The sequence below is a fragment of the Mesorhizobium huakuii genome (assembly GCF_030160235.1).
Lineage (GTDB): Bacteria > Pseudomonadota > Alphaproteobacteria > Rhizobiales > Rhizobiaceae > Mesorhizobium > Mesorhizobium huakuii.
In genome coordinates this window covers 1-56,796 of record NZ_BSNY01000011.1, presented here as the reverse complement: position 1 = coordinate 56,796, position 56,796 = coordinate 1, and the positions used below count along the sequence as shown (strand labels likewise).

Genomic DNA, 56,796 nt, shown 5'->3' with positions numbered 1-56,796 from the left:
TACCTGAAGGTACGGCCGGGCGCCCGCTATTTCCACTCGATCCGGCTTTTGCAGCGGGTCAAGGAACTCGATCCGTCGATCTTCACCAAGTCCGGCATCATGGTCGGCCTGGGCGAGGAGCGGAACGAGATCCTGCAGCTGATGGACGATCTGCGCACGGCCAATGTCGACTTCATGACCATCGGCCAATATCTGCAGCCGTCGAAGAAGCACCATCCGGTGATCCGCTTCGTCACGCCCGAAGAGTTCAAGTCCTTCGAGACGATCGGCCGGACCAAGGGTTTCCTGCTGGTGGCATCGAGCCCGCTGACGCGTTCATCGCACCATGCCGGCGACGATTTCGCCCGGCTGCGCGCGGCGCGGGAAGTACAGCTCCAGAAATCGGTCTAGCGCTGGTTGCATGCCGAAATTCGAAGCCACCCGCCGCGTTGCCCATACGCCGCAGCAGATGTTTGCCCTGGTTGCCGATGTCGAGGCCTATCCGCAATTCCTGCCGCTTTGCGAAGCGCTGACGGTGCGCTCGCGCAAGGAGCGTGACGGACGCACCGTTCTCCTGGCCGATATGAGCATCGGCTACAAGGCGATCCGCGAGACCTTCACGACGCAGGTACTTTTGAAGCCCGACGAGAACGCCATCGACGTGAAATATATCGATGGCCCGTTCAAATATCTCAGCAATGTCTGGCGTTTCGAGCCCGATGGCGCCGGCTGCGCCGTCCGCTTCTTCATCGACTACGAGTTCAAGAGCCGCATCCTGGGCGCGCTGATGGGCACCATGTTCGACCGCGCCTTCCGCATGTTCGCCGAAGCTTTCGAAAAGCGCGCCGACGTCATCTATGGCGTTGCGCCGGCATGACGCTATCGTGGTGAATGCGCGCCTTATCCAAGCGCGCGCAGGCCGAGTTGCAGCGCGTGTCCCACCGTCTCGTGGCGGATGAATTCGCGGCCCTTGTGGCCAAACAGCTGGCGCTCGGCGACAACCGGCTGGCCGGCTAGGGCAAGGCCGAACCAGACGAGACCGACCGGCTTGTCAGCCGAACCTCCGCTTGGGCCGGCAATGCCGGTAACGGCAAGAGAAAGGCTCGCGCGCGAATGCGCCAGCGCGCCAGCTGCCATTTCCAGGACCGTTTCGCGCGAAACGGCTCCGTGCGCGTCGAGCGTTTCGGCGGAAACGCCGAGCATCTCCATCTTGGCTTCGTTGGAATAGGTGATGAAGCCGCGGTCGACCACGGCGGATGAGCCTGCAATGTCGGTCAGCGCGGCGATGATCATGCCGCCGGTGCAGCTTTCCGCCGTCGCCAGCATGATGCCACGTTGCTGGCAGGCCAGCAGTAGGGAGTTTGCGAGTTCGGCGTTGCTCATTCCGGCACCTCGCCGGGGAACACCACGCTGGCGGTGGCGATCGCGGCGATGCCTTCTTCGCGACCGACAAAGCCGAGTTTTTCATTGGTAGTCGCCTTGATCGAGATGCGGTCGGCGGAGATGCCCAGCATCTGCGACAGGGCCGCCGTCATCGCCTCGCGATGCGGGCCGACGCGCGGCGCTTCGCAGATCAGCGTGATGTCGGCATTGGCGATGCGTCCGCCGCGCTCACGCACCACTTTTGCCGCGTGTTCGACGAAGATCCGCGACGCCGCACCTTTCCACTGCGGATCGGACGGCGGAAAATGCGTGCCGATATCGCCGGCGCCACAGGTCGCCAGCAGCGCGTCGGTCAAGGCGTGCAGGCCGACATCGGCATCGGAATGGCCGGACAGTTTCTTTACATGCGGAATGGCGACGCCGCACAGCGTGACGTGGTCGCCGGGTTCGAAGGCGTGGACGTCGTAGCCGTTGCCGGTGCGGATATCGGGGAAATGTGTTCGTCCGCTGGAAAGCCGCTGGTGCGCCATGGCGATATCCCGTGCCCAGGTGAGTTTAACATTGTCCGGCGAGCCGGGAACGAGCTTGACCGGAATATGCGCCCATTCGGCAATGGCCGCGTCGTCGGTGAAGTCCAGCCTGCCTAGTTGATAGGCCTTGTCGTGTGCGGCAAGGATCGGTCCGTAGGGAAAACCTTGCGGCGTTTGCGCAGCGTGCAGCCCGCTGCGGGAAACGGTTTCCGCAACCACGCCGGCGGCCGACTCGCGCTTCAGCGTGTCGGCCACGGGCAGGGCGGGCAATGCCCCCTCGTTCTCGCCGATGGCCGCGATGGTGCGGTCGATCAACTCCGCATCGACGAACGGGCGGACGGCGTCGTGAATCAGAACCTGGTCCGGCGCGTGGTCCTTCAGCGCCAGCAGCCCGAGCCGGACGGATTCCTGCCGGGTCGGCCCGCCAATGATGGCGGTGACGCGCTCGGCCTGGGTGCCCGCCGCTTGCCGGAACAATTCGTGGTCGTCGGCGTGGATGGCGACGACGATCCGGCCGGTTCGCGGATGGGCCAGAAACATCTCCAGCGTGTGCGCAATGACGGCGCGGCCGCCTATGGTCTGGTACTGCTTGGGTCCGTTGGCCTGTCCGGCACGAGCGCCGCGGCCGGCGGCGACGATCACCACCGCAACCCCACCTGTCGCGTTCGCGTTTTCACTTCCGTCAGTCATGGCGATTGGCTTAGCGCACGATCCCCAAAAGTGTAATTGGTTTTCCAAAAAGATCGTGCGTCAAATATGAATTCCAAAGCGTCCTTCACACGCCCTGAGCGACGCGCGGCGCCCTAGTCACGGCAAATGCCTAAGGTCCGGAATTTTCCCAATTGCGCCTCATTGTGACGTCATTCCGCGTTGCACATTGTGGCCGATATGGCTAGAGAATGTGCAACGAATGGACATGCTTGGTTTTTGTGCATGGTTAACTTAGCCAGATTGGCCGCGCCTTTGAACGTCGGCGGCGTGGAAATCCGCAACCGCGTATTCCTCGCGCCGATGTCGGGAATCACCGACGAGCCTTTCCGGCGGCGCGCCCATACGCATGGCGCGGGCCTGGTCGTGTCCGAAATGGTGGCAAGCGGCGAACTCGCCAAGGGCAGGGCCGGCTTCGACCTGCGCATACGGCATTCCGGGCTGCCCGTCCATATGGTGCAGCTGGCCGGCCGCGAAGCGGCACACATGGCCGAGGGCGCGCGGATCGCGGCAGGCGAGGGCGCCGACATCATCGACATCAACATGGGCTGCCCGGCCAAGAAGGTCACCGGTGGTTATGCCGGCTCGGCATTGATGCTGGATCTCGACCATGCGCTGTCGTTGATCGAGGCCGTGGTTGGCGCGGTCAAGGTGCCGGTGACGGTCAAGATGCGGCTCGGCTGGGACGAAGGCGCGCTGAATGCACCCATCCTGGCGCGCCGTGCCGAGCAGGCGGGCGTCAAGATGGTGACGGTGCATGGCCGCACGCGCTGCCAGTTCTACCAGGGCAAAGCCGACTGGCGCGCCATCGCCCGCGTCAAGGAAGCCGTGTCCATCCCGGTCGTTGCCAATGGCGATGTCTGTTCGCCTGCCGAGGCAGCCGCCATTCTCGACCAATCGGGCGCCGATGCGGTGATGGTCGGCCGCGCGCATTACGGCGCGCCCTGGATCGCCGGTGGCATCGCAGCGGCGGCGGCAGGCGAAACGGCGGCAAACGTGCCGCAGACTCGCGCTGATCTGGCCGACTATGTCGTTGGCCATTACCAGGACATGCTGGCGCTTTATGGCGTAGAGAGCGGTTTGCGTCAGGCACGCAAGCATCTGGGCTGGTATCTCGATCGCCACGCGGTTGGCGTCGCCGACGACGACCGAAAAGCCATCCTGACCACGTTCGATCCGGCCCGCGTCATTGCCTTGCTGCGCAATGTGTTTTCGCGCGATCCGCAACCCTTGAGCCTGCGGAGCGCCGCATGAACGCCAACGTTGGCCAGGGAACTGAAATGGTGGATGCCGCCCAGATAGTCCTCAACACCATCCGCCGCCCGGTGATCATGATCAGCGAGGAAGGCTTCATCACCTTCGCCAATGCCGATGCCGAGGACTTCTTTCGCTCCAGCGCGACCATGCTGGCGCGCAACACGCTGTCCAAGCTCGTCCCTTTCGGCAGTCCGCTGCTGACCCTGGTCGATCAGGTGCGCGAGCGCCGGGCGCCGGTCAACGAGTATCGGGTCGATGTGTCGTCGCCACGCCTCGGCATCGAGAAAGTCGTCGATCTCTATGTTGCGCCGGTGCCGGAATTCCCGGGCTCCGTCGTGGTCATGTTCCAGGAACGGTCAATGGCCGACAAGATCGACCGGCAGATGACGCATCGCGGTGCCGCGCGTTCGGTGACCGGCCTAGCGGCGATGCTCGCCCACGAAATCAAGAACCCGCTCTCCGGCATTCGCGGCGCCGCGCAACTGCTCGAACTGTCCGCCTCCGACGAAGACCGCGCACTGACCCGGCTGATCACCGACGAGACGGACCGCATCGTCTCGCTGGTCGATCGCATGGAGGTGTTTTCCGACGAGCGGCCGATCGATCGCTACCCCGTCAACATCCATGTCGTACTCGACCATGTGAAGGCGATCGCAAAGAACGGTTTTGCAAAGAAAATCAGGATATTGGAGGATTATGATCCATCATTGCCTCCAGTATTCGCCAACCGCGACCAACTGATCCAGGTGTTTTTAAACCTGGTCAAGAACGCGGCCGAGGCGATCGGCAGCGACCCGCATGGCGAGATCGTGCTGTCGACCGCCTTCCGGCCCGGCATTCGCGTTTCGGTTCCAGGCACGCAGGACCGCGTGTCGCTGCCGCTGGAATTCTGCGTTCGCGACAATGGCTCCGGTGTCTCCGAGGATATCCTGCCGATCCTGTTCGATCCCTTCATTACCACCAAGCCGAACGGCTCGGGGCTGGGGTTGGCACTGGTCGCCAAGATCGTGGGCGAGCATGGCGGCATCATCGAATGCGAATCGACCCCGCGCGGGACCACCTTCCGCATCCTGATGCCGGCCTGGAAGGAAACGCCGTTCGGCGCTGAAGAAGACGGTGAAGGAGACCGCAAATGACCGCTCGCGGCAATATTCTCGTCGCCGATGACGATGCGGCGATCCGCACCGTGCTCAACCAGGCGCTTTCGCGCGTCGGCCACGAGGTGCGCGTCACCTCCAATGCCTCGACCTTGTGGCGCTGGGTGGCGGCGGGCGAGGGCGACCTTGTCATCACCGACGTCGTGATGCCGGACGAGAATGCCTTCGACATGTTGCCGCGCATCAAGAAGGCGCGGCCGGAGCTGCCGGTCATCGTCATGAGCGCCCAGAACACGTTCATGACGGCGATTCGTGCATCCGAGACCGGCGCCTATGAATATCTGCCGAAACCGTTCGATCTGACCGAGCTGCTCAACATCGTCAACCGGGCGCTGTCGGAGCCGAGGCGGCCGAAGATCGATGCGCGGCCCGATGAGCAGCCCGAGACGATGCCGCTGGTCGGCCGTTCGGCGGCCATGCAGGACATCTACCGCATGCTGGCGCGCATGATGCAGACCGACCTGACGGTGATGATCTCGGGCGAATCCGGCACCGGCAAGGAACTGGTGGCGCGCGCCCTGCACGAATATGGCCGCCGTCGCGGCGGGCCGTTCGTCGCCATCAACATGGCGGCGATCCCGCGCGACCTGATCGAATCGGAACTGTTCGGCCACGAGAAGGGCGCTTTCACCGGTGCCCAGAACCGCTCGACCGGCCGCTTCGAGCAGGCCGAGGGCGGCACGCTGTTCCTCGACGAGATCGGCGACATGCCGATGGAAGCGCAGACGCGCCTGCTGCGTGTCCTGCAGCAGGGCGAATACACGACGGTTGGCGGCCGCACGCCGATCAAGACCGATGTGCGCATCGTCGCCGCCACCAACAAGGATCTGCGCACCCTGATCAACCAGGGGCTGTTCCGCGAGGATCTGTTCTATCGTCTCAACGTCGTGCCGCTCAGGCTGCCGGCGCTGCGCGAGCGCTCCGAGGATGTGCCGGATCTCGTGCGTCACTTCTTCAAGCTCGGCGAGATGGAAGGGCTGCAGACCAAGCGAATCTCGTCCGGCGGCATCGAACTGATGAAGCGCTACCCGTGGCCGGGCAATGTGCGCGAGCTGGAAAACCTGGTTCGCCGGCTGGCCGCGCTCTATTCACAGGATGAAATCTCCGCCGAGATCATCGAGGCGGAGCTGAAGACCGGCGAGCGCCCCGTGGTGCCCGGCGGCGGCAACCTCATTCCCGACGACCTCTCCATCGGCCAGGCGGTCGAGCATTTCCTGCAGCGGTATTTCGCCTCGTTTGCCGGCGAATTGCCGCCGGCAGGGCTCTACCAGCGTATCCTGTCCGAAGTCGAATATCCGCTGGTCCTGGCCTCGATGACGGCAACCCGCGGCAACCAGATCAAGGCCGCGGAGCTGCTGGGGCTGAACCGCAACACGTTGCGCAAGAAGATTCGCGAACTGGGCGTCAACGTCTATAAATCGTCGCGGCCGGGCTGAGCGCTGATCTGACGCACTCTTTTCAGGGGACTGAGCGGCGAAACATTTCCGCCATTGTCACACTTGTTGCATAATCGCCACAATGCGTTGCATAGATCGGACGCATTCATTGGCTCCCAGACGGCGACATGGCTCCGCAGGCACCTGTACTCAACCAACCGCTATTCAGCGAACCCGGCGCGCGCGACGGGCGCCGCTTGCTGGCGCTGCCCGGCGTCGTGGCGGTCGTCGGCGCGCTGGTCATGGCGGCCATTTCGTTCACCATCCTGGTCGGCGCGACGCCGATCGCGCCTGACGCCAGGACGACCTGGGCGCTGATCGCGCTCAACGCCGCTTTCGTGCTGTTCCTCATGGCGCTGGTCGGGCGCGAGGTGCACCGCATCGTCATGGCGCGCCGGCACGGCAAGGCGGCCTCGCGTCTGCATGTGCGCATCGTTGCCATGTTCGCGCTGGTCGCCGCCATTCCCGCCATCATGGTGGCCATCATCGCGTCGATCACGCTCGACATCGGCCTCGACCGCTGGTTCGAGATTCGCACCAAGACGATCGTCAATTCCTCGCTGTCGATCGCCGATGCCTATGTCCAGGAAAATGCCCGCAATTTGCAGGGCACGACGCTGTCGATGGCCTACGACCTCGACGCGTCGCGCACACTTTACGGCCTTGATCGCACAGGCTTTCTCGACCTCCTGAACAAGGAAGCGGTGGGCCGGTCGCTGGCCCATGCGGCGCTGATCAAGCCCGACGGTTCGTTCGTCATGAGCGCGCAGACCGATGCGGATTTCGCCATGCCGGAACCGCCGGAAGGCGCGGTCAGCAGCGCCACCGACGGCAAGCCGGTGCTGATAGAGCCGCGCACCCGCAACATCATGGGCGCCATCGTCAAGCTGCGCGAAATCGAGGGCCTCTACCTCTACACCATCCGCCTTGTCGATCCCGAGGTGATAAAGGCGCGGCAGATCGTCAGGTCCAACACCGACGAGTACCGCAATCTCGAAGACAACAGGCGCACCTCGCAAGTGGCCTTCGCGCTGCCCTATCTGTCGCTGACGCTGATTATCATCCTGTCGGCAATCTGGACGGGCATCGCGGTCGCCGACCGTCTCGTGCGGCCGATTCGCCAGCTCATCGGCGCTGCCGACGAGGTGGCGACAGGCAATCTCGACGTCGCGGTTCCAGTCAGGCCTTCCGATGGCGACGTCGCCTCGCTCGGCGACACATTCAACAAGATGCTGCTGGAGCTCAAATCGCAACGCAACGAGATCCTGTCGGCAAAGGACCTGATCGACGAACGGCGGCGCTTTTCCGAAGCCGTGCTCGCCGGTGTCACCGCCGGCGTCATCGGCGTCGATCCCTACGGCATCGTCACCATCGTCAACCGATCGGCCGAATCGATGCTGGCCATCTCCGCCAGTGCCGCACTCGGGCAGAACCTTTCCGCCATTCTGCCGCATGTCGGCCGTGTCTTCGAGATCGGCCGCCAGTCGGGCAAGCCCGTCTACCGCGAGCAGGTGACGTTTTTCCGCGCCGGCACCGAGCGTACCTTCAACGTGCAGATAACCGTCGAGGCGGGCGACGACGGCTCGGAGGAGAAATCCTACGTCGTGACCGTCGACGACATCACCGATCTGGTTCAGGCGCAGCGCTCTTCCGCCTGGGCCGATGTGGCGCGTCGCATCGCCCACGAGATCAAGAACCCGCTGACGCCGATCCAGCTTTCGGCCGAACGCATCAAGCGCCGATACGGCAAGGTCATTACCGAAGACCGTGAGGTTTTCGACCAATGCACCGACACCATCATCCGACAGGTCGAGGACATCGGCCGCATGGTCGACGAATTCTCCGCCTTCGCGCGCATGCCCAAGCCCGAGATGAAGGCCATAGATCTGCGCGAATCGCTGCGCGAGGCCTCCTTCCTGGTCGAGGTCAGCCGCGCCGACATCACCTTCGAGCGGGTCTTCGGCAACGAACCGCTCAAGGGCACGTTCGACAGCCGCCTTCTGGCGCAGGCTTTCGGCAATGTGATCAAGAACGCCGCCGAGGCGATCGACGGACTGGAACAAAAGGACGGTTCGCACGGCATAATCCGGATTCAAGCCGGCCGTCAGAATGGCGCGATTCGAATCGACGTCATCGACAATGGCAAAGGCCTGCCGCGCGAGAATCGCCAACGGCTGCTCGAGCCCTATATGACTACGCGCGAGAAGGGCACCGGGCTTGGTCTCGCTATCGTCAAGAAGATCGTGGAGGACCATGGCGGCAGGCTGGAACTTCATGATGCACCTGCGGACTTCCATGGCGGTCGCGGGGCGATGATCAGCATCATCCTGCCGCCCGCGGCCGTCACGCCGTTGCGCGGCGAAGGCAAGACGGAACACGAAAGAGAAACTGAAAAGGTCGGTAATGGCGTCTGATATTCTCATCGTCGATGACGAGGAAGACATCCGTGAGCTTGTCGCAGGCATATTGAGCGACGAAGGTCACGAAACCCGTACGGCATTTGACGCCGACAGCGCGTTGGCCGCGATCGCTGACCGGGCGCCGAGGCTGATCTTCCTCGACATCTGGCTGCAGGGCTCGCGCCTGGACGGCCTGGCGCTGCTCGACGAGATCAAGACCATGCACCCCACTCTGCCGGTGGTGATGATCTCCGGTCACGGCAACATCGAAACGGCGGTTTCCGCCATCCGCCGTGGCGCCTATGATTTCATCGAGAAGCCGTTCAAGGCCGACAGGCTGATTCTCATTGCCGAGCGTGCTTTGGAGACCTCGAAATTGCGGCGCGAGGTTTCCGACCTCAAGCAGCGCAGCGGCGAGACCTTCGACCTGATCGGCATGTCGTCGGCGATGAGCCAGCTGCGCCAGACCATCGAGCGCGTCGCGCCGACCAACAGCCGTGTCATGATCATCGGCCCGTCCGGATCGGGCAAGGAACTGGCGGCGCGTGCCATCCACACGCTGTCGGCCCGCAAGGGCGCGCCGTTCGTGACGCTGAGCGCCGCCAACATCACGCCCGAGCGCATGGAGATCGAACTGTTCGGCACCGAATCGAACGGCGTCGAGCGCAAGGTCGGCGCGCTGGAGGAGGCCCATCGCGGCATCCTCTACATCGACGAAGTGGCCGATATGCCGCGCGAGACGCAAAACAAGATCCTGCGCGTCCTGGTCGAGCAGCAGTTCGAGCGGGTAGGGGGCACCAAGCGGGTCAAGGTCGATGTCCGCATCATCTCCTCGACCTCGCAGAACCTCGAGGCCATGATCGCCGACGGACGTTTCCGCGAGGATCTCTACCATCGGCTGGCTGTGGTTCCGGTGATGGTGCCGGGGCTGGCCGAGCGGCGCGAGGACATTCCCTACCTCGTCGACAATTTCATGAAGCAGATCGCCCGCCAGGCCGGCATCAAGCCGCGTCGTATCGGCGACGACGCGCTTGCGGTGCTGCAGGCTCACAATTGGCCGGGGAACGTGCGTCAGCTGCGCAACAATGTCGAGCGCCTGATGATCCTGGCGCGTGGCGACGACGTCGATGCACCGATCACCGCGGACCTTCTGCCGTCCGAGATCGGCGATGTCATGCCGCGCACGCCGAATCAGTCCGACCAGCACATCATGGCGCTGCCGTTGCGCGAGGCACGGGAACAGTTCGAGAAGGACTATCTGATCGCCCAGATCAACCGCTTTGGCGGCAACATCTCGAAGACCGCCGAGTTCATCGGCATGGAGCGTTCCGCCCTGCACCGCAAGCTGAAGTCGCTGGGCGTCTGACGCGCGGGACCTGAACCGCGCGTGGTCCAAGCATTTGCCGGTTACGGCGGCGACGGAATCGCTTAAGACAACCCGAGAATTTTCCAGGGGTCGCCAATGCCGCGCATTGCCTATGTCAACGGGCGCTACGTCGCTCACGCGGACGCTTCCGTGCATATCGAGGATCGCGGCTATCAGTTCGCCGATGGCGTCTACGAGGTCTGCGAGGTGGCGCGCGGCTTCATCGTCGACATGCCGCGCCATCTTGCCCGGCTCAACCGCTCGCTGAACGAACTGTCGATCGCATGGCCGGTCGCGCGCAACGTGCTGCCGCTCATCCTGCGCGAAGTGGTCAACCGCAACCATGTCGTCAACGGCCTGGTCTATGTGCAGGTGACGCGCGGCGTCGCCAGCCGCGAGTTTGTTTTCCCGTCGGCGGATACCAAACCGTCTTTGGTGGTCACCGCCAGAAAGGCCGATCCGGCGGCTGGAGCAAAGCGAGCCGAGACCGGGATCGCGGTCATTACCGTGCCAGAGAACCGCTGGGACCGGGTCGATATCAAGACCGTCGGACTGCTGCCCAATGTATTGGCCAAGCAAAAAGCCAAGGAGGCTGGTGCGCAGGAGGCATGGTTCGTCGATACCGACGGCAACGTCAAGGAAGGCGGCTCGTCGAACGCCTGGATCGTTACCAGGGACGGCGTCCTGGTCACCAGGCCAGCCGATCACGGGATCCTGCGCGGCATCACCCGCACGACCATGTTCGAAGTTGCGGCAAAGCTCGGCCTGAAGATCGAGGAGCGCGGTTTTTCCGTCGCCGAGGCCAAGGCGGCGCGCGAGGCATTCATCAGTTCCGCCACGACGATTGCCATGCCGGTCGTGGCCATTGACGGCGATCCAGTGGCCAACGGGCACCCCGGCTCAGTGACACTTTCGTTACGGCAGGCCTTTTTTGACATTGCGGAAAAAAGTCCAGCCTGATAACCGCACAGGTGGAATGAACATCAATATATCTCGTTCTGCTTGTCGTTACTGACGACAAGACGGTGTTTGCGCGCTTGACATGTGCCCGACAATTTGGCGCATTGGCTTGCAAACCGAAGGGGATCGGCGAAAGACAAGAACAATGGCGGAACGATCGCAAAACCTTCAGGACCTGTTCCTGAATTCAGTTCGCAAGAGCAAGAACCCGCTCACCATCTTCCTCATCAACGGCGTGAAGCTGACCGGCGTGGTCACTTCGTTCGACAATTTCTGTGTGCTGCTTCGCCGCGACGGTCACTCGCAGCTCGTCTACAAGCACGCCATTTCCACGATCATGCCGAGCCAGCCGGTTCAGATGTTCGATGGCGAGGAAAGCCAGGGCGCCTGATTGGCACGTGAAAGGGACGCGGACGGCACGGTTCGCGGAAAACCAGCGCATCATCCCGGGACGGAAGCCAAGGGCCCGACCCGAGCGGTCGTCATTGTGCCCGTGCTTACCCGCCAGCCGCGCGGCGACGACGAGACCAACCGTCCGCGACTGACGCGTTCGGCCGATGCTCGCCACGATGAGGCGGTCGGCCTTGCCCGAGCCATCAATCTCGACCCTGTCCATACGGCCGTCGTGACCGTCAACGATCCGCGTCCGGCAACCTTGCTCGGCAGCGGCAAGGTCGAAGAGTTCGCCGAGATCGTCAAGGCGAACGATGCGGAACTGGTCATCGTCGACCATCCGCTGACCCCGGTGCAGCAGCGCAATCTGGAGAAGGAACTGCATGCCAAGGTGCTGGACCGCACCGGGCTGATCCTGGAAATCTTCGGCGAGCGCGCCCGCACCAAGGAAGGCACGCTGCAGGTCGAACTTGCCCATCTCAACTACCAGAAGGGCCGCCTGGTCCGCAGCTGGACCCATCTTGAACGCCAACGCGGCGGCGCCGGCTTCCTCGGTGGTCCCGGCGAAACCCAGATCGAATCCGACCGGCGGCAGTTGCAGGAAAAGATCATCAAGCTGAAGCACGAGCTTGAAACGGTTCGTCGCACCCGCGATCTGCACCGCGCCAAGCGCAAGAAGGTGCCATTCCCGGTGGTGGCGATCGTCGGCTACACCAATGCCGGCAAGTCGACGCTGTTCAACCGGCTGACTGGCGCAGACGTGCTGGCGCAGGACATGCTGTTCGCCACGCTCGACCCGACGCTGCGCCGCGTGCGCCTGCCGCATGGCACGCCGATCATCCTGTCGGACACGGTCGGTTTCATCTCCGATCTGCCGACGCATCTGATCGCGGCTTTTCGCGCCACGCTTGAAGAGGTGGTCGAAGCCGATCTCGTCATCCATCTGCGCGACATTTCCGATCCCGACACGGCGGCACAGGCCGAGGATGTCGAGCGCATCCTGGCCGACCTTGGTGTCGACGCCAGTGACACCAAGCGCGTGATCGAAGTCTGGAACAAGATCGATCTGCTGGACGAAGGCAACAGGAGCCGGCTGCTTGCCGATGCCACAAACGGCAGCAAAGGCCCGCCGATCGCCATATCGGCGGTGAGCGGCGAGGGCATCGATGCGCTGAAGGCGCTCATCGAGACACGCATGGCGGGCGAGCTCGAAGACCTGACGGTGACGATCGGGCCGGCACAGTTCGGTCTAGTCGACTGGCTGTATCGCAATGGCGATATCGTTTCGCGCACCGACAATGAAGACGGCAGCGCCACCATCTCGCTCAAGGCCACGCAAAGCGCCCGCGAAGAGATCGAAAGCCGATTGCGTCGTAAAAACAACGGCTAGGCCGGAGCAATTACAGGCTTACTTCGCGCTCTTCGCTTCCTGCCAGAGCGCTTCCATCTCGTCCAGGGTGGCCTGTCCCAGCGTGTTGCCGGACTTCTCCAGGGCCTGCTCGACATAGTGGAAGCGCGATCGGAATTTTTCGTTGGTGCCGCTCAACGCGGCTTCCGAATCGACCTTGAGGTGGCGGCCGAGATTGACGACGGCAAACAGCATGTCGCCGAACTCGTCCTTGATCGAGGCCGTCTCGCCCTTCGCCAGAGCCTCGCGCAATTCGCCGATCTCTTCCTCGATCTTGTCGAGGATGGGGGCTGCCTCGCTCCAGTCGAAGCCGACACGGGCAGCTTTCTCCTGGAGTTTTAGCGCCCGTGTCAAAGCGGGCAGGGCGACCGGAACGCTGTCGAGGAACCCCTTGCCATTGTCTTCGGGGTCGAGGCCGCGCGCGAGACGGGCTTGACGTTTCTCCGCCTTCTCCTCGGCCTTGATCTTCTCCCACATGCCCTTGGCCATGCCGGCGCTGCGAGCTTCCTCGTCGCCGAAGACATGCGGGTGGCGCCGGATCATCTTGGTGGTGATGGCCTGGACGACATCCGGGAAGGCGAATTCACCCGCTTCCTCGGCCATTTGCGCGTGGTAGACGACCTGCAGCAGAAGGTCGCCGAGTTCGTCGCGCAGGTCACCGAGGTCGCCGCGTGCGATGGCATCCGCCACCTCATAGGCTTCCTCGATCGTGTAGGGCGCGATGGTCGAGAAATCCTGCTCGATGTCCCAGGGGCAGCCGGTCTTCGGCGCGCGCAGCGCCGCCATGATCTCGATCAGGCGCGAAATGTCTTTCGATGGCGTCATGCGGCGGATGCTATCCTGCGGCCCGACGCGCGGCCAACGCTGTCAGCCGGCGAGGGAGCCTTGTCCACAGCTGAGCCGCTTCAGTCGAGCACGGAGACGATCGCCTTGGCGAGGTCGTCCATGCCGTCCTCCGGCAGTCCGGCGACGTTGATGCGGCTGTCGCCGACCATGTAGACGCCGTGCTCGTCACGCAACCGCTCGACCTGCGCTTCCGTCAGGCCCAGCCGCGAGAACATGCCGCGATGGCTGGCGACGAAATCGAAGCGATCGGAGTTGGATTGCCGGCGAAGCGCCTCGGCGAAAGCCACGCGAAGTCGCAGCATGCGCAGGCGCATCTCTTCCAGTTCGGTTTCCCAGTCGGCACGCAGGCTGGCGTCCTCCAGCACGATGCGCACCGCGGCGGCGCCATGGTCCGGCGGCATCGAATACATGGCGCGCGCCGCTGACAGCATCTGGCTCATCGCCACATCCGCCTGCGCGCTATCCCTGGCCAGGATCATTGCGGCGCCGACACGGTCGCGGTAGACGGCGAAATTCTTCGAGCAACTCGACGCAACGACCATTTCCGGCACTTTCGCGGCCAGCAGGCGCAGGCCGAGGGCATCGGCCTCGAGGCCGTCACCAAAGCCCTGATAGGCGATGTCGACGAATGGCAGCAGCTCACGCTCGGCGACCAGGTCGGTGACGGCCTGCCACTGCGCCGCGTCGAGGTTGGCGCCGGTCGGGTTGTGGCAGCAGCCATGCAACAACAGCACGTCGCCGCTCTTTGCGGTGCGCAACGCCGCTAGCATGTCGTCGAAGCGTACAGCGCCGGAGGTCGCGTCGAAATAGGGATATTCGCGGATCTGCAGGCCGGCGGCGCGCATCACCGGCATGTGGTTCGGCCAGGTCGGGTCCGACAGCCAGACGGTCGCGTCGGATCGCGTCCGCTTGAGCAGTTCGGCCACCAGCCGCAGCGCGCCCGAGCCGCCAGGCGCCTGTGCCGCCCGGATGCGCGTCATGTCCGCGCCCGGGCCGAAGGCGAGCTTGGCCATCACCGCGTTGAAGGCGGTGTCGCCGGCAAGCCCGAGATAGGTCTTGGTGTCCTGGCTGTTCAGCAGCCGCTTTTCGGCCTCGCGGACCGCGCGCATCACCGGCGTCTTGCCGTCGCGATCCTTGTAGACGCCGACGCCGAGGTCGACCTTGTTGGGGCGCGGATCGGCGCGATAGAGGCCGATCAGGGCCAGGATCTTGTCGGCGGGAGCTGGCTGCAGGTCTTCGAACATCGCAATGGTTCCGTTGGCGCGGCGGAGTGATACGCAAATCGAACGCGCTTCGCCAGCGGTTTTCCTGTGTGTGGCTTGGCGCCATGGACTTGCCCAGATACATGGCGATCAAGCAAGGGGCCTTGCTGTACCGGTGATCGTCGGGCCGTACAGCCCAGGATCTGTCCCGGGGAGGGCAAATTGATAGTCACACGCAGGGCCACATTCGCGGACATGGCCGCTGTCATAGACTGCGTTGAGGCTTCGCTGGAAGCTACCTATGGCGGGCTCTGGACTTCCGAGCCGCTAAAGGCTGGCGACGATGATTGGACGAACGCGTGGGTAGCCTGCGATCCTCAGCGCATCATCGGAGTCGGGCTGTCCCAGGCTGATGTCGTCAGCGATTTGTGGATTCATCCATCCGCGCACGGGCTCGGCGCGGGAACTGCCCTGTTGGCGGTTCTGGAAAGCGAAATAGCCTCCCGCGGCTTCGCCACAGGCCGTTTGCGCTGCCTCGAACCAAATGTGAGATCACGGAGCTTCTATGCGTCGCGAGGCTGGGTGGAGGTACGAATCTATCCGCACGAAACAATACCCTTGAACACCATCGACATGACGAAGTTGATCGGCTCAAAGGAAAAATGAGGCCGCTCCGCGCAACGCGGTGGCGAGGCTATTCAGCCGGCATTATTGCTGTCGACGAGGTCGCACAGGGTGGCTTCAACAGGCGGCTCAAGGGACTGCTTCATGCTCGTACGGCTGACGATGATCTGCAACGGCGCCACGGCCGCGACCCGGCGGGGTTCGTTTCCGCTCGATGAGCCGCTGGAGCCGCGATCGCTGACGCTAGCGAAGGCGGTGCGCGGGACAATGCGCCGTGCCGACCGCGTGTGGACAGCGCCAGCGCTTCGCGCCCGCCAGACCGCCGAGGCGCTATCGCTGGACGCGTCGGTCGAGCCGCTGCTGGCGGACCAGGACCATGGAAGCTGGGCCGGCAAGAGTTTTGAGGACGTACAGGCACGACAGCCCGGCGACATCGCCGCCTGGCTGACCGACCCCAATGCAGCGCCGTATGGCGGCGAGTCGCTTGCCGATGTTGCTCGCCGGGCTTCCGAATTGATGGACCGGTTGATGGTCGAGCCTGGCCACACCATCGCGCTGACCCATGCCAGCGTGATCCGCAGCGCGATCGTGCATGTTCTGGGTGCTCCGCTTGCTGCCTGCTGGAAAATCGATATCGAGCCGCTGAGCATCACCGATTTTCGCAGTGACGGCCGCAGATGGGTGCTGCGTGCCTGCGGTGTGACTTCGTCCAAACCGACAAAACCGCTTCGCCCCTGAGCGCCAGGCGGGCTAGGGGAGCGTAAAATGCGATCCTCCGGCGGAGCCCTGCAAGAAAAACGGCACGGCCGGGATTAAAATCCCCACATGGTCCGTAAACAGGACATGAAACGGTCGATGCCACGCTTTGACATCATAGGACAGCTCGGATCGCTGCGGCGCTACGCGCAGTCGCTGACGCGCGACAGCGCGGATGCCGAGGATCTCGTGCATGACGCGCTGGTGCGCGCCTATGAGCGGCGCGGCACCTTCCGCTCCGGTGGAAACCTGCGGGCATGGCTACTGTCCATCGTCCACAACGCGTTTATTGACCGCATGCGCTCGCGCCGCTCGGAAGCCGTGCGCATCGAACAGGCCGGATACCTCGCCGATGCCGCCACGCCGGCGCCGCAGGAGCATTCGGTGCGCCTGGCGCAGGTGCGGGACGCCTTTTTCAACCTGCCGGAAGAGCAGCGCTCGGCGCTGCATCTGGTCGCCATCGAAGGGCTTTCCTATCAGCAGGCGGCCAATGCCACCGGCGTGCCGCTGGGCACGCTGATGTCGCGCATCGGCAGGGCACGCACCGCCTTGCGCCAGATGGAAGACGCCGCCCCGGTGCGCGGCAAAAATCATCTCAGGATCGTGGGAGGTGAGCCATGAACGCTCTTGTCGACCCTGTGACGGACACTGACCTCGACTCCTATATCGACGACCAGCTGGATGTCACCCGCCGCATCGAGGTCGAAGCCTTCCTGTCGGTACGCCCGGAGGCTGCCGCGCGCGTCATGTCGGATCTGCGGACCCGCGATGAACTGCGCGTGGCGCTTGCCGGCTCCAAGGGTATGGCGCGGCCGGCGACCGCCGACGCGGCGCGGCGGCTGGAGAGGGGACTTGTCCGTGGCCGCATCTTCGGCGTGTTGCAGCGCGCCGCTGCCGTAGCCGCCTTCGTTGCCGCCGGCTGGCTGGCAAATGGTATCATCGGGCCGATGTCGGTGACCAAGGTCGTCGCGTCGCCGCAGCCGCCCGCCTATGTCGACGAGGCGGTGCGGGCACACAGGACGACGCTGGTGCGCGAAACCATGCCCTCGCAGCCGGAAGCGCCCAACTACAATGCCGGCGAGATCCGTGCGGCGACCGCGATCGTCATGCCGTCGCTGCCCAAGGACTGGAAGGTGCGCGACGTGCAGATCTATCCGTCGCGCTTCGGCCCGAGCGTCGAGATGGCTGTCGACACCAAGGACATGGGCCTGGTGTCGCTGTTTGCGATCCGGCCGGGAACCTTCGACGTGGTCAAGCCGACCGTTGCGCCCTCGGGCGACATTTCCTCGGCCTATTTCCAGATCGGCGAGGTCGCCTATGCGGTGGTCGCCAAGACCGGGGTTCACGACCTCGACCGCGCCGCCGAGACGCTCGCCAAAACGCTTTACTGAGCGACCCACGCTTTACTGACCGATCCACACAAAGGAGACTGCAAATGAACACGCCCAATCTGGGATATCGCGTCGGCACTGGCGCCCGGGCCGGAGCCGTCTTTGACGAAGGCCTGCGCCAGCACATGCTGCGCGTCTACAACTATATGGGCCTTGGCCTCGTGGTCACCGGTCTTGTCGCCTTCCTGGTGTCGTCGACGCCGGCGCTCTACGTGCCGATCTTCTCCAGCCCGCTGAAATATGTGGTGATGCTGGCGCCTCTCGCTTTCGTGTTGCTGTTTTCGTTCAAGATGCAGACCATGTCGGCGGCCAGCGCCCAGGCGATGTTCTGGGCCTTTTGCGCGGTGATGGGCCTGTCGCTCGCCTCCGTGTTCCTGGTGTTCACCGGAACCAGCATCGCGCGCACCTTCTTCATCGCCGCCACCATGTTCGGTGCCACCAGCCTCTACGGCTATACGACCAGGCGCGATCTGACGCAGTTCTCGTCCTTCCTGATCATGGGCCTGATCGGCGTAGTGATCGCCAGCATCGTCAACATCTTCCTCGGCTCGACCGCGCTGCAGTTCGCCATTTCGGTGATAGGCATCGCCGTCTTCATCGGCCTGACCGCCTGGGACACGCAGACGATCAAGGAACAGTATGCCGAGAATTTCGACGCGGAATCGCGCCAGAAGCTGGCTGTCTTCGGTGCTTTCTCCCTCTACCTGAACTTCATCAACATCTTCCAGCTGCTGCTGAACTTCACAGGCGAGCGCGAGTAGCGACTGTCCGCCTCAAGCGGGGGCGGGATGCCGCCCTCGATGCGGAAATGTGGCCGGGGGCGATCCTCCGGCCACAGTTCGTTCCGGCAACGCCCATCTATGTCTTGAGTCCCCAAGAGCTTTTGCTAGTCTGCCGCCAACTTCAACACCGGCCCGCGAGGACATGTGGCACAGGACAGCCAAACGCTTCATGGCGACGGCATTTCGGCTGTTGTGGTCGGGCAGGGCGCCGAACTGGTTTCGCTGCAAGGTCCGCGGGGTTTTGAGTTTCTGTGGCAGGCCGGGCCAGAGTGGCGGCGCCATTCGCCGGTGTTGTTCCCGATCGTCGGCCGGCTGAAGGGCGACCAACTGCGCCATCGCGGCCAGACCTATCCGATGACGCAGCACGGCTTCGCCCGCGACAAGCCGTTCACCTGGGAGGAGAGGGGACCCCGCTCCTGCACCCTGGTCCTCACCGACGACGCCGACACCCGTGCGCACTACCCCTTCGCCTTTCGCCTTGCCGTGACCTATACGCTCGAACGCCAGCAGCTTGGCGTCACCTTGCAAGTCACTAACACCGGGGACGAGATGTTGCCGGCCTCGATCGGTGCACATCCTGCATTCAACTGGCCGTTGCTGCCAGAGTTGCCCAAGGGGGCCTATAGGCTGACCTTTGCCGAGAACGAGCCGGCGCCGGTTCGTCGCCTGAAGGACGGCCTTCTGCTCTCGGAACCCAGGCCGACGCCCATCGATGGCAGAACGCTTGCGCTGTCCGAACGGCTGTTCGACGACGACGCCGTCATCATGGATCGGCCCGCCAGCACCAGCGTGCGCTACGCCGCCGACCGTGGTCCGGCGATCGAAATGTCATGGCAGGGAGCCGAGGAGCTGGGCGTCTGGTCCAAGCCCGGCGGCGCGCCCTTTCTGTGCATCGAACCCTGGCAGGGCATTGCAAGCCCGGCCGATTTCGACGGCGAATTCAGCGACAAACCTGGCGTGATGCTGATCGAACCGGGGGCGAAGCGTTCGCTGAGCTACCGGATCGGCCTGGATCTGGGGCGGCGGTGACCGACCGAGCCGGAGAACCAACGCCGTGGAGTACCCAATGAAACTCGGCTTCATCGGCACAGGCGCGCTGACTTCAGCCATTGTCACCGGGCTCAAATCCCTCGAGGGCGATCCGGTGGCGGTCGTGCTGTCGCCGCGCAACGAAGAGATCGCGGCGAACCTCGCTTCCCGCTATGCGAATGTACATATTGCCGCCGACAATCAGGCGGTGCTCGACGAATGCGACACCGTCATGCTGGCGGTCCGGCCGCAAGATGCCCACCAGGTGCTGCCTGAATTGAAATTTCGGCGCGACCATCACCTCATCAGCCTGATCGCCACGCTGTCGCGCGAGGAAATAGTCGGCCTGACCGCACCCGCGCGCCGCGTGACGAAAGCGCTGCCCATGCCGATGATCGCCCGGCGGCTGGGGGCGACGATCATCTATCCGCCCGATCCGGACGCGACCGCGTTGTTCGCCGGATTGGGAAAGGTGATCGAGGTCGAGAGTTCCAGCGAGTTCGACGCGTTGAGCGTCGTGACGGCGACCTACGCCACCTACTTCAGGTACCTCGATACGATCCATCGCTGGCTGAAAGCGCATGATGTGCCGGACGGCAAGGGGCGTGACTATATCGCCGCGCTCTTCACGGCGCTCGGGCACGCTCCGGAGACGGCGCCAGATGCGGACTTCACGCATCTGGCGCAGGATTATGCGACCCGGGGCGGCATCAACGAGCAGGTCCTGAACGAACTCACGGCCCGCAACGTCTTCGATGCGCTGGCTGAAAGCCTGGACGGCGTGCATCGGCGCATTTCAGCGGCTGGCGCAACGTAGCCGGGTTCAAACCAGCCGGACGCGAAGACTTCGCCAAACCCACCGGATCATACGGGAGCAGGGGGACTGGGCGGAGTTTCCTCCGGAGAAAAAGAACGTGCCCGGCGTTAAGCCGGGCAGTTCACAATCCGATCAGCCGCCCTTCTAGCCGCCGAACTTGTAGCTCAACCTGGCCATCACCGCGTCCACCCTGGCCTTGGTCTTGTAGGTTTCCGGGTTGCTCCCAAGCGAGCCGTCGTCGAACACATTGGGTCCTGTGCTCGTCTTGGAGCCGAGATCGACATGCGTATAGTCGACACCAAGGCTAAGCCTGTCGGTAAGGGCATAGTCGATGCCAAGGCCCAACGCGTAGCCATTGTGCCACTCATTCTGCTCATAGGTGACCAGGGCATCATTGTCGCGTGCCTTGAAGCCGACCTTGCCGCCGGCATAGCCGCCCTTCGCATAGATCAGGACGCGGTCGAACGCATAGCCGATCTTGCCGACCACCGTCGCATAGTGCTGGATCTTGCCCGTCTCGGTGTCGGTGTCGGGGAAGTATGGACTGACGATCTCCTTGCGGATTCCGGTGGCAGTCCAGGTCGCTTCGCCGCCCAGGACGAATTGCTGCCACTGATACTGGGCACCGACATGCACGCCGCCCGCTATGTTCGCATCACGGAAATCGAAACCTTCCGTTCCGGCCGGAACCAGGTCGGTGAAAAACCCGCCGTTCGGCTGCGTGACGTCCGTCGCGCTGATGTTGCCATTGGCGACGCCGATATGCGCGCCGGCATAAAAACCGCTCCAGTCATAGGCAGAGCCCGTGACCGGCGCGGTCATGTCCGCTGCCGATGCGGTGGTGGCGCCGAGCCCGCCCAGCGCGATGATTGCAAGAAGTCTTTTCACTGAATCTCTCCCGTCCCATTCGTCAGCGAGGACAAATATACACGAATACAATAAACGAGCTGTGATTATTAGGTCGCACTGTCTAAAAATCAGCAACTCGGGTGATTGTGCCGATCACATTGACGAGAAGACGCGCTGCGGTCATGGCCGACAGGCCGTCAATGTCGGCGGGCGGATAGAGCTCGACAAGGTCGAAACCCGCGATTCTGGCCCGCTTGCCGAGGCCTGCGATCAGGTCGATCGCCTGCGTGTAGGTAAGGCCGCCTGGGGTACGCGCCGCCACCCCCGGCATGATGCCGGGATCGAGGCCGTCGCAGTCGAAGGTGACGACGACCCGTGCGCCTTCCGGAATATGCCGGAGTGCCGCTTCCACGCCTTGAGCATGAACCTCGCGCGCGGTCACGAAACGGCTGCCATAGCGCTGCGCCGCTTCGATTTCAGCAAGGCGTGCGCTGCCGACGCTGCGCAGGCCAACCTGCACCATGCCGGCGATATGCGGCATCTCGCTCGCCCTTCGCATCGGGCTCGAATAGCCGTGGCGTTCGCCATGCACCTCGTCGCGCCAGTCGATATGGGCGTCGATCTGCAGGATCCAGATCGGCCCATGATCGGCAAAGCCGGCAAGGAACGGAATGACGACGGAATCGTCACCGCCGAGCAGGATCGGCACGGCCGGCAAGGCCAGGACCTCACGCGTCCTGGCTTCGATGCGGAGCCTGTTTTCGGCATTGTCGTGCAGGATGGTCGAGATGTCGCCGACGTCGACGCAGCAAACCGGCTTGCCATCGAACAACGGGCCGCCGAGATCGAAATCCCAATGCCCGACAAGCGGGGCGTCGGCCTGGCTGGCTGCGCGGATGGCATCGGCCGCCGATGCATGGCCGCTGCTGTCCTTGCCGGGATAGGTGCTGCCGTGGCCGGCGCCGAAGATCACCGCGCGGGGCGTGCGGCCATCGGCGAGGCGGCCGGGAAGGCCGAGAAAGGAGGGCGAGGTGGTCATTCTTGAAGGTCCTGAGTTCCAGCGCGACCGCAGGCTAATTGCTTCGTCGCTTCGATGCCATCACCGAAAATCGCCGGCGGACTAGCGCGCATGGGTCATGGCGGGTGCGTTCGATTCTCATGACCCGAACGCAGTCACATCGACATGCCGGGGAGGGCGGTGTGCGATCCCAAGCGGAAAAAGACGATGGCGGGGCAAACGCCATCGCCAGAGGCGCAAGAGCTGCGCTCAATCGGCAGGCCCCGCGAACAAGATGAGATTGCCGTCGGGATCAAGGACAATGAAATTCCTCGCGCCCCAGGGTTCTTTCTTCAGTCCTTGATGGAAGCCCACACCGGCGGCTTGGTACTCCAAAAAAAGTTGTTTGATCTCCGCTGCGGCGTCGACGGTAATCGACGCCGACAGAAGGTGCTCGCGCTGGCGTATATTTCCGACAAAGACCGGCTCGCAAACAAGCCTCATGCAAAGTCGAGCATGGTCACGCTTGACCATGCCGTAGAACGGCGGGTCACCATAAACAAAGTCGACCGTGAACCCGAGTTTCGACGTAAAGAAATCGCACGACGCCTTGAGGTCGGTGACATAAAGCTGAGCTTCGGTTCCGCTGAGGACCGGTGGTGTCATCGCGTGCTTGAGTTGAGTGTTCATGGCCTGGGCTCCTGCTTTGAGCGCCTGCCATCCCTCGAAACCCAATTGGCGAGCTACAAGCTCCTGCGCATCGCTGAGCCTGAACGATGCTTCCAGCACCTGATTGTCATCAAGGTGGCGAAACCGCGGCAAAGCGGCTCTGATCTCGGCTGCGACTGGATGATATCGATCACGATGCCAGCGCAGATATTGCTTTGCCTGCTTCTTCAGGTTTTCGAGGTTTGGCATGGGCGCGACTACGGTTTGCACATCGTAGGTGGGCATTGCCCCTTCGGCCTCGGCCGGTGCGCCCTACGGCAACTACGTGACAGTGCCAGTGTCGACGGCGGATTGTCAACGGCGGCTATCGGTCATGTCAACCCCGCTAGGATGCGACGCCGCCGGCGAGTTAGAAATGCGACAGTGACGCGGCTGTTGGCACCGACTGCGGCACTCGGGCGTCAGAGGGCGTTCCATTGCAGACCTTGTTGCAAAGGCCGCATTCTGCAAATCTGGCGGCACATAGTTGCGGGCGGGCCCGCGAGAGCAGGGTTCTCGTCCTCGATTGCGAAGACCATGCATCGCCGGTTTGCGCCGGATCAATTGATCCGCCTTCCGACTCGATTCTCCTTGCTCGACACGCAGCAGAGTTCCGCCTTGAGCATACCCGGCCTGACGTTCATGCGGTCCTCGATTGGCAACGAACGACCAAGCCGACAATCAAAGCAACAGCCGTGCCGGCACTATCGGTCCAGTTGGAGGGGTATTTGCGTTGGATCAAAGCTCACCCTGTCCACTGCAATTACAAAAAATGGTGGAAACGGTGGCCGATCGGCCGTTGCCGCAGGCATCGAAGGTGAATCTGATGAAATTGATCGCATCCCTGTCCTTGGCGACCTATCCGGACGGGAATTCTCCGAGTATCGCGTCGAGTGCGGTCGCGCTCGTCAAGCCGATCGACGCAGCGCTTCATGCCGCCGTCATCAATGTCGACATTCCCGACGTTTCGAACGCGCTCTCAAAATATTTGCTGGATCTTCCCTACAAGATACAGGAGGTCGAAGCGAGCAGCCGCAAGCGTGGCAAGGATTTGTTGGAGGCGATTGCACAAGAAGCGATGCGGGCGGGCGTGACCCTCACCACGCAGGAACTGGCCGCGCCGCCAGCCTTTATGGGAGATACCGCGGCCGAGCAGTGCCGATACTTCGACATCTGCCTGGTCGGATGGGCGTCAGACAACGAAACGGCACGAATGACAGCCGAGGCGGTCGTGTTCGGGTCGGGTCGACCGACGCTGATTTTTCCGGATTCCGCGGAGGTTGGGGTGCTGGACCATGTGGTCATCGCCTGGGATGGCAGCCGGGTGGCGGCACGGGCCGTTGCCGATGCGCGACCGTTCCTGGAGCGTGCTTCGACGGTCACGGTCGTGACCGTCACGGACGAAAAGCCGCTTCCCGGGCACGGTATCGGTGAACGCCTTGCCCTGGGTTTAAGGACGCGCGGTGTGGTGGCCGGGGCCACCTCCATCCAGGCAGGGGATCGTTCGATTGGAATTGCCCTCCAGGAGCATGCCCTCGGGCTCGGCGGCAAGCTGCTGGTCATGGGTGGCTACGGCCACTCTCGCGTCAGGGACTTCGTGCTTGGCGGAGCCACCGAAGACATTCTCACGGATTTGCGCCTGCCTGTCCTGCTCTCGCACTAAGGTGGTGGCGCAATGAAAGGCGAATCGGATCCTGTCCTGCGCTTCCACGGCGCGGCTCATGGCGTCACCGGCTCATGCTATGAGATCGAAACGGAGCACTGGCGGGTGCTCATCGACTGCGGCCTGTTCCAGGGGTCGAAATCCGAGCGGGAATTGAACTATGGTGCGTTGCCGTTTCCACCGGACGCGATTGACGCTGTCATCCTGACTCATGCTCATATCGACCACAGCGGCCTTTTGCCGAAACTGGTCAAGCAAGGTTTTTCCGGTCCAATCCATACGACCCGCGCCACTATCGACCTTTGCTCGGTCATGTTGCCGGATGCGGCGCATATCCAGGAGATGGAGGTGGAGCACCTGAACCGGCGCAACGCACAGCGCGGCCGGCCGCAGGTTGAACCGATCTATAGCCTGCACGATGCGGCCGCATGCATGACTTTGTTTCGCGCCCTGGAATACGGCGCATGGACCACCGTCGCCGATGGCCTTCGCGCCCGCTTCTGGAACGCGGGCCACCTGCTTGGTTCGGCATCGGTGGAGCTCGAGATCGACCAGCGCGATGGGCCGCTGCGCATCATGTTCTCGGGCGACATCGGCCCAGGCCACAAGCTGCTTCAGACCGATCCCGAGGGGCCGGCAGGCGTCGACTATCTGATCTGCGAATCGACCTATGGCGACCGCGATCGCCCGGACGTTTCGCCAGAAGAGCGGCGATCCCTGCTCGGCGATATCGTTCGTGGCGCAGCCGAGGCCGGCGGGCCCCTCATCGTTCCGTCCTTCGCTGTCGAAAGGACGCAAGAACTGCTGGTCGATCTGTATTTGCTCATGCAAGCGGGGCAGGTGCCGTCAGCGCCGGTCTTCGTCGACTCGCCGCTGGCAACACGCGCCAGCGCGATTTTCGAGCGGCATGCCAATGAGATCGAACAGGGTGATGTACTGCGCCAGGCGCTCAACTCGAAGGAACTGCGCTTCACCGAGACGGTAGAGCAGAGCAAGGCGATCAATCGCCTGAGCGGCTTCTTCGTGGTGATCGCCGCCAGCGGCATGTGCGATGCGGGGCGCATCCGCCATCATCTCAAGGCCAATCTCTGGCGCCGGAACGCCACGGTCATGATGGCCGGATATCAGGCCCAGGGGTCGCTGGGCAGAATCCTGCTGGATGGGGCGCGGCGTGTTCGCATCCAGGGCGAGGAAGTCGAGGTCAAGGCACATATCAGCCTGTTCGAGCTCTATTCCGGCCACGCTGATGCGAGCGAGCTGGTCGCCTGGCTCAGGGCCCGAACGCCTGTGAAGCAGCGGGTGTTCCTGACACATGGAGAGGACCCTGGTCTGGGCGGCCTGCGTGGAAGGCTTGCAGGACTTATACCCGACGACAAGATCATCATCCCAAGGCTGGATGATGCCTTCCAACTAACCCCCAGCGGCAGTTTGGTGATCGAGCTCAACGAACCACGCCGTCTGAGATCGGAGAAGATTGCCCGCCTCGACTGGCACAACGACCTTTCAAGGCTTCTCCTGGACGTAAACGAAGCGGTGAGTGCCGCCGCCGACGAAAGGGGTCGCGCAGCGGTCATCAGGCGCATGCGCAGGGCGCTGGAAGACACGGACGCGTAGGGTCGCAAAGCGATGAACGGAAAGTACGCGAACGCGTTGGTCTCCATTCGCTGCGGATCGACGACCACAGCCCATGCCGCGCTCCGGCGACAGGGCGCCAACAGGATGGGAGCCAGACATGACCGAGCACACGACGATACCAGCTTCCGGCGGACTTCTGTCGGATCGCGAGCTGCATGATATCGATGCATATTGGCGCGCCGCCAACTATCTGACGATCGGCCAGATCTACCTGCTCGACAACCCGTTGCTGCGCGAAACGTTGCGGCTGGAGCATGTCAAGCCGCGTCTCCTCGGCCACTGGGGAACGTCGCCAGGCCTGAGCTTCATCTATGCGCACCTCAATCGCGTCATCCGCCTGAGGGACGCAAATGTCATCTATGTCTGCGGGCCCGGTCATGGCGGCCCGGCAATGGTTGCGAATACCTATCTGGAAGGCACTTACAGCGAGCTCAATCCGGACATTGCGATGGACGAGCAGGGGCTGCGCAAGCTGTTCCGGCAGTTCTCGTTTCCCGGCGGCATACCGAGCCATGCAGCACCGGATGTGCCCGGCTCGATCCATGAGGGTGGCGAGCTGGGCTATTCGCTTTCGCACGCCTATGGCGCGGCCTTCGACAATCCGGATCTCGTGGTCGCTTGTGTCGTCGGTGACGGCGAGGCTGAAACGGGACCACTGGCAGCCGCATGGCATTCCAACAAATTCCTCAATCCAGCGCGTGACGGGGCGGTTCTGCCGATCCTGCATCTGAATGGCTACAAGATCGCCAATCCAACCATTCTGGCCCGCATTCCCGAAGACGAATTGCGCGCGCTGTTTGCCGGCTACGGCTATGAGCCGCTGTTCGTGGAGGGCCACGAACCGGCCTTGATGCATGAGCGGATGGCGAGCGTGCTCGACGATGCATTCGATCGCATCAAGGTTATCCAGCATGCCGCACGCAACGGACTAGCCCCGACCGCGCCAAGACCAAAATGGCCAATGATCGTACTGCGGACCCCCAAGGGGTGGACCGGACCGAAAGAGGTCGATGGTCTGAAGACCGAGGGCTTCTGGCGCTCGCACCAGGTTCCCTTGTCAGGCCTTGCCGAAAATCCCGCCCATCTCAAGCTGCTCGAGGAATGGCTGAAAAGCTATCGGCCGGAGGAACTGTTCGACGCCGCCGGTGCTCCTGTCGCGGCAATCCGCGCCACGGCACCGCGGGCGATGAGACGTATGAGTGCCAACCCGCATGCCAATGGCGGCCTGCTACGCAAGTCTCTCGATCTGCCGGCCTTGCATGACCACGCCGTTTCACTGGAGCGTCCCGGTGCGGTCAAGGCCGAGTCGACGCGGGTCATGGGCAGCTTCCTGCGTGACGTCATGCGGTTGAACGAGGCCAGGAAGAACTTCCGCATTGTCGGCCCGGACGAGACTGCCTCGAACCGTCTTCAGGATGTGTTCGAAGTCACCGAGCGCGGCTGGATGGAAAAGATCCTGCCCGAAGACGTTCATCTTGGGCGCGAGGGCAGGGTTCTCGAAATCCTCTCCGAGCATACCTGCCAGGGCTGGCTGGAAGGCTACCTGCTGACTGGGCGCCATGGCTTGTTTTCCTGCTACGAGGCGTTCATCCACATCGTCGATTCCATGTTCAACCAGCATGCGAAATGGCTGGATGCCTGCCGCGACATCCCTTGGCGGCGGCCGATCGCATCGCTGAATTATCTATTGTCGAGCCATGTCTGGCATCAGGAACACAACGGCTTCAGCCATCAGGATCCCGGCTTCATCGACGTCGCTCTCAACAAGAAGGCCGATATCGTGCGGGTCTACCTGCCACCGGATGCCAACACCTTGCTGTGCGTGACCGACCATGTGCTGCAGACCTGGAATCGCATCAACGTGATCGTCGCCGGCAAGCCGCCGTCTTGGCAGTGGCTGTCGATGGACAAGGCAATCGTCCACTGTAGGGCAGGGATCGGCATCTGGGACTGGGCATCAACAGACGATGGCGCCGAGCCCGACGTGGTGATGGCTTGCGCTGGCGATGTGCCAACCCTCGAGACTCTGGCCGCCGTTCAGATCCTCAGGCGACAGGTTCCCGATCTCAGGATCAGGGTGGTCAATATCGTCGACCTGATGACGCTTCAGCCGAAGGAATTTCATCCGCACGGCCTTTCGGATCGCGAGTTCGATGCGCTGTTCACCACGGACAAGCCAGTCATCTTCGCCTATCACGGCTATCCCTGGACCATCCATCGCCTGACCTATCGGCGCACCAACCACGACAACATCCATGTGCGCGGCTACAACGAGGAGGGGACGACGACGACGCCTTTCGACATGACCGTGATGAACGGCCTCGACCGCTTCCACATTGTCCAGAGCGTCCTGGACTGGGTTCCGCAATTGGGGCGCGTGCGCGTCGGCCTGAAGCAGAAGATGGAAAGCAAGCTGCTTGAGCATCGAGCCTATATTCGCGCCCATGGGCAGGATATGCCGGAGATTCTCGACTGGAAGTGGGGGCAGGATCCTGATGCGGCGCCGAAGCGTCCAGACTGAGTTGATGCCCGTCCGCAAGCAGCTAGGGACGGAGACATGTCGGATGGCCTCATGAGCGATGCGGTCCTTGTCTTGAACGGCGGTTCTTCGAGCCTGAAGTTCGCCGTCTTCGAGAGGCGCGAGGAACTCCCCGTGCTGCTGCGCGGCAATGTCTCCTCCCTCGGCCATCGACCACGGCTGCGCGTCGAGGCCGCGGCCGGCAGGCCGAAGATCGATAGGAGCCTGGACGAAGCACCGATCGATATGGACAAGGCGTTCGCCGTCGTTGCCTCTGTGCTCGCCGAAAACGATCTCCTGCGCCGCATCGACAGGGTAGGGCACAGGATCGTTCACGGTGGGCGTGACTTCACCGAAGCAACGCGGCTCGACGAACGCACGCTCAAAGCCCTGCGCCTGCTCGAGCCGATGGCGCCGATCCATCAGCGGATCAATATCGAGATTGTCGCGCTGGCCACTGAACTCCTGCCGAAGGCCCTCCAGATAGGGTGCTTCGACACGGCGTTTCATTCGACCCGGCCGGAGCTTGCCAAAATCTACGGGCTGCCGCGCGCCATGACCGAGGCGGGCATCGTTTCCTATGGTTTCCACGGTCTGTCCTACAGCCATATCGCTTCGAAGCTGCGTGACCGCTATGGCGCCAGCGCCGGAGGTCGCACCATCGTCGCCCATCTCGGCAGCGGCGCCAGCCTGTGCGCCATGGACGCGGGGCAGAGTATCGCCACGACGATGGGATTTTCGACCCTGGACGGTCTGGTGATGAGCACGCGTTGCGGCGCGCTCGACCCGGGGATCATCCTCCATTTGCTGCAGGACCGGCGGCTGTCTGGGGACGAACTGGTCACGCTTCTCTATGAGCAGTCCGGCCTGCTCGGCGTGTCCGGAGTATCTGGTGATATGCGGACTCTAATCGGCTCAGACGACCGTGCTGCCGCTCAGGCTGTCGATCTTTTCGTTTACCGGATCGGGCGCGAGATAGGATCGCTGACCGCAGCCATGGGAGGACTGGACACGCTGGTGTTCACGGCCGGCATTGGCGAAAACGCGCCGTTGGTCCGGGAAAGGATCGGCGCCGCCGCGGCCTGGCTTGGAGTCGGCCTCGACGAGGAGCGAAATCGAAGAGGCGAGGAAGTTGTCAGCAATCGCAATTCCAGCGTCGATGTCCTTGTCATTCCAGCGGATGAAGAACGTGCTGTCGCGGCGGAGATGTCGATCTTGCGATCTCTGGGGAACCAGGATGGACCGGGCCTCTAACAGGCTGCGCGCGCCCCTAGTTCCCGCCGAACCAGGACGAGCGTCGCATCGTCGGGGTCAGTCGTGACGGTGAAACCCATGTCGCGCTCGACCTCTATCGCGGCACGGTTTTCACGGCTCTCGATCGACTCGATCGCTTCGAGGCCAAGTTTTTCGGCATATTTCGAGATATGGGCGAGCAGTTCCCAGCCAACGCCCAGATGCTTGCGATCCGCGCGAATGCAGATCGCGACCTCGCCGGTTCGGTCGGCGCGATCGCTTGCCAGCGTCGCAACGGCGATCAACATCCCGTCGGTCGAGAAGGCCACGAAATTATGGATATGCGCGTCGTCTGAACGCGTCATCGCCACCAGCCGTTCATGCGAGACCTCCTTCACCGCGCCGAGAAAGCGGAAGCGCAGGTCTTCAGGGGTCACATGCGTGAAGAACTCGGCCAGCGTCGGCTCGTCTTCAGGGCGCGCGCGACGCACTTCGAAGCGAAATCCGGTGTGGGTGGTAAGTGTGTCGCTCATGACAATGGGGTCCCTGATCTGAGGCTGACGTCACGCTGTCTGCTTGAGGGCTCATTCGCCCATGGTCTGCAACACGTCCTGCTTGAGGATTTCGACGCTGCGCAGGTTGAGCAGGCGGATCACGCCCTTGTCCTTGAGCCGGGTGAAAACCCGCGACACGGTCTCGATGGTGAGGCCGAGATAGTCGCCGATGTCCATGCGCGACATCGGAAGTTCCACCTGCCGCAGGCCTTGGCGCTCCACCATGTCGACCAGGAAGGCGGCCACGCGTTCGATGGCGTTCTGGCGACCCAGGACGAGGAGGTGTTCCTGGGCTCTGGTCAACCCCTTGAGCGCCAGGGGCAGCAACTGATGCGACATGTCCGCCCCGGCATTGAGGCGGAAAACGCGAACACCGGTGGCATTGATCGCTTCGGCGAAGAAGTGGTGCGTCGCGCCGGCTTCGAAACCGAATGTCTCTCCGGCAAGATGGAAGGCGCTGATCTGCCGGCGGCCATCGGCAAGCAGGCGGTAGATGCGCACGGCGCCGAATTCGACTTGATAGAAGGCACCAGCCTTCTCGCCCTGGGCATAGATTTCCGATCCGGCTGGAAAGAAGCTGATCGGCTGGACCGGTCCGGAGCCGAGTGTCGCTGGCAGGGCGGGCTGAGCCAGATGCGGCGACAATGAAATCCTGGAGGAGGTGTAGGCTTGCATGGCTGTCTTCCCGGTTGATCCGTGGCACAGCAATCGCGCAAATCGACGGGCGCCGAAATTCGGTTATGTCCCTAGGGGAAACTACCTAGGCAGGCCCCGGGCGGCAGCGGAGACGTCGACATTGGCCGGTGCATGCCGGCCTCGAACGTACGCAATCCATTGGGCCGCACGTCATCTCGGCGAGCCGCCGTGCCTGGGTCTAATGCTGCAGTGTCGCGATGTAACCCGCCAGGTTGTGGATGCGTTCCGTGGTCACCACCTCGCCGCCGCTAGGGCCGTAGGTTTTGGCATCGTCTTCAAGGAATTCGCGACCCCAGACAGGCATCTCGCGGTTGCCATGGCTTGATACGGCATAGCGACCGTCGATTGTTGCAAAGACCCTAGAATAGGGAAACGTCCCGCCATTGCGTTGGGAAAGATGCGTCAGGTCGGCCGGCCGCTTGACCAGCAGGTTGCGCAACGGACCGTCACCCTTGCCGTCGATGCCGTGACAAACGGCGCAGGAGTTCAGATATTCTGCCTGGCCGTAACTCATCTCCTGCGATCTGGACGCTTCGCAGGCCAGGGTCGCCAGGGTTGCTGCGATCAGAAGTCTCATGTGCGCATCCGCCGATTGATCGGCTGAGCCTACCGCGTCAATCCGCAGACATGTTGATCCGGATCAATTGCGCGTCCGCATGGTCTTGATTCAGCGCAATGAGCGCGCCGAACGGTCCGGCTATCGTCGTCACGGAATTTGGCCCAGATCAGGAGCAACTGCCATGGCTTTCAAGACGATCCTTACGGTTACGGGGCCGCATATGGGCGACGACGATCTCAACCTCACTGCCGACCTTTGCGACGAAATTGGTGCTCATCTTGCCGTTCTTGCTGTTGCCATCGCCGCGCCGCCGCCAGTCGGAGAGTATGCGGCAATCGTTTCGGAGGACTGGCTGAAGGAGCGGCAGGCCGATGAGAGGCTCTTGAAGAAGCGAGTGACTGCCGTGTCGGCTTTTCTCGCCGGCAGAGCGCTTTCGGCCGATGTCTCCAGCGAATATCCGGAGGTTGGCGGGGCAGACGAGAGAATCGGTCGCCGTGCACGCTACGCCGACATTATGGTGATCGGGCCGGAGTTGCTCGCCGGCGAGACGCTGAAAGACAAGGTGATCGAGGGCGCCTTGTTTTCGTCCGGGAAGCCGCTGCTGATCGTTCCATCGGGGAGACGCCCGACACTGAAGCCGAAAGGGGTGCTGGTTGCGTGGGATGCTCGCCTCGAGTCATCGCGCGCCGTCCGTGAATCACTCGAAATGTTAGTCGGAGCCGACCAGGTGCGCCTCGTCATGGTCGACCCCGTTGAGGACGAATACCACCACGGTCAGGAACCTGGTGCCGATGCCGCCGCCTATCTCGCGCGGCACGGCGTGAAGGTTACGGTCGACCGACTGCCGAGTTCAAACCATTCGGTCGCTGACGTTCTTCGACAGCACGCTGTCGATATCGCAGCCGATCTGATGGTGATGGGCGCCTATGGTCATTCGCGATTGCGCGAACGCATCTTCGGTGGCGTAACCAAATCGATGCTTGAAGATCAATCGCTGCCTGTCCTGATGGCGCGATGAAGTCTGACCGGGACATCGCGGCGGCATTCTTGGATGGTTTGCTGGCAATGAACCCGCGTCGGCCTTTTTCCTGCTCGCCTCAACACCGGGCGAGTGCTCGATCGAACCCGAAAAAACATGAGCCTGCAGGCTCGAAGTCGGAGGCGTTTCCGGCCCGGGGCTCCAGAGCCCCAGGTTCCGCCAGTCGACGTGCTTGGTCAAGATTAAGCAAGCATGCGGCGATGGGCAAGGGATTGATCCGGCCCCAGAGCAGTTCCTTCGCATTCGCGCTGTTCGTCGAGCGTCGGGGCGACACCAAGGGAGCTCGCATCCATTCGACCTTTCTGTCAGACATCGACTTCAGTCGCGTCGCTTCACCAGGCCACCGTCGACAAGGGTGTCGGACGGATGGACGACGACGCTCGAGCCGGGCTTCAGGCCTGTCAGCACTTCCGCAGTATCGTCATTCATATGACCGATACCAATTTCGGTCTGCTTGGCGCGGTCGCCATCGACAACGAAGACGTTCCACCTGTCGCCGTTCCTGAACAGCGCCCCGATCGGCACCTGGACGCAACGGGCGCACTCCCAGACGGTCATTTCGACAAATACCCGATAGCCGTGGCCGAGTCGGGCATCCGTGTCTTCCAAGTCTAGGACGACAGTAACCCTCTGCTCCTCGATCCCGAGTGCGGAAACCTTGGTGAATGCGGCTGGATCGACGCGTTTCACTTCAGCGCGCAGTGCATGATCCCCGCCCCAGTCAGTGATCTCAGCCTTTGTCCCGCGGGTGATGCGCACCGCGTCAGCCGACAGCAGGTCGGTAGCGATCTCCAGATCGTGGACATTGCCTACTTCGGCGATCTTGGCGCCGGCCGTGACGGCTTGTTCGCTCCTCGCCATGACGGAAAGCACGGTCCCGTCGATGGGAGCCAGAAGATTGACGCAGCAGCTTTCACCGGTCGGATCCGCCGGATCTGGCTGCAGCAGGCGGGCCTCGGCGTTCGCAAGTTCCGCATTTCTGAGTCCTATGACCGCTTTCGCCGCATCGACTGCGGTTTTCCGCAGATCGACTTCGTTTGTGAGCCTCTGCAAGGCGCTCTCCGAGACAAATCCGGATCCGAACAATTTGATTGTCCGAGCCAGTTCGTCCTCCGCCAGCCTCAATGCCGATTGCGCACGCTGCAAGTCGATCTCGGCAACACCGACACCAGCGCGCGCCGCGTCGCGGCTGGCAATCAGTTCGGCCTCCGCGCGCCGGTCGATAAGGGGTGGGTCGAGCGGATGGATGGCGGCAACAACGGTATTGTTCGCTTTCACCAAGTCGCCTTCGTTCACCACCGTGCGCGTCAGATGACCGGCAATCGGCGCCGATACCGTGTAGACGTCGCGCACGCGCGTCATACCGTCCTCACGGACCGTGACTCGCATCGGCGCTGCGATCACCTCGGCCAAATCCACCAACGCCGGCTGCGCCCGCAGAGCCCAGCCGAAGCCTGCGACGACCGCAATGGCAAGGAGCGCAAGTCCGACGCGTTTGACCCAGGTCGACTTCATCGGACTAATCCCTTGTCTTGAGGACACGCACGAGGTCAAGGCTGTCGATACGACGCCGAACGATCAGCGCCGAAAGCGTGGCCACAGCGAGCACGATCAGGCTGGCAAGCGCGAAAGTGGACCGATTCACCACGAACGGAATGCGGAAGAGGTCGCTTTCGAAGCCCCTGACGACCGACCACGAGAAGAGATAGCCGAGAATCCAGCCAAGCGGCTGCGCCAAAGCGACGATGCTGGCCAGTTCGATGAGCAGGACGCTCGAAACTTCGCTCCTGGTGAAGCCGAGCACGCGCAAGCCTGCGAGTTCGCGGGCGCGCTCGGAAAGCTGGATACGGGCGGAGTTGTAGACGACGCCGAAGGCAATGATGACGGCAAGCGCCGTGTAGACGCTGGTCATGATCGTGATGTTCTCACCGATTGTCTCGCGGAAGCGCTGGCGCGATATGCCTTGCAGCGCGATTGAAGCGATAACGGGCGTCTGTTTGACGGCTGTGTAGAGGTCACCAAGGCGTGCCGGATCGATCGCTACCCTGACCCCGGAAATGCGTGGTCCGCCGCCGACCAGCTCGTCGAGCGCCTCGGCACGCATGTAGACGGCGAGCCCGACATAGCTCTGGACGATGCTGGTCACGGGAACGCGGACCATTTGGTGCGCCTTTTCGAGCAGTTCGACCTCGGCCAGATCACCGATACGCAGATGGAGCAGCGAGGCCACCCTTTCGGACAGCATGAGGCCGGTTGGCGGCGGGTCAATTGGATCGAGATTGAGATCGAGAACCCGCGCCAGATCCGCCTGTCGGGGAACACTCGAGATCACCAGCCGGCGCTCACGATAGCCATGGCGCAGGATCACGGCCGTTGCCCGGAACGGCTCCGCGCGCAGTACGCCCGGCATGGCTGCGACAGACTGCAGGGCGCGCGGCGATTGGTCGACACCGAACGAGAAGGTCGCATCCTGTCGCTCGGCGCGGAAGAAAACCGTGTCGACCATGAACGCTATTGAATCGAAGGAGAATAGCGCCGTGACCAGGAGAGCGACGGCAAGAGAGGTCCCCAATGTCGTCAGCAACGAGCGCACGGGCCAGCGCACCAGATGCCTGAATGCCATGATGGTCAATTGCGAGAAAGCCGACAGGAGATTGCCGTCGCTCGTGAGGAAGGCCCGGTATCGGGCCGGGGCGGGCGGTTGCATGGCGACTGCCGGCGGAAGCGCCACGACGCTCCAGATCGCCCGCGCCGCGCCCAACAGCGCTGCCAGTGCGCTTGTGGCGGCGGCGATGGCATAGAGATCGACGCTTTGCTGGAAGATGAGGAAAGGAAAGGAGAAGAACCGCGCATAGAGCGTGGTGAGGCCGTGGCCAAGCCAGTTGCCGGCGCCGGCGCCGATGGCGATGCCGATCAACGCGATCACCAGCGTCAGCTTGGCATAATGCCAGCCTATTGCCGCCGATCCGTAGCCAACGGCCTTCATCAGCCCGATCTGTTCGCGCTCGAGCACGATCAAGCGCGACAGGATCATGTTGACCAGGAAGGCCGACACAAACAGGAACACCGGTGGAATGACGGTGGCCATGGCGCGAAGCTGGACCAGCTCATTGTCGAGGAAGGCGTGGGATATCTGGTCGGCACGCCCATGCGTGCCGGTTCCTCCGAATGGCTTCAGGACAAGGTCGACCGCGTCCTCGATCGCCTGGATGTCAGCACTGCGCTGGGTGCGTATGGCAACATCGTTGAATGCGCCGTCCATGTCGAAGATGCCGGCAAGCACGGCTCGCGGCATGAAGAAGACGCCGAAGCGCCGCGGGTCCGGCACCATGTCGCCAGGGCCGAGCGCGTAGATGTATTCGGGCGTGAGTACGATGCCGGTGACGGTGAGCGTCCGCTTGCGGCCGTTCAGAATGGCGTCGAACGTGCTGCCGGGTGCCATGCGATGTGCGGCAGCGAAGCGCTCAGTCACCGCTACCTCGCCGGGGCGTCCGGATTCAGGCAGCCGGCCGATGCGTAGGTAAAGCCTGTTGGCAGCGGGCACGCCGCGGTCGGGGATGGAGACGGCGATTGCGGTTGCCGGTTCGGCCATGCCAGGCATGTCCAACAAGACCGGCTTGACAATGCGCAGTTCGAGGCCGCTGACCCCCGCGATCGATGCCATGCGTTCGCGAAGGTGAAGGGGCGCGCGCGTCAGCCCCGAGAAGACGGTGGCAAACCGGTAGCGGTCGTAGAATGCCGTCCGGGTTTGCTCCAGCGAGCGATAGCCTCCGACTGCGATAACAATGGTCGCAACGCCGCAGGCCATGACAAGCGCGATGGCGAGGACCTGCGCCCACATCCGCAGGATATCGCGCAGAAGCTTGCGATCGAGGATCGACACGGCGCTACCAGCTTACTTCGGCGGGCCGCGCCCGCTGGTCGTTGACGGCAGCATCGGCGATGCGCCCGTCCTTGAAAGTGAAGACGCGATGCGCGATCTGCCGGATGCCGGCATTGTGCGTGATGATCGCCATGGTCGTCTTCATCTCCTCATTGATCCGCGACAGCGCTTCGAGGACCAGAATGCCTGTCTCCGAATCAAGCGCGCCGGTCGGCTCGTCGCACAGCATGACTTCCGGGCGTTTGGCGATTGCACGGGCAATCGCCACCCTTTGCTGCTCGCCGCCGGACAGTTGGGCGGGGAAATGCGCCATGCGATCCTTGAGGCCGACCATCTCCAGCGCTTCATCGGGCTTCATCGGATTGGACGAGATCTCGGTGACCAGTGCGACGTTCTCCCAAGCGGTGAGGCTGGGGATCAAATTGTAGAACTGGAACACAAAACCGATATGGTCACGCCGGAAGCGGGTGAACTGTCTCTCGGAGAACGTGGTCAGATCCTGGCCGCGAAAGCGGACCTCCCCTGCGGTCGCACGGTCAAGCCCGCCCATAATGTTGAGCAGTGTCGACTTGCCACTGCCTGACGGCCCAAGGAGAACTGCTATCTCCCCCTCATAGAGGTCGAGATCGACACCGCGAAGGGCGAACACCTCGACCTCGCCTGAGCGGTAGACCTTGGTCATCCCATGGGCAGAAAAAATCGGAGACTGCATGCTCTGCGGGCCTTGTGTATCCCGCCGACAGTCGCGGCATTTGCGACTGGAAACCTTGATGTTCGTCAAACCTGCCGACGGGCCTGCCGGATGGAAAACAGAATTTGGAGCAACTCAAGCAGGCCGGGAGGTTGGTCGTCCGCGGGAGGAGGTCTGCGCTTCAGCGCGCTGCCGCGGCCGACCCCAGTTCCGTGCGCACGATGTCGCCATGCTCCGCGGGTTCCCAACCGAGCACTTTGCGAACGCGAGCGGCGTAGTCGTCACGGCCGCGCCCTTGTTCGGTAGGATATTTTTCCTATATGCGGATCACCCATGTTCTCCCCTGACATGGGAAGCGACGGGTTATCCTCCCTGATCCGCCGCGTTGCTGAGCCCGCTGCCACCTCCCTCCGGCAGCGGGCTTCCTTTTGTCGATGCATCTGATTGAGTGCGGTGGGACTCGACGGCGAGGCCATCCATGCAGTGCATGAAATTGCTGATTACGGATTCCCCTGGAGCGGACGCAATCTTGTAGGTTCGCATTTCGGCGTTTGAACCTGGGCGGGCAAAATGCACTTCATAGACCCCGGCAATCACTGCCCTGATGAAAGCCGCGGCGACAAGAGGGTTTTGAGTCGTCGCCATGACGGTACCGTCGTCATAGTATTCGTAGTCCAAATGGCCGAGCGAACTGAATGTGCGCGAGCTGAACGCAGCGTCTGAAATCCCCACTATTTGATATGTGCCTGATGTGGTGAGGTCGGCTGCGCCCATCAGAAAGCCGGCTAGAAGCGTTCCGTCGAATTTGTTGTAGCCGGCAATCGTTATGAACTTGACGGCTTCCCGCGATGGCGGGTTGCTGACGTCGAGGACGATCTCGCATACCCGTGCTTCTTCGCTTTCGTCGGCCCAATTGCTGTATGCCACCCCCGTCGGAAAGATCGTCGAGCCGGAGCCCTGGCTGGCGCCGAGCAGAGTTAGCGCAGTCAAAAGGCGAAGTACGACGAACATGCGTTCAGTTTCTCCGCGATTTCCGGCTCAATCGTTGCCGCGATCAGGACGCAATGGAAGCTATCTGGACATCATTCCAGGACCAATGCCCGAGCGCCCCATCCCCATGCCCATCATCGGCAGAACGATCTCGTCGGCGGCCCGTCTCTGCTCCGCGCTCAACTTTGCGTATAGTTTCTCGACCGCTGCTCTCACGGTCTTCACCTGTTCCAGACGCGCTTCGAGATGTTTCTGTTGGTAGGCCAGTCGCTCGGGCAGGGGTTTCTTCACGAACTCGCCGTCCTGGAATTCCTTGAGCATGTCCTGCATCAACGCGTTGTGAGACTCGGCCGTGCTACGGATGACACCGGCAAGTTCGTCCCAGGAGGGCATCTGCTCCTCGGTGATCTTCAGTTCCGTCTTGAGGAAGGCGAGGCGTCCGTCGACCCGATCGAGCATCTGGTCTGAATCATAGCCACCCATGGGGCCGCCCATGCCCCATTGACCCATCATCATGCGGCCCATGCCCCAGCGAGGCCACCAACTGGAATCGTTATCTTCAGCCCCGGCCACAACCGGCATCGCGACAAGGCTCAGCATCAGGCCGGCGGCAACAGTACTGCGCAAGTTGAACATCGGTCGTCTCCTTCACAGCGGATTCCAAGTTTCAAAGAAATCACATGCACTGCTGAAGGCCTTGACCTGCATCAATGGGCGCCGGCACCCCCTTCGATGCGGCATGGCCGCGGGTGGCGGATTGCTGAGGGAGCATTCGAAGAGAGCGGTCTGACGAAGCATGCCTTGGGGACGGACGCATCGGCGGAATTAGACGCGGGCGATTTGGCTGTGATATGTGAGTGCACAGACGAAGAGGGAAGCCGCTGCGGCTGCTTAGGTGACGAGTGGATAAGCGGATCGCGCGCCTGAATATCGAGCATTTTCGCCAGCGCTTGGCAGAGGAGCAAGATCAACTAAAGCGGAAGGCGTTGCTTGACCTGCTGGAGAAAGAAGAAGAAAAGCTCCGAAAGGCCGAGGAGGCCGACAAGGGAACAAACGGGGACAGCAACAAGTAGAAAAACGCGGCAATGCCGCTAGACATCTGTCTTGTCAGGTTCCCATGTTTTCCAATGCGTAGGTGAGATGTCCACCCGTTCCTTCGTGGCCGACTTGGTCCAGCCTGTCAGTATGCGCCTGCAGGGAAAAACGAGGGCGTGAGCACCGTCGCCATCCATGACGGCCAATTCCAAATCCCGATCAAAAGGGGCGGTCGATATTGGTTGCCACATGGATTCATTTTTGGAAGGAACGGCCAAAGCGTCCTTGACGCAGGTCAAATCCAAAGACCGGGCATCTTGCTTGCCTGGCACGTGAATGCCTTCCGCACGGCGATCAGCGGTGGAGTTTCTCGCAGTTGGGCTGCCACGTTCCACAGGCTCTGCCATTTCATCATCTCGCTACTGCGCACGCCCGACATGTTGAGTGTGCCTACTGCTCTGGGTTGAGACGCAGGGCAAGACGCTCTTCGATGATGAAGCTGATTTCACCAAGATCGAAACGGCGATCCGCCTCTGCTAATGACATCAATGGCGCAATATCTGATATTGTGAAACTCGGTTTGGTCCTTACGGGATTTCACCTAGCCTGCCGCGGCCCACCTGCAATGGCCGCAAATGGCTTTGGGCGGCACGGACTTGGGTGTACCATGCCTTTGCTTGGCAATCGAGGTATGTCATGGACCGGTTCATTGCTCGCGCCAACATCACCCACTTCCAGGATTTGCTCGCGCGCGAGACAAATCCCGAACAAAGGCGTGTTATCGAAGGCTTGCTGGCGTTGGAGCAGAAGAAGCTTGAAATGGCCGAAAGCCAAGCTCGCGATCAGTCCCGCGTGCCCGGCGAACCAGGAAATGTCGTCAAACGATCGCGTTGATATGGCGCGGCCAGCGCGGCCCCACCTCGAAATAGCTGTGCTATCCCGACAGGGTAGCCAACCAAACGCAGCTTGGCATATCGCCTTTAGGGAAGGTCTCAGCGCGCCGGACTGACGCGCTGAGACGAACAACGGTCACCACGCAGGTTACGCTGCCTTGACCGTGATCTTCTTCTCGGCCTTCTGGGCTTCGGCGGTCTTGGGCAGTTTCACCGTCAGCACGCCCTTGGTGAAGCTTGCATCGATCTTGTCGGCGTCGACGCCTTCAGGCAGCTGGAACGAACGCTGGAAGGAGCCGTAGCGGCGCTCGGACAGATAATAGTCCTTCTCCTTCTCTTCCTTTTCTTCCTTCTTTTCGCCCTTGATCGTCAGCGTGTGGTTGGAGAGCTTGATCTCGACATTCTTCTCGTCGATGCCGGGCAGCTCGGCCGTGATCTCATACTGCTTTTCCTTTTCGACGAGGTCCATCGCCGGCGCCACCGGCCAGTCCGCGCCGCGCAGCGACGGCAGTTCACGACCGAAAAGGGAGCGGGTCGAGGGCAGCCGGAAATCCAAAGCGTGGAAGTCGTCGAACAGCCGGTCGATTTCGCGACGCAGGTTCTCGAACGGTGCCGTCCAGTTGTCGGACCGGGCAGGGGCAGTGCCTTTCTCTGTCTTGACGGGGAGTTTGGTGGCAGCTTCAGCCATGGTTCTTCTCCTTTGGTGAGTTGATCGGCAGGTATCGCCGCCTCCACTCTTCCACCTTTAGGTCGCCCAAGAGGCGCTAGAGCTGGAGGTCAGCGAACCCGCTTGCCAAGTGTCGTTGCCGAATTGGTTCATTGCTTCGCGAATCCGCGGCCTTACCGCGATCTATCGCGCCCGCTTCACCCAGTCTGGCTCGACCTAGCAAGAACTGCATTAGAGCCGCTGCACGCGGGAAGCTCATTGATTGGGATCAATGGCGAGAGAAAAAGGCCGTCCGCCGGAGCGAAATGAAATCCGCGGTCGCCAAAAGATTGCGCGACGGGTTGAAGCACCGGCTCTCGGCAGCACAAGGCAGTCCGATGATCAAAGGTGCTGGCGCTCAAGTTCGGCGCAGGAGTAGCCAAGTGTCGACAGTCCATCGGCAAGATGGTCGGCGAGCAATGGCGTCCCACAGAGATAGTCGGCCACATGCTCGTTATAAGCCTGGATTGCCTGCTGGCGGACACTTCGCCATTCATCGGCCGAATGATCGTCGCGGCCCAGCCACATCAGGGCGACCAGGTCGATCTGTGCGTCGAACGAAAGCTCGGAAATCAGCGATTGCAGTTCTTCAAGAACCGGGTCGTCGGCATGATCCTCCAGGATCGCGGCGGACCGATCGTCGGAAGGATTGGAGGCGGGGTTGGGTTCAGTGACCGGATCCTTGGCATCGAATTCACGCGCCTTCATGATGATGAAGCATACGGTGTCGAGGGGGACTTCGAGTTCCGTTTCGCCATCGCCAACACGCTTTGCGACCCTTTTCATCATACCGTTTCCTTCAGTTGCTGTTCGTCTTCGCGTCCTCGCACGACGCGTTTGCCGAGCATCGGTCCACGTGTTTCGGTGACGACCGTGCAGCGTCCTTCCGGCTGGCCTTCTGCCTGGAAATAGATCACGACCCAGTCGCGCGTCTTCGCCAGTTCGTGCGCCAGCCTGGTGTTCGAGAAGAACGCGGTGAAATGCCACTTGTCATGTCGCGCATGCAGCACCGGCAGCCAGGCCTCGCCTTTCGGGTTGAAGCGCTTCGGTGCAATCTTGCGGAGAGCGCCGGCCGCTGCCTTTTCGCGATACAGGTGATCGACTTCGAGCAGCATCGACACTGGCGGCAGGGGTTGGGGCTGATATGCCCTTCTTGTGCGAACCCTGCCCAGCCGCTCGGCGAGGGCTGCCGCCAGCATCTCCTTGCGCCTGTGACCGATACCCTTGATACGAAGCGCCCCGCTATGAAGCGCCTTCTCCAGGTCTTCGAGGGTCTCGAGCTGACCGTCCTCGGCTAGGCGGTGCGCGTATCGTGGTCCGATTCCGGGGATTGAGCGGAACAGCGCCTCCGGCTCCATCTCGCCGCGCAGCCGCTCCAGCTGGGACCAGCGCCCGGTCGCAACGATCTCGGCAATCGCCCCCGCCAGGCCTGTTCCGATTGCCGGGAGGGCGACGAGCCCGTCACGTCCCTCCCTTGCCAGGACTTCGCTCACGGGCCGTTCCAGCCTCGACACAACATCTGCCGCCCTCCTGCAGGCCTGTGCGCGGAAACCGTCAGCGCCCTGGCTATCGAGGAGATCGGCAAAATCCCGGAATTTGCCGGCAACCCCGATGTTCTCGGGGAGTGGTGTCGTCGCCATCGTCGTCATGGGCTTGACGCCTGGGTCTGGCATCGCGGTCTGGAGCGGCTCCGGCATGACTTTCCTCGGCGCAGGAGTTCAAGAGTGTCGATTTGGCTCTCCTAGGCCATTCGACGCCTTGTATCCTTGACCCGCATCAATCCATCGGCGTTCGAAACCGGATAGAAGGAGGCATGCGCCGGTTCGCACTCAAGGCTCGAATGACTCCCCGCCGATTGGAGCGTTGGACACCAGCGTCATGGCAGCGGTGGATCACGCAGGGTGAGGGGAAGCCATTCGACGAGTGGGCGGCCATATCGGACCGTTGCGGACAGCAGGGCAAGCGAAAGTCGCCAACTGTTGAGCCAGATCAATGTGAGGCTCTGTCGAGGGTGCTTTGTTTTGGGTGGGGTGAAAGCCCCCGTACAACAGGAGACAGACCATGACGGATTTAACATTGCGTCAGAATATTCTCGATGAGTTGGAGTTCGAGCCGAGCATCGACGCCGCCCACATCGGCGTCGCCGTGGAAGACGGCATCGTCACCCTTACCGGACATGTTTCTTCCTATTGGGAAAAGACCACCGCCGAAAATGTGGTCAAGCGGGTCAAGGGCGTGAAGGGTATCGCCGAGGAAATCGAAGTCCGGCTGATTGGACAGAAGGGGACCGCGGACGACGAGATCGCCAGGCGTGCGGTCGATGCGGTCACCTGGAATGTCTCCATCCCGAGGGACAAGGTGCAGGTCAGGGTCCAGGACGGCTGGATCACGCTGACCGGGAAAGTTGAATGGCAATACCAGAAGAACGCGGCGGCCGAGGCCGTGCGCGGGCTGGCCGGCGTCGTCGGCGTTGCCAATCAGATCGAAATCACCCCACGTGCCTCGGTGCCCGACGTCAAGAAGCGCATCGAGGATGCGCTGAAGCGTGATGCGGAAATCGAAGCCCAGGCGATCCGCGTCAACGTGCAGGATGGCAGGGTGACACTTGAGGGCAAGGTCAAGGCCTGGTCCGAGCGCCAGGCAGCGGAACGCGCCGCCTGGTCGTCGCCGGGCGTCCGGGTGGTGGAAGACCGGATTGCGATTGTCTGATGGCTCGGCCCGGTTGACGCGGCGGCTCAAGCGGCCGCCGCGCCGATAGTCCGAGGCACGCGCCACCGCGAACTGCATCCGGCGTGAAGATCGCGGCCAATGATGGCGAGGCAACGCCTTCGATTTATGTCAAAGGAGAAACAACATGATTATGACGACTGGCACGCTGGTCGCGGTTACCGACGGCGAGAAGTTGCGCCTGTTTCGCAACAAGGGTCACGAGCCCCGGATCGATCTGGTTGAACTGAGCGAGCCGACGCTTGATGCGGCCAGCACCGGCTCGGGCGGCCGGCATCGCAGTTCCACTGCCAATCCCGACGACTCTCGCCTGCGGGAAGACGATTTTGCCGCTGCCGTGGCCGAGTATCTCAATCGCGAGGCGCTGACGGAAGCGTTCGATCATGTGGTGGTGGTTGCTGATCCGCGCACGCTCGGCGAGCTGCGCAAGCATGTCGAGCCTTCGCTGAAAGCGAAACTGGCGGGCGAACTCGGCAAGGATCTCGTGAAGCACTCAGTCGAAGCCATCGAGAACACGTTGGCAGCGGCTTGAGTAGCCCGCACGCCCATAACCAGCTGCTTTCGACGACCGTCGCGGGCCAGGCATGGCGGGATGTCGGCCTCACGTACTTACGATTGGGAAGGCATCGCTGGCGGCAGCGTTTTTCGCCAGTGGCGTCCGCCGCAAATCCCCGGCCAAGGATCTCCAGAGGGTCCCTGCACAACCATAGCTGTCAGCCACTGCTGCTAAATGAGCGAGAAGTCCGAGCCCAGGAAGACGAGAAATTGCCCTGTGATCAAAGGAATTCGCAGCACCGGACCGTCGTCGCTGCTGTCCTGAATCGGTGATCCCGTGACACAAGGGTGTACCTTCAGGATCGCTTTCCAGATCGTCGGAAAATCCGCCCCTTTGCTCTTCTCAGCGTTGCACGCGTTGAGAAGCCCCGTAACGCTGTCCGTCATTGAAACCACATTGCCTAAGTGCTTGATCCCAAATCCTATGAATGAACGCAGCTGGGACTGTCTTGATCTCGATCAAATTGCGCGGTTTGCTCGGATAGGCACCCAATCCCTGCCTTCCTTGCGATAATGGCGTTTCACGGCAGCCCAGGCGACGCGATGGGCTGTTTCCTCACGCTTTTCGCCTTGGTCGGCATATTCGTCCCAGGCGCTGTTGAAGGCGGCGCGAAAGATCTCCTGGGCATGCGGGGGCAGGTGGGTCCTGATGGGCGGTGGAAGATCTTCCTCGGTCGCATAAGGCATTGCGGTCCTCACTTCCAGGCCCAACCGACGCCTACGCAGGTGGCTGACGAACAGGCCAAGGCACGTCGAGGGGCGGCGATCAGTTTGACAGGAAGCGGCAGAGCTGGACGTCGTCGAGCAGCGAGCGGGTAACGCCGCCGAACACCCATTCCCTGATCCGGCTGTGTCCATAAGCGCCTGACACGACCAGGTCGGCCTTGGCGGAACTCAGGAAGTCGATCAGCTCGTCGCTCTCGTCATCGGCCTTCAGCACTTCGGTGCGAGCCGTGATACCGTGCCTGGCCAGGAAGGTCGCGACGTCCTTTATGCCTGCCGTCGTTCGGTCACCCGGTTCGGAATCGATAGTGACCACGATCACATCATCCGCCATCGCCATTAGCGGCACGGCATCGGCCACTGCACGCCTGGCTTCGCGCGTATCCTTCCAGGCGACCACGATCCTGCCTGTCGGTGCGTGGTCCGCGCCAGCCGACGAGATCAACACCGGCCTGCCGGCACGCAACGCGAGGCTGCCGGGATCAACAGTCCGATAGGAATCGCCAGACGAAGCCCCTTCAGGAGCTCCAGTGATGATGATATCCGCGCTTCTCGATGTCGCGACCAAGGCATGGTTGGGATTGTCTAGCGTGTTGCGCCATTCCGTCGCCACCGAACCGGCAACCAGGCTGTCAAACTCGACGTGGAGGTCCTCGAAACGCTTCTTGATGTCGTCCCTCAATTGCTGCCAGACCTCGGCGGCTATGGCGGCACCCTCGGGCGCCATCGTGACCGGCAAGGGTGCATCGGCTGCGCAGAAGCCGATCAACCGAGCCTCGGACCGCCTGGCGAGATCGATGGCGATCTTGGTGACCGGCGCGATCGGGCCATCTATGCCCACATTCAACAGAATGGATTTGTAGCTCATCGGTGACGCTCTTTTTCGGTATCGGTCGGATCAGCTGAAGCTAGCCCGTCCCGTGCATTGCAATCCTTGATGCCGATCAAGTTGCGACCTCAGGGCATACGCGAATCGAAATGCATGGTCTCTCCGTCCACCACGAAGGTCCCCTTGCCAATATGGTGCATGGTCTTTGGCTTCGGCTGCCCCGGGTCAACCCAGGCCTTCACGACCTCCAGAACGAACAGATTGTATTTGTTGACGAGCCGGGTATCGACCACGCGGCATTCGAGATTGGCAAAGCATTCTGCGACCAAGGGTGCGGCGACCTGCTCGGCGGGCAGCGGCGTCAGCCAAATCGTCGCGAACTTGTCTCTGTCCCGGCCTGAGCAGTTGCCGACCGCCACGACTTTCTCTGCCAGTCCTACAGCCGGAATCGCGATCACGCACTCCTTGGTGTCGCGCAACGCGCCAAACGAAAAATCATCACTCGACACGACACAGGCAATCGTCGGCGGTGTGAACTCCACCATCATGTGCCACGACATGGTCATGACATTGGCGCGGCCTCTCGCCCGGGTTGTCAGCAGAACGACTGGACCCGGTTCGATCAGCCGATAGACCTCGGCAAGCGGCAGTTCCTTCATCTTCGCACCCTCCGTTCTATTCGATATTGGCAAGCGCGAGCCGGCCGTCACCGGGCGAACGACCTGCATTCAGCGCGTCAGTTCGAGAACAAGCGGTTGACGGAGCCATTACTGAGCAGGGAGCGGGTCATGCCCCCAAAGGCCCATTCACGCAGCCGGCTATGACCATAGCCGCCGGCGACGACAAGGTCGGCACCCATGCCGTGGGCGAGTCCGACGATGGTTTCGCAAGCATCCCCACGATCCGAGTCCAGGATTTCCGATCTCGCCTTGATGCCATGCCTCATCATGTGCCGGACGACGTCGCTGACACTTTCGCGCGCATCCCGCTGGTTCTGTTCTTCGATCGTTGCCACGAGCACATCTTGTGCGCCGGTCAGGAAGGGCAATGCATCGGTGACGGCTCGCCGCGCCTCGCGGATATCCTTCCAGGCGACCAGGACCTTCTTGGGGGAGGGTGGAACAAGCCGGTTGGCCGCAATGAGCACAGGCCGCCCGGCCGACAGCACCAATGTTCCGATGTCGACCACCCGGTGGCGATCAGCGCCGGAGACCGGCGTTCCCGTCACGACGAGATCGGCGGCGCGGGCATGCAACGCGAGCAGGCGTGTCGGGTCCCCGATCTCTTCACGCCAGATGGCGTCGTCCCCGACGAGGCCCAGGAATTCCTCCTTCAGGACCTTCAGCCGATCCTCGATCTCGATCCGGCGCTCGCGCATGATTTCCGCCGCTGCCATCCCACCATCGTCACCGGGAACAAAGACATATGAATCGGCCGCGGCAAAACCGATCAGCGTGGCTTCGAAGCGTCGCGCCAACTCCAGCGCATAGTTCGTTCGTGGCGCTGCCGGAGAATCGACGTCGAGTTGAACCATGATGGTGTTGAAGATCATTTTCGTGCCCTCCGATGAGATTTGTAGCAGGATCACCTGAGGTCCGATCGTGCGCCTTGATGCGCATCAAAGCCTGCCGATCTCGGCAGGTCGCGCCTTTCGCCTCCATCTGAATTGTGGTCTCGCCGCCCTACATCGCCATCTCTGGTTCGAGGGCGCGTTCTTTCGTCGGTTCCGGTATTTCGGTCATGGTCGCTTCGGTCAAGAGCAGGACGCTCGCCACCGAGACTGCGTTCTCCAGTGCGATGCGAACGACCTTGGTCGGATCGATGATGCCGGCTTCGACCAAGTCGACATATTCCTTCTTTCCCGCATCGAAGCCGAAATTGCCGGTGCCTTCGAGCATCTTGGCAATGACGACGCCGCCGTCGACCGCGGAATTCTCGGCGATCTGCCGGACCGGTGCTTCGAGTGCCCGCTTGAGGATCTGCACGCCCGTGCGCTCGTCGCCTTCGCAATGCTCTTGCTCGTCGGTCACGGTCTTGATGCAGCGCAAGAGGGCAAGCCCGCCGCCTGGCACTATGCCTTCGGCGATCGCGGCCTTGGTAGCGCTGATGGCATCGTCGAGCGCTTCCTTCTTCGATTTCATCTCGGCCTCGGTCGGCGCGCCGACCTTGATGACGGCGACGCCGCCCGCAAGCTTGGCCAGTCGCTCCTGCAGCTTCTCGCGATCATAGTCGCTCGTCGTATTATCGATCTCGCGCCGAATCTGTTCGACACGGCCCTTGATCGCCTTTGCATCTCCGCCGCCGCCGATGATCGTCGTATTGTCCTTGTCGACGACAATCCGCTTCGCGCGCCCCAACTGCTCCATGGTGACGTTTTCCAGCTTCAGCCCGAGATCCTCGGAGATGACCTGTCCGCCGGTCAGGATGGCGATATCCTGCAACATGGCCTTGCGGCGATCGCCGAAGCCTGGCGCCTTTACGGCACAGTTCTTGAAGGTGCCGCGGATCTGATTGACGATGAGCGTCGCCAGTGCCTCGCCTTCGACTTCCTCGGCGATCACGAGCAGGGGGGCTCCGGACTTCGCCACAGCCTCGAGCAGCTTGATCAGATCATTCAGCGAAGCGATCTTCTTTTCGACGATGAGCACGAGCGCGTCTTCGAGCACCGCTTCCATCTTCTCGGGATCGGTCACGAAATATGGTGACAGGAATCCGCGATCGAACTGCATGCCCTCGACGACGTCGAGGACGGTTTCCGTGGTCTTCGATTCTTCGACCGTAATGACGCCTTCGCCGCCGACCTTCTCCATTGCCTCGCCGACCAACTGACCGATGAGAGGATCGTTGTGCGCGGAGATCGTTGCCACCTGTTCTTTCTCGCGACGGGTCGAGACAGGCCGAGATATCTGCTTGAGCGTTTCGATTGCCCGTTTGGTGGCGCGGTCAAGGCCTCGTTTTATGTCGATCGCGCTGGCGCCGGCGACGACGTTGCGTACGCCGTCGGCGAACATCGCATGGGCCAGAATGGTCGACGTGCTGGTGCCGTCCCCGACCATGTCCCCGGTTTTCTCGGCCGCCTGCCTGAGCATCCGCGCCCCAAGATTTTCCTCGGGATCCTTTAGGTCGAATTCCTTGGCGATGGTCACGCCGTCATTGCAGACTGTGGGAGCGCCCCATTTCTTTTCGATCAGAACCGATTTCGAGCGCGGCCCGAGCGTCACGCGTACGGCGTCGGCGAGTTGGGTTGCGCCACGAAGAATCTTTTCGCGCGCTGCTGAACGAAACAATACCTGTTTGTGAGCCATGACCGCCTCCGAGCTATGATGCGTCTTGGCTAACAGGGATGCGTTCAACCGGCTTTGATACGCATCAATCCAAGCGTCAGCGGTAGGGATCGGCGATGCTCAAGAAATCTGGCCGCTGATCCTCATCCACCTCACATTGGACGCCCAGTTTTATGAGCATTGATCACCATTTCCGGGCAATTGACGGTGATCAATGATGACCTGCCCAACTGCCTGCTTGATGCTTCCGAGTTCAATCAGGACGCAAACCGTGCGCCGATTTACGAGACGTCTCTTTCTGACAGCGGCTGCGCTTCCCGTTGCGCAGCCCAGCACGGCCAACTTCCTTGGGGATCACTATCCATGACTGCCTCTTGTCATCAAAGGTTGCGCACGGCCGGCGGTCCATTTCCCGCCAACTCATATGGGCGGCGGGCCGGCCGAGAGGAACCACGGTGAAACCCGTTCCAACACCTACAGACTTCGCAAGCAGCGACGCCTATTGGGCAACCGACCTCGGTGCGCTCCTGCAGCGCTTGGGGACGTCCGCTTCGGGGCTCGCCACCTCCGAAGCCACGTCAAGAATGGCAAAATTCGGCCGAAACACACCGGGCGTCAGATCCGGCACATCGGCTTTGACCCTATTTGCGGGGCAGTTCCGCAGTCCCCTGGTCCTGATCCTCATTTTTGCAGCCACAGTCTCAGCCTTCGTCGGCGAGGGCCAGGAGGCCGCGATCATCTACGCGATCGTGCTGGCGAGCTGCGTCCTGAGCTTCACCCAGGAATACGGTGCGTCGCGAGCGACAGAAGCGCTGAAACAGCGTGTGTCACACAAGGCCGTTGTCCTGCGGGACGGTGCCGAATGCGCTATCAGTTCCGAAGAGATCGTGCCTGGCGACGTGATCCGGCTCTCGGCCGGAAACCTCATTCCCGCGGACGGTGTCATTCTGGATGCGTGCGATTTCAATGTCAGCGAGGCGGTGCTGACCGGGGAGACGTTTCCAGTTGTGAAGACACCGGGTCGATCGCCGCCAGAGGCTTCCGTCGCACAGCGCAGCAATGCAGTCTTCACCGGCACGTCGGTCCGCAGCGGCACCGCAACCGTGCTTGCGGTCGCGACCGGTGACCACACCGAGTTCGCGTCCATCGCCGCGGCCCTCGAGCGGCGTATTCCCGAAACGGAATTTGCCAGGGGAATCAGGCGCTTTGGTTACCTGATGACGGAGATCATGCTGGTGATCGTCATCATCGTGTTCTTCGCCAATCTGCTGCTCCATCGGCCACTGATTGAATCGCTGTTATTCTCGCTGGCGCTCGCGGTGGGTCTCACGCCGGAACTTTTGCCGGCCATCATCAGCGTGACGCTGGCTCGCGGCGCCCGCGCCATGGCGGCCAACGGCGTCATCGTGCGTCGGCTCGACGCCATCGAGAATTTGGGCAGCATGGACCTGCTCTGTACGGACAAGACCGGAACGCTGACCGAAGGTGTCATCAACCTCGATGGGTGGCTCGACGTCGATGGCCATCCCTCGACGGATGTCCTCCTTTGGGCGCGGCTCAACGCCACCATGCAGACCGGGTTGAAGAATCCACTGGACGAAGCGATAGCCAATGCCCCGGGCGATGACGGTGCAACATTGGGGGCCTTCGCGAAAATCGATGAGATTCCCTACGACTTCATTCGCAAGCGGCTGTCCGTCGTTGCCCAGCACAACGGCGGGGGGTGCATTCTGATCTGCAAAGGTGCGGTGCAGAATGTCCTCGACGCCTGTGGTTTCGTTAAAACCACAAACGGCTACGAAGCCCTGGATGAGGCGCATCGTGCGGCGATCGACGCCAAATTTCGACGCTGGAGTTCGGACGGCTATCGTGTTCTGGCCTTGGCAACCCGTCAGTTTGAAAGCCAGACTGCCTTTGGCCGGACAGACGAGACCGGTCTTGCCTTTGCCGGTTTCCTGCTTTTCCTCGACCCGCCGAAGCAGGGGATCAAGCAAGCGCTCTCCGCGCTTGCCCTCAGGGGCATAGCAGTAAAGGTCATTTCGGGCGACAACCGCTATGTCACCGCGCATCTCGCTACGGCGGTTGGCTTGCGCGCCGACAGGATCATGACCGGCGAGGATCTGTCGAAGCTGACGAGAAGCGCACTCTTCGCAGCCGTGCGGCAGACCGACCTGTTTGTCGAAATCGACCCCAATCAAAAAGAACGCATTGTCGAGGCGTTCCGAAGCCGAAGCCATGTCGTCGGCTATATGGGAGACGGGATCAACGATGCGCCCGCCCTCCACGAAGCTGATATCGGTATTTCTGTCGACACCGCGGTCGATGTCGCACGCGAGGCTGCCGACGTCATTCTTCTCAGGCAGGACCTGGGCGTACTCGTGCGCGGCGTCGATGACGGCCGTAAGACCTTCGCCAACACGATGAAATATATCTCCATCACCACCAGCGCCAATTTCGGCAACATGATCAGCATGGCCGCCGCCTCGCTTTTCCTGCCGTTCCTGCCGCTGCTGGCGAAGCAGATCCTGCTCAACAACCTGTTGTCCAGCATTCCCTCACTGGCGATCGCCACTGACAATGTCGATGCCGAGCAGCTGCACCGGCCGCGGCGCTGGGATATCGGCTTCGTGCGGCGGTTCATGCTCAGCTTTGGGCCGATGAGTTCCTTGTTTGACTTTGCGACCTTCGCGTTCCTGTTGTTCATCGTTAAAGCGGCACCCGCTACGTTCCAGACCGCGTGGTTTATCGAGTCACTCACGACACAACTGGCGATCGTGCTTATCGTGCGCACTCACACGGCGTTCTGGGCCAGCCACCCAAGCTCATTGCTTGCCTGGTTGACTTTGGCTGTAGCGGTTGTCGCGATCATCATTCCCTACATGCCCATTGCAGGATGGTTCGGCTTTGTGCCGCTGCCACTGTCCGTGGTGCTTGGTCTCGTCGCAATCGCTGCGCTCTATTTGCTGGCTTCGGAGGCAACCAAGCGTTGGTTCTTCGGCCACGAGAGCAGGCACTCCCATCGGAAGGGAAGGTAGCTGATCGACAGAGGAAGACGATGCATTGGCCGCAAGGTTCGGCTTGCGGGTGGGAGTAGGGGGCTTGATTGAGACAGCTAACGGTCGGCAGGCTATTATCCTCCGTTCGAGATGCGCGCCGCGAGCCACCAAGCGTGCGCTGGCGCCAAATTGTGATTGAAGCCGCGACAACCACTCGATCCAATGAGTCTCTGTCCGGAGCGTCCAGCCGCGCTCGGCAAAGCAGGTCCGACGAACGACGGATCTTGTTTTCACCACTCAGCAGAGATGCGGCCACCGCGTTCGGCTAGCCATGACGGCAAGATCGGCCCGGCGGGTGACGAAGTGTAACCGGCTCCGGAATCAGCTAGTGCGTGGCGACTGCCGACGAATAGCGTGTAGCGGACTCGATTTCGGCTGAAACTTACATTTCTCCATCTCTACGCCCGACAGCAGAAAGTCGCATAAGATAGATTATGGAACGGGGCTGCGGTTTTGGCTGTGTTGCGTTTCTGCCCGAAACCGCAGTTTGCCGCGCTCAATATCCTATGGAGACTGCGGTTTGTTGTGTTGCGAATTCTGAAATCAAGCCGTCGTCAAAAGTCAGTCCGGTCTTGCCTGCAGATAGACCTGCGCTTTCGACTTGCCGATATTGATCAGGCCATGCCTTGCCGGCGAACCCGCGGAAAAACGCCATCCAGATACAGACAAAGATCGACGATGTTGCGCTCCATGACATGCAGCCGGAATTGCACCCAAAATGTCACGGCCAGCGGGCACGTCCTTGACACGCGTCAAAGTACGGATCGCTTCTGGCCACCATTGTGCCGACGATGATGATGATGATGGGACATCGGCAATTTGCGGAGCTGGCGGCGAAGGTGCGCTTTCTCAGCGATCCGGTGGCATACGGGGTTGGAACGACACATGTGGATGTTCGCGAGACGCACATGTCCTGGGTCTTCCTCACGGACGAACTGGTCTACAAGCTCAAGAAGCCGGTCAGGCATGCGTTCCTCGACTTCAGCACTATCGGGAAGCGGCACTTCTACTGCAGCGAGGAATTGCGGCTGAACGCTCGCCTTGCCGCCGAAACCTATCGGCGGATTCTCCCTCTTCGCCGTGACGCATCGGGCCGCTTCTCTCTCGACGGTAGCGGGCGTGTGGTCGACTGGCTGGTCGAAATGAAGCGCCTGCCGCACGGCGATATGCTGGACGAGCGCATCGCCCTCGGACGCCTGGCGGCGACCGAGATAGACGACGTCGCCAAAGCGCTGGCGGCCTTTTATGCGCAACGCCAAGCTGAAATTGACGACGGCGGCGCCTATCTGCGCCACCTTACTGAAGAGCAGCGCATCAACCGCGCCATTCTGCTCCGGCCCGAATTCGCGTTGGTGGAAATGGTGTCCGGCACTTTGGACACAGTAGACAGTCTGCTGCAGCGATTAAGGTCGCGGATCGAAGCACGAATCTTTCGCGGCGCGATCGTCGAGGGGCATGGTGACCTGCGCCCCGAACACGTCTGCATTGGTCAGCCACCCCAGATCATCGACTGCCTCGAGTTCAACCGGTCGATGCGCATCATCGATCCCTATGACGAGATCAACTATCTCGGCCTGGAATGCGAGATGCTTGGCGCGCCATGGATCCGGCCGCTCCTGGTCAAGGCTCTGGAGGGCCGGCTGCCGGACCGCCCTGATGCCGAATTGCTGGCGCTCTATGGCGGTTTCCGAGCGTTGCTAAAGGCCCGTTTGGGGCTCGCGCATCTCCTTGAGACACCTATCCGTCATCCAGAAAAATGGCGCCCGCAGGCGATCGGCTACATCAGGCAGGCGGAGCGCGAGATTTTCAGTCATCAATCCCGATCAGGTCGGAAATCGACCCCTGTGTGTGGAGACGCCTGATTGTCTTGCCGATCAGGCGACTGATCTGCAGAATGTCCAGGGGCGCTTGCGGGTGACGGGCTTTGGCAGCTGACGCCAAGTCCACGCTGTCAGTGACGGTGATGCGGTCTATCGCCTGGCTGCCGAACAGCATTTCGGCACCTTTGCCAAACAATCCGTGCGTGGCGATCGCATGAACGGTCCGGGCACCGCGTTCACGACAGGCAAGTGCTGCGCGCAGCATGGTGCCACCGGTGCTAATCATATCGTCGACGATGAAGACGGCATTGTCGACGACGTCGCCAGCGAACAGTTCGCCGGAAACCACGTTCCGGCTGCGGCGCTTTTCCATGAAGCCGAATCCGATTTCTTTACCGCTCTCTGCCTCCAGAACCTCTTTGAGCAGTTGCGCGCGTTTCACGCCACCGCCATCGGGCGAGAAGATGGTCACCGGCAGATCTCCGGCCAGTTTGCCTATCAGCGGAGCAAACAACTTTCGCGTATCGAGATGCACGCTCTCGCATCGAAAGGCGTTCTGGAACGCGGCGAAATTGTGGACGTCGAGCGTGACGATCCGGTCGGTGCCCATAGCCTCGAAGAGTTGCGCGACATAGCGCGTGGTGACGGGATCGCGCGCCTTGGTTTGCCGGTCCTTGCGTGCATAGGCGAGATAGGGAACGACCGCCGTTGCACGCGCAGCACCGTTCTCCTTGCATGTCGCCAGGAAGAAAAGGAGCTTGCACAGTCTGTCGTTGGCAGAGGCTCCGCCACTTCCAGCCAGACTGTGCAACACATAGACATCCCTGCCGCGTACACTGACCAGCGGGCGAGCCTTGTGTTCCCCATCCTCGAAATCTCTCTCTTCATGTGGGTCGAGTTCGATCGAAAGCACTTGCGCTACGGCCGCGCCAAGTTGTTCCGAGCCTTTGAGAGCGAAGAAACGCATGTTTCCTTCTAACCGGTTTGGAGAACTGATGGATTGACGCGCGTCAAGGATGCGAGCCGCCGCATGGCCTGGGAATCCTATCGGCCATCTTCAACACTTGCGTAGGGGAGAACCGTGCCGGAGCCGCGGCAAGATCGTGAGACCGAACCCGGGTGTCAGGCCAATGAAATGGCAGACCTTGCAGAACGTGGCAGCTCAACATCGGGAACTTGCCGCTGATCACCGTTCGGAAGCCGAGGAGCGCTATGGACCCGCAGCACCTGCGACAATCGCTTCGTGCGTTGGCGCAAAGCAGGCGTGTGGGATCGACTTCTTGGATCTCGCAGAGCTTGATGCCGACAGATTTGGGTCTGCGATCACCTTGGCTGTGCGGTCTTCGACAGAGAAGCCATCGGCCTTCGTCGTCTCGGGAGCATTATTTGCAATCCATCGGGTGATCCACCTTGCTCAGGAAGCCTCAAGCTTGATTGCCTCGGCTGGTGGTCCTCAGCGCACCTGATCGGCGCGCTATAGCCCTCAGTGCCAATGGCGATCGCCTGTTTATATTGGTACGCCGCCGCGGCCGGAATTCGTCCTCTCTGTCCACGGCAGCACCGTGCTTACGTCTTCCAGAATCTTGACTGATCGGGCAAACCCGGCGAATGCGTCGCGCGCAACGGAAAGTGGCACGTAACCATCATAGGCGCGCTGACAGGCACGAATAGCAGTCTGGTAGATCGGCCCCCGTCGGCTCTCCGGCCACTTTTCAAGGAACTGGAAAGCATCAGCCAAGCTTTCAATCTCCTCGATAATATGCTGCCCGTTCTTGACCAAAACGGGCCTATCGAAAATCTTGCCGTTCATAGGCTCCTCCAACTATTAAGTTGAGACGAACTATTCCCGACTTGGCTTGGCTATCGGCTCAACACTATCAAGAATGACCTGACCCTGCAGCGAGGGATGAAACCCGCGGGTTCAATGCCCGGTCGATGTGGTGCTCATCGATCGTCTTCAGACAATTTCATCTCGCCAGTACTCAAGCGGGCCTCATCCCAAGGAACGTGAAATAGATAGTCCGGCTGTTTCAGGCCAACGAAAGACCGGCGAGCAACACCGCGACCAAGATTGAAACAGGGACCGCCAGAAGCAGTCCAGCCTCGACCATGCGCGTCTCCTTGTCGCCAAACATCAGGTTTGTCCTTTCCACGTTTCCTTTTTATGGGCAGCAGGCGCCAGCGATTTCCACGACCTGTAACGCAAGCGCAGCTCGCAAAATTTTGTAAGAAAATATCTCGAAGTAGGGTTGGCGCCATTGATCCAAATCAATGGCAGTGCCGTGGCGCCTGGAGAGATTGTTCCCCAAATGAGGGGCTCTAGATGCTGGACGAAGCGATTCGGTTCCACTCCTGAGTGACCGCTTGGCGCAACGCTGACTGTCGTCGCCTCGACCGGCTCTGCTCAAGGGCGATATTATCGAACGGTCGGCGTGGATGAATTTGCGGCCGTTCATCACCATCACCACCTCGCATGTGGGAGCGGCCGGCGCCTTCATTGGGGTAGAGTGGGCGAAGGCGCCGGCCTACCGGGGCGCATGTTGGGGCAACGCGCTCCGATTTCAGGAGGAGATCTGCTTTTTCGAGGGCTCCGAAATCGCAATTATCAAGTGAAGGTGGGTAGCCAGTCACCAATCAAGGTGCGCCCCCCCTTGTCGGTGTTACGGCGAGATTGGGCTGCTGCCGGTTTTTCGGACACGAGGTTAAGCTAGCATAGCTTGTTCCTCGAAC

At 61.8% G+C, this 56,796-nt stretch carries 55 protein-coding genes (1 of these 55 only partly in view); 29 read left to right on the top strand and 26 right to left on the bottom strand.

The features are described 5' to 3' along the window. Both lipA and QQK95_RS04810 read left to right on the top strand, forming a co-directional pair. Positions 1-390: the 3' portion of a lipoyl synthase gene (gene lipA / locus QQK95_RS04815; protein ID WP_284269529.1), read on the top strand. 576 nt of this gene lie to the left of the window's left edge; only the last 390 of its 966 coding nucleotides appear in the window; the start codon falls outside the window, past its left edge; it ends in the stop codon at positions 388-390. Positions 391-400: 10 nt separating this feature from the next. Beyond that, complete coding sequence (locus tag QQK95_RS04810; protein ID WP_019858030.1) at positions 401-856, top strand: type II toxin-antitoxin system RatA family toxin; 456 nt, start codon at positions 401-403, stop codon at positions 854-856. A 23-nt stretch (positions 857-879) separates the two neighbouring features. On the opposite strand, the gene QQK95_RS04805 is transcribed toward QQK95_RS04810, so the two are convergent. Both QQK95_RS04805 and QQK95_RS04800 read right to left on the bottom strand, forming a co-directional pair. Further along, positions 880-1,362: a CinA family protein gene (locus QQK95_RS04805; protein ID WP_284269527.1), complete on the bottom strand. Its 483-nt coding sequence runs from the start codon at positions 1,360-1,362 to the stop codon at positions 880-882. Beyond that, on the bottom strand, positions 1,359-2,582 hold the full coding sequence (locus QQK95_RS04800) for a bifunctional 2-C-methyl-D-erythritol 4-phosphate cytidylyltransferase/2-C-methyl-D-erythritol 2,4-cyclodiphosphate synthase (RefSeq protein ID WP_284269524.1): 1,224 nt from the start codon (positions 2,580-2,582) through the stop codon (positions 1,359-1,361). The genes QQK95_RS04805 and QQK95_RS04800 overlap by 4 nt, the downstream gene beginning before the upstream one ends. A 243-nt stretch (positions 2,583-2,825) precedes the next feature. Here QQK95_RS04800 and dusB point away from each other — a divergent pair, with 243 nt between their 5' ends. The 8 genes from dusB to hflX all read left to right on the top strand — a co-directional run bounded on the left by dusB (position 2,826) and on the right by hflX (position 12,958). Next, a complete protein-coding gene (gene dusB, locus QQK95_RS04795) occupies positions 2,826-3,854 on the top strand; it encodes a tRNA dihydrouridine synthase DusB (protein ID WP_284269523.1) in 1,029 nt (342 codons plus the stop codon). After that, on the top strand, positions 3,851-4,993 hold the full coding sequence (locus tag QQK95_RS04790) for a two-component system sensor histidine kinase NtrB (protein ID WP_284269520.1): 1,143 nt from the start codon (positions 3,851-3,853) through the stop codon (positions 4,991-4,993). Before dusB ends, QQK95_RS04790 begins: the two co-directional genes overlap by 4 nt. Further along, the gene (gene ntrC / locus QQK95_RS04785) at positions 4,990-6,450 is read left to right on the top strand and encodes a nitrogen regulation protein NR(I) (protein ID WP_010909344.1); all 1,461 of its coding nucleotides are present in this window, start codon (positions 4,990-4,992) and stop codon (positions 6,448-6,450) included. Before QQK95_RS04790 ends, ntrC begins: the two co-directional genes overlap by 4 nt. 128 nt (positions 6,451-6,578) lie before the next feature. Then, complete coding sequence (locus QQK95_RS04780; RefSeq protein WP_284269517.1) at positions 6,579-8,864, top strand: sensor histidine kinase NtrY-like; 2,286 nt, start codon at positions 6,579-6,581, stop codon at positions 8,862-8,864. Continuing rightward, a complete protein-coding gene (gene ntrX / locus QQK95_RS04775) occupies positions 8,854-10,215 on the top strand; it encodes a nitrogen assimilation response regulator NtrX (RefSeq protein ID WP_010909346.1) in 1,362 nt (453 codons plus the stop codon). Before QQK95_RS04780 ends, ntrX begins: the two co-directional genes overlap by 11 nt. 96 nt (positions 10,216-10,311) lie before the next feature. Further along, positions 10,312-11,175, top strand: coding sequence for a D-amino-acid transaminase (locus QQK95_RS04770; protein WP_284269512.1), 864 nt, complete (start codon positions 10,312-10,314; stop codon positions 11,173-11,175). A 145-nt stretch (positions 11,176-11,320) separates the two neighbouring features. Next, positions 11,321-11,566, top strand: coding sequence for an RNA chaperone Hfq (gene hfq, locus QQK95_RS04765; protein WP_006202172.1), 246 nt, complete (start codon positions 11,321-11,323; stop codon positions 11,564-11,566). Beyond that, positions 11,567-12,958, top strand: coding sequence for a GTPase HflX (gene hflX, locus QQK95_RS04760; protein WP_284269510.1), 1,392 nt, complete (start codon positions 11,567-11,569; stop codon positions 12,956-12,958). Positions 12,959-12,976: 18 nt separating this feature from the next. Here the strand turns inward: hflX and mazG are convergent, their stop codons facing one another. Both mazG and QQK95_RS04750 read right to left on the bottom strand, forming a co-directional pair. Continuing rightward, positions 12,977-13,801 (bottom strand): nucleoside triphosphate pyrophosphohydrolase, encoded by an 825-nt coding sequence (gene mazG / locus QQK95_RS04755; protein ID WP_284269508.1) that lies wholly within the window; start codon positions 13,799-13,801, stop codon positions 12,977-12,979. 80 nt (positions 13,802-13,881) lie between these two features. After that, positions 13,882-15,066: an amino acid aminotransferase gene (locus QQK95_RS04750; protein ID WP_284269505.1), complete on the bottom strand. Its 1,185-nt coding sequence runs from the start codon at positions 15,064-15,066 to the stop codon at positions 13,882-13,884. Between the two features lie 180 nt (positions 15,067-15,246). Between QQK95_RS04750 and QQK95_RS04745 the strand changes: the two genes are divergently transcribed. The 7 genes from QQK95_RS04745 to QQK95_RS04715 all read left to right on the top strand — a co-directional run bounded on the left by QQK95_RS04745 (position 15,247) and on the right by QQK95_RS04715 (position 20,423). After that, on the top strand, positions 15,247-15,690 hold the full coding sequence (locus QQK95_RS04745) for a GNAT family N-acetyltransferase (RefSeq protein WP_284269503.1): 444 nt from the start codon (positions 15,247-15,249) through the stop codon (positions 15,688-15,690). Between the two features lie 102 nt (positions 15,691-15,792). Next, on the top strand, positions 15,793-16,386 hold the full coding sequence (locus QQK95_RS04740) for a histidine phosphatase family protein (protein WP_284269502.1): 594 nt from the start codon (positions 15,793-15,795) through the stop codon (positions 16,384-16,386). Positions 16,387-16,491: 105 nt separating this feature from the next. Continuing rightward, positions 16,492-17,025, top strand: a complete 534-nt coding sequence (locus tag QQK95_RS04735; protein ID WP_409371654.1) for a sigma-70 family RNA polymerase sigma factor — start codon at positions 16,492-16,494, stop codon at positions 17,023-17,025. Continuing rightward, positions 17,022-17,795 carry an anti-sigma factor family protein gene (locus QQK95_RS04730; RefSeq protein WP_284269498.1) on the top strand — a complete coding sequence of 258 codons (774 nt, stop codon included), beginning with the start codon at positions 17,022-17,024 and terminating at the stop codon, positions 17,793-17,795. The genes QQK95_RS04735 and QQK95_RS04730 overlap by 4 nt, the downstream gene beginning before the upstream one ends. Before the next feature lie 44 nt (positions 17,796-17,839). Further along, positions 17,840-18,556 carry a Bax inhibitor-1/YccA family protein gene (locus QQK95_RS04725; RefSeq protein ID WP_284269496.1) on the top strand — a complete coding sequence of 239 codons (717 nt, stop codon included), beginning with the start codon at positions 17,840-17,842 and terminating at the stop codon, positions 18,554-18,556. 165 nt (positions 18,557-18,721) lie between these two features. Then, a complete protein-coding gene (locus QQK95_RS04720) occupies positions 18,722-19,606 on the top strand; it encodes an aldose 1-epimerase family protein (RefSeq protein WP_284269494.1) in 885 nt (294 codons plus the stop codon). Positions 19,607-19,643: 37 nt separating this feature from the next. Continuing rightward, complete coding sequence (locus QQK95_RS04715) at positions 19,644-20,423, top strand: pyrroline-5-carboxylate reductase (protein ID WP_284269492.1); 780 nt, start codon at positions 19,644-19,646, stop codon at positions 20,421-20,423. A gap of 144 nt (positions 20,424-20,567) precedes the next feature. Here the strand turns inward: QQK95_RS04715 and QQK95_RS04710 are convergent, their stop codons facing one another. From QQK95_RS04710 to QQK95_RS04700, 3 genes are all read right to left on the bottom strand, one after another. After that, positions 20,568-21,311: an outer membrane protein gene (locus QQK95_RS04710; RefSeq protein ID WP_284269489.1), complete on the bottom strand. Its 744-nt coding sequence runs from the start codon at positions 21,309-21,311 to the stop codon at positions 20,568-20,570. An 82-nt stretch (positions 21,312-21,393) separates the two neighbouring features. Further along, positions 21,394-22,311 carry an agmatinase gene (locus tag QQK95_RS04705; RefSeq protein WP_284269488.1) on the bottom strand — a complete coding sequence of 306 codons (918 nt, stop codon included), beginning with the start codon at positions 22,309-22,311 and terminating at the stop codon, positions 21,394-21,396. A 228-nt stretch (positions 22,312-22,539) separates the two neighbouring features. Next, positions 22,540-23,187, bottom strand: coding sequence for a VOC family protein (locus QQK95_RS04700; protein WP_284269544.1), 648 nt, complete (start codon positions 23,185-23,187; stop codon positions 22,540-22,542). 445 nt (positions 23,188-23,632) lie between these two features. Here QQK95_RS04700 and QQK95_RS04695 point away from each other — a divergent pair, with 445 nt between their 5' ends. The 4 genes from QQK95_RS04695 to QQK95_RS04680 all read left to right on the top strand — a co-directional run bounded on the left by QQK95_RS04695 (position 23,633) and on the right by QQK95_RS04680 (position 30,047). Further along, complete coding sequence (locus tag QQK95_RS04695; RefSeq protein ID WP_284269486.1) at positions 23,633-24,640, top strand: universal stress protein; 1,008 nt, start codon at positions 23,633-23,635, stop codon at positions 24,638-24,640. A gap of 12 nt (positions 24,641-24,652) precedes the next feature. Then, on the top strand, positions 24,653-26,254 hold the full coding sequence (locus QQK95_RS04690) for an MBL fold metallo-hydrolase (protein WP_284269484.1): 1,602 nt from the start codon (positions 24,653-24,655) through the stop codon (positions 26,252-26,254). A 118-nt stretch (positions 26,255-26,372) separates the two neighbouring features. Next, the gene (locus tag QQK95_RS04685; protein WP_284269481.1) at positions 26,373-28,796 is read left to right on the top strand and encodes a phosphoketolase family protein; all 2,424 of its coding nucleotides are present in this window, start codon (positions 26,373-26,375) and stop codon (positions 28,794-28,796) included. Positions 28,797-28,847: 51 nt separating this feature from the next. Beyond that, positions 28,848-30,047, top strand: coding sequence for an acetate/propionate family kinase (locus QQK95_RS04680; protein WP_284269479.1), 1,200 nt, complete (start codon positions 28,848-28,850; stop codon positions 30,045-30,047). On the opposite strand, the gene QQK95_RS04675 is transcribed toward QQK95_RS04680, so the two are convergent. The 3 genes from QQK95_RS04675 to QQK95_RS04665 all read right to left on the bottom strand — a co-directional run bounded on the left by QQK95_RS04675 (position 30,044) and on the right by QQK95_RS04665 (position 31,853). Next, entirely contained in the window at positions 30,044-30,559 is a 516-nt protein-coding gene (locus tag QQK95_RS04675; protein WP_284269477.1) for a GNAT family N-acetyltransferase, read from the bottom strand. The genes QQK95_RS04680 and QQK95_RS04675 overlap by 4 nt on opposite strands. Positions 30,560-30,610: 51 nt before the next feature. Then, entirely contained in the window at positions 30,611-31,255 is a 645-nt protein-coding gene (locus QQK95_RS04670) for a helix-turn-helix domain-containing protein (RefSeq protein WP_284269476.1), read from the bottom strand. A 199-nt stretch (positions 31,256-31,454) separates the two neighbouring features. After that, entirely contained in the window at positions 31,455-31,853 is a 399-nt protein-coding gene (locus tag QQK95_RS04665; protein ID WP_284269475.1) for a c-type cytochrome, read from the bottom strand. A 163-nt stretch (positions 31,854-32,016) separates the two neighbouring features. Here QQK95_RS04665 and QQK95_RS04660 point away from each other — a divergent pair, with 163 nt between their 5' ends. After that, on the top strand, positions 32,017-32,853 hold the full coding sequence (locus QQK95_RS04660; RefSeq protein WP_284269474.1) for a universal stress protein: 837 nt from the start codon (positions 32,017-32,019) through the stop codon (positions 32,851-32,853). 339 nt (positions 32,854-33,192) lie between these two features. Here the strand turns inward: QQK95_RS04660 and QQK95_RS04655 are convergent, their stop codons facing one another. The 5 genes from QQK95_RS04655 to QQK95_RS04635 form a co-directional block, all read right to left on the bottom strand. Next, on the bottom strand, positions 33,193-34,389 hold the full coding sequence (locus tag QQK95_RS04655; protein WP_284269472.1) for an efflux RND transporter periplasmic adaptor subunit: 1,197 nt from the start codon (positions 34,387-34,389) through the stop codon (positions 33,193-33,195). Between the two features lie 4 nt (positions 34,390-34,393). Then, the gene (locus QQK95_RS04650; protein WP_284269470.1) at positions 34,394-36,757 is read right to left on the bottom strand and encodes an ABC transporter permease; all 2,364 of its coding nucleotides are present in this window, start codon (positions 36,755-36,757) and stop codon (positions 34,394-34,396) included. Between the two features lie 4 nt (positions 36,758-36,761). Then, a complete protein-coding gene (locus QQK95_RS04645) occupies positions 36,762-37,469 on the bottom strand; it encodes an ABC transporter ATP-binding protein (protein WP_284269468.1) in 708 nt (235 codons plus the stop codon). Between the two features lie 342 nt (positions 37,470-37,811). Further along, positions 37,812-38,459, bottom strand: coding sequence for a hypothetical protein (locus tag QQK95_RS04640; protein WP_284269466.1), 648 nt, complete (start codon positions 38,457-38,459; stop codon positions 37,812-37,814). Positions 38,460-38,519: 60 nt separating this feature from the next. Then, on the bottom strand, positions 38,520-39,074 hold the full coding sequence (locus QQK95_RS04635; protein ID WP_284269464.1) for a Spy/CpxP family protein refolding chaperone: 555 nt from the start codon (positions 39,072-39,074) through the stop codon (positions 38,520-38,522). Between the two features lie 266 nt (positions 39,075-39,340). Between QQK95_RS04635 and QQK95_RS04630 the strand changes: the two genes are divergently transcribed. Together QQK95_RS04630 and QQK95_RS04625 are read left to right on the top strand one after the other, a co-directional pair. Next, a complete protein-coding gene (locus tag QQK95_RS04630; RefSeq protein ID WP_284269462.1) occupies positions 39,341-39,511 on the top strand; it encodes a hypothetical protein in 171 nt (56 codons plus the stop codon). A gap of 658 nt (positions 39,512-40,169) precedes the next feature. Next, complete coding sequence (locus QQK95_RS04625) at positions 40,170-40,367, top strand: hypothetical protein (RefSeq protein WP_284269461.1); 198 nt, start codon at positions 40,170-40,172, stop codon at positions 40,365-40,367. Positions 40,368-40,514: 147 nt separating this feature from the next. Here QQK95_RS04625 and QQK95_RS04620 read toward each other — a convergent pair whose 3' ends face one another. The 3 genes from QQK95_RS04620 to QQK95_RS04610 all read right to left on the bottom strand — a co-directional run bounded on the left by QQK95_RS04620 (position 40,515) and on the right by QQK95_RS04610 (position 42,721). Next, positions 40,515-41,054: an Hsp20/alpha crystallin family protein gene (locus QQK95_RS04620; RefSeq protein WP_284269459.1), complete on the bottom strand. Its 540-nt coding sequence runs from the start codon at positions 41,052-41,054 to the stop codon at positions 40,515-40,517. Positions 41,055-41,414: 360 nt separating this feature from the next. Then, complete coding sequence (locus QQK95_RS04615; RefSeq protein ID WP_284269457.1) at positions 41,415-41,858, bottom strand: DUF3775 domain-containing protein; 444 nt, start codon at positions 41,856-41,858, stop codon at positions 41,415-41,417. Then, positions 41,858-42,721, bottom strand: coding sequence for a nucleotidyltransferase family protein (locus QQK95_RS04610; RefSeq protein WP_284269455.1), 864 nt, complete (start codon positions 42,719-42,721; stop codon positions 41,858-41,860). The genes QQK95_RS04615 and QQK95_RS04610 overlap by 1 nt, the downstream gene beginning before the upstream one ends. Positions 42,722-43,133: 412 nt before the next feature. Between QQK95_RS04610 and QQK95_RS04605 the strand changes: the two genes are divergently transcribed. After that, positions 43,134-43,781 carry a BON domain-containing protein gene (locus QQK95_RS04605; RefSeq protein WP_284269453.1) on the top strand — a complete coding sequence of 216 codons (648 nt, stop codon included), beginning with the start codon at positions 43,134-43,136 and terminating at the stop codon, positions 43,779-43,781. A 151-nt stretch (positions 43,782-43,932) separates the two neighbouring features. Further along, on the top strand, positions 43,933-44,331 hold the full coding sequence (locus tag QQK95_RS04600) for a host attachment family protein (protein WP_322791209.1): 399 nt from the start codon (positions 43,933-43,935) through the stop codon (positions 44,329-44,331). A gap of 194 nt (positions 44,332-44,525) precedes the next feature. Here the strand turns inward: QQK95_RS04600 and QQK95_RS04595 are convergent, their stop codons facing one another. The 6 genes from QQK95_RS04595 to groL form a co-directional block, all read right to left on the bottom strand. After that, positions 44,526-44,741 carry a hypothetical protein gene (locus tag QQK95_RS04595; RefSeq protein ID WP_284269448.1) on the bottom strand — a complete coding sequence of 72 codons (216 nt, stop codon included), beginning with the start codon at positions 44,739-44,741 and terminating at the stop codon, positions 44,526-44,528. Positions 44,742-44,813: 72 nt separating this feature from the next. Beyond that, positions 44,814-45,041 (bottom strand): ChaB family protein, encoded by a 228-nt coding sequence (locus QQK95_RS04590; protein ID WP_284269446.1) that lies wholly within the window; start codon positions 45,039-45,041, stop codon positions 44,814-44,816. Between the two features lie 79 nt (positions 45,042-45,120). After that, on the bottom strand, positions 45,121-45,945 hold the full coding sequence (locus QQK95_RS04585) for a universal stress protein (RefSeq protein WP_284269444.1): 825 nt from the start codon (positions 45,943-45,945) through the stop codon (positions 45,121-45,123). A gap of 89 nt (positions 45,946-46,034) precedes the next feature. Continuing rightward, a complete protein-coding gene (locus tag QQK95_RS04580) occupies positions 46,035-46,565 on the bottom strand; it encodes a flavin reductase family protein (RefSeq protein ID WP_284269442.1) in 531 nt (176 codons plus the stop codon). Between the two features lie 77 nt (positions 46,566-46,642). Next, a complete protein-coding gene (locus QQK95_RS04575; RefSeq protein ID WP_284269440.1) occupies positions 46,643-47,458 on the bottom strand; it encodes a universal stress protein in 816 nt (271 codons plus the stop codon). A gap of 130 nt (positions 47,459-47,588) precedes the next feature. Next, complete coding sequence (gene groL, locus QQK95_RS04570) at positions 47,589-49,211, bottom strand: chaperonin GroEL (RefSeq protein ID WP_284269438.1); 1,623 nt, start codon at positions 49,209-49,211, stop codon at positions 47,589-47,591. Positions 49,212-49,645: 434 nt separating this feature from the next. Here groL and mgtA point away from each other — a divergent pair, with 434 nt between their 5' ends. Together mgtA and QQK95_RS04560 are read left to right on the top strand one after the other, a co-directional pair. Then, positions 49,646-52,225 (top strand): magnesium-translocating P-type ATPase, encoded by a 2,580-nt coding sequence (gene mgtA, locus QQK95_RS04565; RefSeq protein WP_284269437.1) that lies wholly within the window; start codon positions 49,646-49,648, stop codon positions 52,223-52,225. Positions 52,226-53,037: 812 nt separating this feature from the next. Further along, positions 53,038-54,108 (top strand): hypothetical protein, encoded by a 1,071-nt coding sequence (locus QQK95_RS04560; RefSeq protein WP_284269541.1) that lies wholly within the window; start codon positions 53,038-53,040, stop codon positions 54,106-54,108. Here the strand turns inward: QQK95_RS04560 and QQK95_RS04555 are convergent. Then, positions 54,053-55,033 carry a ribose-phosphate diphosphokinase gene (locus QQK95_RS04555; protein WP_284269436.1) on the bottom strand — a complete coding sequence of 327 codons (981 nt, stop codon included), beginning with the start codon at positions 55,031-55,033 and terminating at the stop codon, positions 54,053-54,055. The genes QQK95_RS04560 and QQK95_RS04555 overlap by 56 nt on opposite strands. Positions 55,034-55,196: 163 nt before the next feature. Here QQK95_RS04555 and QQK95_RS33575 point away from each other — a divergent pair, with 163 nt between their 5' ends. Beyond that, positions 55,197-55,532 (top strand): hypothetical protein, encoded by a 336-nt coding sequence (locus QQK95_RS33575; RefSeq protein ID WP_457920535.1) that lies wholly within the window; start codon positions 55,197-55,199, stop codon positions 55,530-55,532. A gap of 41 nt (positions 55,533-55,573) precedes the next feature. Here QQK95_RS33575 and QQK95_RS04545 read toward each other — a convergent pair whose 3' ends face one another. After that, positions 55,574-55,876, bottom strand: a complete 303-nt coding sequence (locus QQK95_RS04545) for a DUF982 domain-containing protein (protein ID WP_284269435.1) — start codon at positions 55,874-55,876, stop codon at positions 55,574-55,576. Between the last annotated feature and the right edge of the window lie 920 nt (positions 55,877-56,796).

Bases quoted from the DNA above. Each gene is read 5' to 3' on its own strand.
- QQK95_RS04810 (WP_019858030.1), top strand. From the start codon at position 401: ATGCCGAAATTCGAAGCCACCCGCCGCGTTGCCCATACGCCGCAGCAG.
- QQK95_RS04805 (WP_284269527.1), bottom strand. From the start codon at position 1,362: ATGAGCAACGCCGAACTCGCAAACTCCCTACTGCTGGCCTGCCAGCAA.
- QQK95_RS04800 (WP_284269524.1), bottom strand. From the start codon at position 2,582: ATGACTGACGGAAGTGAAAACGCGAACGCGACAGGTGGGGTTGCGGTG.
- dusB (WP_284269523.1), top strand. From the start codon at position 2,826: ATGGTTAACTTAGCCAGATTGGCCGCGCCTTTGAACGTCGGCGGCGTG.
- QQK95_RS04790 (WP_284269520.1), top strand. From the start codon at position 3,851: ATGAACGCCAACGTTGGCCAGGGAACTGAAATGGTGGATGCCGCCCAG.
- ntrC (WP_010909344.1), top strand. From the start codon at position 4,990: ATGACCGCTCGCGGCAATATTCTCGTCGCCGATGACGATGCGGCGATC.
- QQK95_RS04780 (WP_284269517.1), top strand. From the start codon at position 6,579: ATGGCTCCGCAGGCACCTGTACTCAACCAACCGCTATTCAGCGAACCC.
- ntrX (WP_010909346.1), top strand. From the start codon at position 8,854: ATGGCGTCTGATATTCTCATCGTCGATGACGAGGAAGACATCCGTGAG.
- QQK95_RS04770 (WP_284269512.1), top strand. From the start codon at position 10,312: ATGCCGCGCATTGCCTATGTCAACGGGCGCTACGTCGCTCACGCGGAC.
- hfq (WP_006202172.1), top strand. From the start codon at position 11,321: ATGGCGGAACGATCGCAAAACCTTCAGGACCTGTTCCTGAATTCAGTT.
- mazG (WP_284269508.1), bottom strand. From the start codon at position 13,801: ATGACGCCATCGAAAGACATTTCGCGCCTGATCGAGATCATGGCGGCG.
- QQK95_RS04750 (WP_284269505.1), bottom strand. From the start codon at position 15,066: ATGTTCGAAGACCTGCAGCCAGCTCCCGCCGACAAGATCCTGGCCCTG.
- QQK95_RS04740 (WP_284269502.1), top strand. From the start codon at position 15,793: ATGCTCGTACGGCTGACGATGATCTGCAACGGCGCCACGGCCGCGACC.
- QQK95_RS04735 (WP_409371654.1), top strand. From the start codon at position 16,492: ATGAAACGGTCGATGCCACGCTTTGACATCATAGGACAGCTCGGATCG.
- QQK95_RS04730 (WP_284269498.1), top strand. From the start codon at position 17,022: ATGAACGCTCTTGTCGACCCTGTGACGGACACTGACCTCGACTCCTAT.
- QQK95_RS04725 (WP_284269496.1), top strand. From the start codon at position 17,840: ATGAACACGCCCAATCTGGGATATCGCGTCGGCACTGGCGCCCGGGCC.
- QQK95_RS04715 (WP_284269492.1), top strand. From the start codon at position 19,644: ATGAAACTCGGCTTCATCGGCACAGGCGCGCTGACTTCAGCCATTGTC.
- QQK95_RS04705 (WP_284269488.1), bottom strand. From the start codon at position 22,311: ATGACCACCTCGCCCTCCTTTCTCGGCCTTCCCGGCCGCCTCGCCGAT.
- QQK95_RS04700 (WP_284269544.1), bottom strand. From the start codon at position 23,187: ATGCCAAACCTCGAAAACCTGAAGAAGCAGGCAAAGCAATATCTGCGC.
- QQK95_RS04690 (WP_284269484.1), top strand. From the start codon at position 24,653: ATGAAAGGCGAATCGGATCCTGTCCTGCGCTTCCACGGCGCGGCTCAT.
- QQK95_RS04685 (WP_284269481.1), top strand. From the start codon at position 26,373: ATGACCGAGCACACGACGATACCAGCTTCCGGCGGACTTCTGTCGGAT.
- QQK95_RS04680 (WP_284269479.1), top strand. From the start codon at position 28,848: ATGAGCGATGCGGTCCTTGTCTTGAACGGCGGTTCTTCGAGCCTGAAG.
- QQK95_RS04675 (WP_284269477.1), bottom strand. From the start codon at position 30,559: ATGAGCGACACACTTACCACCCACACCGGATTTCGCTTCGAAGTGCGT.
- QQK95_RS04670 (WP_284269476.1), bottom strand. From the start codon at position 31,255: ATGCAAGCCTACACCTCCTCCAGGATTTCATTGTCGCCGCATCTGGCT.
- QQK95_RS04665 (WP_284269475.1), bottom strand. From the start codon at position 31,853: ATGAGACTTCTGATCGCAGCAACCCTGGCGACCCTGGCCTGCGAAGCG.
- QQK95_RS04660 (WP_284269474.1), top strand. From the start codon at position 32,017: ATGGCTTTCAAGACGATCCTTACGGTTACGGGGCCGCATATGGGCGAC.
- QQK95_RS04655 (WP_284269472.1), bottom strand. From the start codon at position 34,389: ATGAAGTCGACCTGGGTCAAACGCGTCGGACTTGCGCTCCTTGCCATT.
- QQK95_RS04645 (WP_284269468.1), bottom strand. From the start codon at position 37,469: ATGCAGTCTCCGATTTTTTCTGCCCATGGGATGACCAAGGTCTACCGC.
- QQK95_RS04640 (WP_284269466.1), bottom strand. From the start codon at position 38,459: ATGTTCGTCGTACTTCGCCTTTTGACTGCGCTAACTCTGCTCGGCGCC.
- QQK95_RS04635 (WP_284269464.1), bottom strand. From the start codon at position 39,074: ATGTTCAACTTGCGCAGTACTGTTGCCGCCGGCCTGATGCTGAGCCTT.
- QQK95_RS04625 (WP_284269461.1), top strand. From the start codon at position 40,170: ATGGACCGGTTCATTGCTCGCGCCAACATCACCCACTTCCAGGATTTG.
- QQK95_RS04620 (WP_284269459.1), bottom strand. From the start codon at position 41,054: ATGGCTGAAGCTGCCACCAAACTCCCCGTCAAGACAGAGAAAGGCACT.
- QQK95_RS04615 (WP_284269457.1), bottom strand. From the start codon at position 41,858: ATGAAAAGGGTCGCAAAGCGTGTTGGCGATGGCGAAACGGAACTCGAA.
- QQK95_RS04610 (WP_284269455.1), bottom strand. From the start codon at position 42,721: ATGACGACGATGGCGACGACACCACTCCCCGAGAACATCGGGGTTGCC.
- QQK95_RS04605 (WP_284269453.1), top strand. From the start codon at position 43,134: ATGACGGATTTAACATTGCGTCAGAATATTCTCGATGAGTTGGAGTTC.
- QQK95_RS04600 (WP_322791209.1), top strand. From the start codon at position 43,933: ATGACGACTGGCACGCTGGTCGCGGTTACCGACGGCGAGAAGTTGCGC.
- QQK95_RS04595 (WP_284269448.1), bottom strand. From the start codon at position 44,741: ATGACGGACAGCGTTACGGGGCTTCTCAACGCGTGCAACGCTGAGAAG.
- QQK95_RS04590 (WP_284269446.1), bottom strand. From the start codon at position 45,041: ATGCCTTATGCGACCGAGGAAGATCTTCCACCGCCCATCAGGACCCAC.
- QQK95_RS04585 (WP_284269444.1), bottom strand. From the start codon at position 45,945: ATGAGCTACAAATCCATTCTGTTGAATGTGGGCATAGATGGCCCGATC.
- QQK95_RS04580 (WP_284269442.1), bottom strand. From the start codon at position 46,565: ATGAAGGAACTGCCGCTTGCCGAGGTCTATCGGCTGATCGAACCGGGT.
- QQK95_RS04575 (WP_284269440.1), bottom strand. From the start codon at position 47,458: ATGATCTTCAACACCATCATGGTTCAACTCGACGTCGATTCTCCGGCA.
- groL (WP_284269438.1), bottom strand. From the start codon at position 49,211: ATGGCTCACAAACAGGTATTGTTTCGTTCAGCAGCGCGCGAAAAGATT.
- QQK95_RS04560 (WP_284269541.1), top strand. From the start codon at position 53,038: ATGATGATGATGATGGGACATCGGCAATTTGCGGAGCTGGCGGCGAAG.
- QQK95_RS04555 (WP_284269436.1), bottom strand. From the start codon at position 55,033: ATGCGTTTCTTCGCTCTCAAAGGCTCGGAACAACTTGGCGCGGCCGTA.
- QQK95_RS33575 (WP_457920535.1), top strand. From the start codon at position 55,197: ATGAAATGGCAGACCTTGCAGAACGTGGCAGCTCAACATCGGGAACTT.
- QQK95_RS04545 (WP_284269435.1), bottom strand. From the start codon at position 55,876: ATGAACGGCAAGATTTTCGATAGGCCCGTTTTGGTCAAGAACGGGCAG.